This window comes from Sporosarcina pasadenensis (assembly GCF_047228845.1).
Classification (GTDB): domain Bacteria; phylum Bacillota; class Bacilli; order Bacillales_A; family Planococcaceae; genus Sporosarcina.
This window is the reverse complement of sequence record NZ_JBFEGM010000007.1, coordinates 115,344-173,014: the sequence shown is the minus strand read 5'-3', so window position 1 is coordinate 173,014 and position 57,671 is coordinate 115,344. Positions and strand designations below refer to the sequence as shown.

General features: G+C 45.4%; 58 protein-coding genes, 1 other RNA gene, 1 pseudogene and 2 other annotated features (2 of these 62 cut by a window edge). Of the genes and pseudogenes, 55 read left to right on the top strand and 5 right to left on the bottom strand.

Going from position 1 to position 57,671, the window contains the following annotated elements; all coding sequences use genetic code 11:
* From AB1K89_RS11615 to AB1K89_RS11425, 39 genes are all read left to right on the top strand, one after another.
* Positions 1 to 133, top strand: the 3' portion of a protein-coding gene (locus AB1K89_RS11615) for a sensor domain-containing diguanylate cyclase (RefSeq protein ID WP_413054887.1). The gene continues 1,595 nt to the left of window position 1, outside the view; 133 of the gene's 1,728 nt are visible here — the last part of the coding sequence; the start codon falls outside the window, past its left edge; its stop codon occupies positions 131 to 133.
* Between the two features lie 123 nt (positions 134 to 256).
* A complete protein-coding gene (locus tag AB1K89_RS11610; RefSeq protein WP_413054886.1) occupies positions 257 to 661 on the top strand; it encodes a type IV pilus modification PilV family protein in 405 nt (134 codons plus the stop codon).
* Between the two features lie 29 nt (positions 662 to 690).
* The gene (locus AB1K89_RS11605; protein WP_413054885.1) at positions 691 to 1,158 is read left to right on the top strand and encodes a prepilin-type N-terminal cleavage/methylation domain-containing protein; all 468 of its coding nucleotides are present in this window, start codon (positions 691 to 693) and stop codon (positions 1,156 to 1,158) included.
* 18 nt (positions 1,159 to 1,176) lie between these two features.
* On the top strand, positions 1,177 to 2,394 hold the full coding sequence (locus tag AB1K89_RS11600) for a hypothetical protein (protein WP_413054884.1): 1,218 nt from the start codon (positions 1,177 to 1,179) through the stop codon (positions 2,392 to 2,394).
* Positions 2,395 to 2,420: 26 nt separating this feature from the next.
* Positions 2,421 to 3,752: a VanW family protein gene (locus AB1K89_RS11595; protein WP_413054883.1), complete on the top strand. Its 1,332-nt coding sequence runs from the start codon at positions 2,421 to 2,423 to the stop codon at positions 3,750 to 3,752.
* Positions 3,753 to 3,782: 30 nt separating this feature from the next.
* Positions 3,783 to 5,441 carry a GspE/PulE family protein gene (locus AB1K89_RS11590; protein ID WP_413054882.1) on the top strand — a complete coding sequence of 553 codons (1,659 nt, stop codon included), beginning with the start codon at positions 3,783 to 3,785 and terminating at the stop codon, positions 5,439 to 5,441.
* Between the two features lie 10 nt (positions 5,442 to 5,451).
* Positions 5,452 to 6,489 (top strand): type IV pilus twitching motility protein PilT, encoded by a 1,038-nt coding sequence (locus tag AB1K89_RS11585; protein WP_413054881.1) that lies wholly within the window; start codon positions 5,452 to 5,454, stop codon positions 6,487 to 6,489.
* Between the two features lie 2 nt (positions 6,490 to 6,491).
* Positions 6,492 to 7,703: a type II secretion system F family protein gene (locus AB1K89_RS11580; RefSeq protein WP_413054880.1), complete on the top strand. Its 1,212-nt coding sequence runs from the start codon at positions 6,492 to 6,494 to the stop codon at positions 7,701 to 7,703.
* A 119-nt stretch (positions 7,704 to 7,822) separates the two neighbouring features.
* Complete coding sequence (locus AB1K89_RS11575) at positions 7,823 to 8,293, top strand: type II secretion system protein (RefSeq protein WP_413054879.1); 471 nt, start codon at positions 7,823 to 7,825, stop codon at positions 8,291 to 8,293.
* A gap of 34 nt (positions 8,294 to 8,327) precedes the next feature.
* Complete coding sequence (pilM, locus tag AB1K89_RS11570; RefSeq protein ID WP_413054878.1) at positions 8,328 to 9,281, top strand: type IV pilus biogenesis protein PilM; 954 nt, start codon at positions 8,328 to 8,330, stop codon at positions 9,279 to 9,281.
* Positions 9,282 to 9,283: 2 nt separating this feature from the next.
* A complete protein-coding gene (locus AB1K89_RS11565) occupies positions 9,284 to 9,901 on the top strand; it encodes a fimbrial assembly protein (protein WP_413054877.1) in 618 nt (205 codons plus the stop codon).
* Positions 9,894 to 10,577 (top strand): pilus assembly protein PilO, encoded by a 684-nt coding sequence (locus tag AB1K89_RS11560; RefSeq protein WP_413054876.1) that lies wholly within the window; start codon positions 9,894 to 9,896, stop codon positions 10,575 to 10,577. Before AB1K89_RS11565 ends, AB1K89_RS11560 begins: the two co-directional genes overlap by 8 nt.
* On the top strand, positions 10,574 to 11,329 hold the full coding sequence (locus AB1K89_RS11555) for a prepilin peptidase (RefSeq protein WP_413054875.1): 756 nt from the start codon (positions 10,574 to 10,576) through the stop codon (positions 11,327 to 11,329). The genes AB1K89_RS11560 and AB1K89_RS11555 overlap by 4 nt, the downstream gene beginning before the upstream one ends.
* A gap of 89 nt (positions 11,330 to 11,418) precedes the next feature.
* Complete coding sequence (locus AB1K89_RS11550; protein ID WP_413054874.1) at positions 11,419 to 12,087, top strand: hypothetical protein; 669 nt, start codon at positions 11,419 to 11,421, stop codon at positions 12,085 to 12,087.
* Positions 12,088 to 12,183: 96 nt separating this feature from the next.
* The gene (locus tag AB1K89_RS11545; RefSeq protein ID WP_413054873.1) at positions 12,184 to 12,783 is read left to right on the top strand and encodes a Maf family protein; all 600 of its coding nucleotides are present in this window, start codon (positions 12,184 to 12,186) and stop codon (positions 12,781 to 12,783) included.
* Between the two features lie 31 nt (positions 12,784 to 12,814).
* The gene (radC, locus tag AB1K89_RS11540) at positions 12,815 to 13,489 is read left to right on the top strand and encodes a RadC family protein (RefSeq protein ID WP_413054924.1); all 675 of its coding nucleotides are present in this window, start codon (positions 12,815 to 12,817) and stop codon (positions 13,487 to 13,489) included.
* A gap of 239 nt (positions 13,490 to 13,728) precedes the next feature.
* Entirely contained in the window at positions 13,729 to 14,745 is a 1,017-nt protein-coding gene (locus AB1K89_RS11535; protein WP_252502833.1) for a rod shape-determining protein, read from the top strand.
* 18 nt (positions 14,746 to 14,763) lie between these two features.
* Complete coding sequence (gene mreC, locus AB1K89_RS11530; RefSeq protein WP_413054872.1) at positions 14,764 to 15,660, top strand: rod shape-determining protein MreC; 897 nt, start codon at positions 14,764 to 14,766, stop codon at positions 15,658 to 15,660.
* A complete protein-coding gene (mreD, locus tag AB1K89_RS11525) occupies positions 15,657 to 16,175 on the top strand; it encodes a rod shape-determining protein MreD (RefSeq protein WP_413054871.1) in 519 nt (172 codons plus the stop codon). Before mreC ends, mreD begins: the two co-directional genes overlap by 4 nt.
* 26 nt (positions 16,176 to 16,201) lie before the next feature.
* Positions 16,202 to 16,873: a septum site-determining protein MinC gene (gene minC, locus AB1K89_RS11520; RefSeq protein ID WP_413054870.1), complete on the top strand. Its 672-nt coding sequence runs from the start codon at positions 16,202 to 16,204 to the stop codon at positions 16,871 to 16,873.
* A gap of 1 nt (position 16,874) precedes the next feature.
* Positions 16,875 to 17,672, top strand: a complete 798-nt coding sequence (gene minD, locus AB1K89_RS11515; protein ID WP_252502837.1) for a septum site-determining protein MinD — start codon at positions 16,875 to 16,877, stop codon at positions 17,670 to 17,672.
* Positions 17,673 to 18,030: 358 nt separating this feature from the next.
* Positions 18,031 to 18,582 (top strand): peptidoglycan DD-metalloendopeptidase family protein, encoded by a 552-nt coding sequence (locus AB1K89_RS11510; protein WP_413054869.1) that lies wholly within the window; start codon positions 18,031 to 18,033, stop codon positions 18,580 to 18,582.
* Positions 18,579 to 19,193 carry a M50 family metallopeptidase gene (locus AB1K89_RS11505; RefSeq protein ID WP_413054868.1) on the top strand — a complete coding sequence of 205 codons (615 nt, stop codon included), beginning with the start codon at positions 18,579 to 18,581 and terminating at the stop codon, positions 19,191 to 19,193. Before AB1K89_RS11510 ends, AB1K89_RS11505 begins: the two co-directional genes overlap by 4 nt.
* A 41-nt stretch (positions 19,194 to 19,234) precedes the next feature.
* Positions 19,235 to 19,308 (top strand) — a sequence feature (ribosomal protein L21 leader region).
* Positions 19,309 to 19,321: 13 nt separating this feature from the next.
* Positions 19,322 to 19,630, top strand: a complete 309-nt coding sequence (rplU, locus tag AB1K89_RS11500) for a 50S ribosomal protein L21 (RefSeq protein WP_413054867.1) — start codon at positions 19,322 to 19,324, stop codon at positions 19,628 to 19,630.
* Between the two features lie 6 nt (positions 19,631 to 19,636).
* On the top strand, positions 19,637 to 19,963 hold the full coding sequence (locus AB1K89_RS11495; RefSeq protein ID WP_413054866.1) for a ribosomal-processing cysteine protease Prp: 327 nt from the start codon (positions 19,637 to 19,639) through the stop codon (positions 19,961 to 19,963).
* A 12-nt stretch (positions 19,964 to 19,975) separates the two neighbouring features.
* Complete coding sequence (rpmA, locus tag AB1K89_RS11490; RefSeq protein ID WP_251624735.1) at positions 19,976 to 20,266, top strand: 50S ribosomal protein L27; 291 nt, start codon at positions 19,976 to 19,978, stop codon at positions 20,264 to 20,266.
* Between the two features lie 113 nt (positions 20,267 to 20,379).
* The gene (locus AB1K89_RS11485; protein WP_413054865.1) at positions 20,380 to 20,898 is read left to right on the top strand and encodes a Spo0B domain-containing protein; all 519 of its coding nucleotides are present in this window, start codon (positions 20,380 to 20,382) and stop codon (positions 20,896 to 20,898) included.
* A gap of 11 nt (positions 20,899 to 20,909) precedes the next feature.
* Positions 20,910 to 22,202: a GTPase ObgE gene (gene obgE, locus AB1K89_RS11480; protein WP_413054864.1), complete on the top strand. Its 1,293-nt coding sequence runs from the start codon at positions 20,910 to 20,912 to the stop codon at positions 22,200 to 22,202.
* 44 nt (positions 22,203 to 22,246) lie between these two features.
* A complete protein-coding gene (locus AB1K89_RS11475; RefSeq protein WP_413054863.1) occupies positions 22,247 to 22,702 on the top strand; it encodes an ACT domain-containing protein in 456 nt (151 codons plus the stop codon).
* Between the two features lie 40 nt (positions 22,703 to 22,742).
* Positions 22,743 to 23,624 (top strand): prephenate dehydratase, encoded by an 882-nt coding sequence (pheA, locus tag AB1K89_RS11470; RefSeq protein WP_413054862.1) that lies wholly within the window; start codon positions 22,743 to 22,745, stop codon positions 23,622 to 23,624.
* Between the two features lie 187 nt (positions 23,625 to 23,811).
* Entirely contained in the window at positions 23,812 to 25,017 is a 1,206-nt protein-coding gene (locus AB1K89_RS11465; protein ID WP_413054861.1) for a LysM peptidoglycan-binding domain-containing protein, read from the top strand.
* Positions 25,007 to 25,894 carry a phosphotransferase gene (locus AB1K89_RS11460; RefSeq protein ID WP_413054860.1) on the top strand — a complete coding sequence of 296 codons (888 nt, stop codon included), beginning with the start codon at positions 25,007 to 25,009 and terminating at the stop codon, positions 25,892 to 25,894. Before AB1K89_RS11465 ends, AB1K89_RS11460 begins: the two co-directional genes overlap by 11 nt.
* 11 nt (positions 25,895 to 25,905) lie before the next feature.
* The gene (locus tag AB1K89_RS11455) at positions 25,906 to 26,628 is read left to right on the top strand and encodes a YebC/PmpR family DNA-binding transcriptional regulator (protein ID WP_413054859.1); all 723 of its coding nucleotides are present in this window, start codon (positions 25,906 to 25,908) and stop codon (positions 26,626 to 26,628) included.
* A 264-nt stretch (positions 26,629 to 26,892) separates the two neighbouring features.
* The gene (gene ruvA, locus AB1K89_RS11450) at positions 26,893 to 27,495 is read left to right on the top strand and encodes a Holliday junction branch migration protein RuvA (RefSeq protein WP_252502848.1); all 603 of its coding nucleotides are present in this window, start codon (positions 26,893 to 26,895) and stop codon (positions 27,493 to 27,495) included.
* A gap of 31 nt (positions 27,496 to 27,526) precedes the next feature.
* Positions 27,527 to 28,531 (top strand): Holliday junction branch migration DNA helicase RuvB, encoded by a 1,005-nt coding sequence (ruvB, locus tag AB1K89_RS11445; protein ID WP_252502849.1) that lies wholly within the window; start codon positions 27,527 to 27,529, stop codon positions 28,529 to 28,531.
* A 48-nt stretch (positions 28,532 to 28,579) separates the two neighbouring features.
* On the top strand, positions 28,580 to 29,620 hold the full coding sequence (gene queA, locus AB1K89_RS11440) for a tRNA preQ1(34) S-adenosylmethionine ribosyltransferase-isomerase QueA (RefSeq protein WP_413054858.1): 1,041 nt from the start codon (positions 28,580 to 28,582) through the stop codon (positions 29,618 to 29,620).
* Positions 29,621 to 29,657: 37 nt separating this feature from the next.
* A complete protein-coding gene (tgt, locus tag AB1K89_RS11435) occupies positions 29,658 to 30,797 on the top strand; it encodes a tRNA guanosine(34) transglycosylase Tgt (protein WP_252502851.1) in 1,140 nt (379 codons plus the stop codon).
* A 36-nt stretch (positions 30,798 to 30,833) separates the two neighbouring features.
* On the top strand, positions 30,834 to 31,109 hold the full coding sequence (gene yajC / locus AB1K89_RS11430; RefSeq protein ID WP_252502852.1) for a preprotein translocase subunit YajC: 276 nt from the start codon (positions 30,834 to 30,836) through the stop codon (positions 31,107 to 31,109).
* A gap of 115 nt (positions 31,110 to 31,224) precedes the next feature.
* The gene (locus tag AB1K89_RS11425) at positions 31,225 to 31,866 is read left to right on the top strand and encodes a DUF421 domain-containing protein (protein WP_413054857.1); all 642 of its coding nucleotides are present in this window, start codon (positions 31,225 to 31,227) and stop codon (positions 31,864 to 31,866) included.
* On the opposite strand, the gene AB1K89_RS11420 is transcribed toward AB1K89_RS11425, so the two are convergent.
* Positions 31,860 to 33,377, bottom strand: a complete 1,518-nt coding sequence (locus tag AB1K89_RS11420) for a putative polysaccharide biosynthesis protein (protein ID WP_413054856.1) — start codon at positions 33,375 to 33,377, stop codon at positions 31,860 to 31,862. The genes AB1K89_RS11425 and AB1K89_RS11420 overlap by 7 nt on opposite strands.
* Before the next feature lie 96 nt (positions 33,378 to 33,473).
* Between AB1K89_RS11420 and AB1K89_RS11415 the strand changes: the two genes are divergently transcribed.
* The 3 genes from AB1K89_RS11415 to AB1K89_RS11405 all read left to right on the top strand — a co-directional run bounded on the left by AB1K89_RS11415 (position 33,474) and on the right by AB1K89_RS11405 (position 36,627).
* Positions 33,474 to 33,785: a post-transcriptional regulator gene (locus AB1K89_RS11415; protein ID WP_413054855.1), complete on the top strand. Its 312-nt coding sequence runs from the start codon at positions 33,474 to 33,476 to the stop codon at positions 33,783 to 33,785.
* A gap of 131 nt (positions 33,786 to 33,916) precedes the next feature.
* Positions 33,917 to 36,190: a protein translocase subunit SecDF gene (gene secDF, locus AB1K89_RS11410; protein ID WP_413054854.1), complete on the top strand. Its 2,274-nt coding sequence runs from the start codon at positions 33,917 to 33,919 to the stop codon at positions 36,188 to 36,190.
* 98 nt (positions 36,191 to 36,288) lie between these two features.
* A complete protein-coding gene (locus AB1K89_RS11405; RefSeq protein ID WP_413054853.1) occupies positions 36,289 to 36,627 on the top strand; it encodes a LapA family protein in 339 nt (112 codons plus the stop codon).
* 97 nt (positions 36,628 to 36,724) lie between these two features.
* Here the strand turns inward: AB1K89_RS11405 and AB1K89_RS11400 are convergent, their stop codons facing one another.
* Complete coding sequence (locus AB1K89_RS11400) at positions 36,725 to 36,853, bottom strand: hypothetical protein (RefSeq protein WP_256470617.1); 129 nt, start codon at positions 36,851 to 36,853, stop codon at positions 36,725 to 36,727.
* Positions 36,854 to 36,923: 70 nt separating this feature from the next.
* Between AB1K89_RS11400 and AB1K89_RS11395 the strand changes: the two are divergent.
* Positions 36,924 to 38,299: pseudogene (locus AB1K89_RS11395) on the top strand (IS1182 family transposase).
* Between the two features lie 305 nt (positions 38,300 to 38,604).
* On the opposite strand, the gene ltrA reads toward AB1K89_RS11395, so the two are convergent.
* A complete protein-coding gene (gene ltrA / locus AB1K89_RS11390) occupies positions 38,605 to 39,867 on the bottom strand; it encodes a group II intron reverse transcriptase/maturase (RefSeq protein ID WP_413054852.1) in 1,263 nt (420 codons plus the stop codon).
* 730 nt (positions 39,868 to 40,597) lie between these two features.
* Between ltrA and recJ the strand changes: the two genes are divergently transcribed.
* From recJ to dtd, 4 genes are all read left to right on the top strand, one after another.
* On the top strand, positions 40,598 to 42,946 hold the full coding sequence (recJ, locus tag AB1K89_RS11385) for a single-stranded-DNA-specific exonuclease RecJ (RefSeq protein ID WP_413054851.1): 2,349 nt from the start codon (positions 40,598 to 40,600) through the stop codon (positions 42,944 to 42,946).
* Positions 42,937 to 43,449: an adenine phosphoribosyltransferase gene (locus AB1K89_RS11380; protein ID WP_252502859.1), complete on the top strand. Its 513-nt coding sequence runs from the start codon at positions 42,937 to 42,939 to the stop codon at positions 43,447 to 43,449. Before recJ ends, AB1K89_RS11380 begins: the two co-directional genes overlap by 10 nt.
* 128 nt (positions 43,450 to 43,577) lie before the next feature.
* Entirely contained in the window at positions 43,578 to 45,773 is a 2,196-nt protein-coding gene (locus tag AB1K89_RS11375) for a RelA/SpoT family protein (protein WP_413054850.1), read from the top strand.
* Positions 45,774 to 45,789: 16 nt separating this feature from the next.
* Positions 45,790 to 46,233: a D-aminoacyl-tRNA deacylase gene (dtd, locus tag AB1K89_RS11370; RefSeq protein WP_413054849.1), complete on the top strand. Its 444-nt coding sequence runs from the start codon at positions 45,790 to 45,792 to the stop codon at positions 46,231 to 46,233.
* Between the two features lie 35 nt (positions 46,234 to 46,268).
* On the opposite strand, the gene AB1K89_RS11365 is transcribed toward dtd, so the two are convergent.
* Complete coding sequence (locus tag AB1K89_RS11365; protein ID WP_413054848.1) at positions 46,269 to 47,813, bottom strand: N-acetylmuramoyl-L-alanine amidase family protein; 1,545 nt, start codon at positions 47,811 to 47,813, stop codon at positions 46,269 to 46,271.
* A gap of 117 nt (positions 47,814 to 47,930) precedes the next feature.
* Positions 47,931 to 48,163 (top strand) — a binding site (T-box leader).
* Positions 48,164 to 48,230: 67 nt separating this feature from the next.
* On the opposite strand from AB1K89_RS11365, the gene hisS reads away from it, so the two are divergent.
* The 5 genes from hisS (at position 48,231) to AB1K89_RS11340 (ending at position 53,712) form a co-directional block, all read left to right on the top strand.
* Positions 48,231 to 49,502, top strand: a complete 1,272-nt coding sequence (gene hisS, locus AB1K89_RS11360; protein WP_413054847.1) for a histidine--tRNA ligase — start codon at positions 48,231 to 48,233, stop codon at positions 49,500 to 49,502.
* 18 nt (positions 49,503 to 49,520) lie between these two features.
* A complete protein-coding gene (gene aspS, locus AB1K89_RS11355; RefSeq protein ID WP_413054846.1) occupies positions 49,521 to 51,278 on the top strand; it encodes an aspartate--tRNA ligase in 1,758 nt (585 codons plus the stop codon).
* A gap of 94 nt (positions 51,279 to 51,372) precedes the next feature.
* Positions 51,373 to 51,554, top strand: a non-coding RNA gene (gene ssrS, locus AB1K89_RS11350) — 6S RNA.
* 349 nt (positions 51,555 to 51,903) lie between these two features.
* Positions 51,904 to 52,671, top strand: coding sequence for a tRNA threonylcarbamoyladenosine dehydratase (locus tag AB1K89_RS11345; RefSeq protein WP_413054845.1), 768 nt, complete (start codon positions 51,904 to 51,906; stop codon positions 52,669 to 52,671).
* Positions 52,672 to 52,806: 135 nt separating this feature from the next.
* Entirely contained in the window at positions 52,807 to 53,712 is a 906-nt protein-coding gene (locus AB1K89_RS11340) for a chemotaxis protein (protein WP_413054844.1), read from the top strand.
* 60 nt (positions 53,713 to 53,772) lie between these two features.
* On the opposite strand, the gene AB1K89_RS11335 is transcribed toward AB1K89_RS11340, so the two are convergent.
* The gene (locus AB1K89_RS11335) at positions 53,773 to 55,059 is read right to left on the bottom strand and encodes a replication-associated recombination protein A (RefSeq protein ID WP_413054843.1); all 1,287 of its coding nucleotides are present in this window, start codon (positions 55,057 to 55,059) and stop codon (positions 53,773 to 53,775) included.
* 154 nt (positions 55,060 to 55,213) lie between these two features.
* Here AB1K89_RS11335 and cymR point away from each other — a divergent pair, with 154 nt between their 5' ends.
* The 3 genes in view from cymR to mnmA are tightly spaced (at most 25 nt apart) and all read left to right on the top strand, a layout consistent with a single transcriptional unit that may run on beyond the window.
* Positions 55,214 to 55,633 (top strand): cysteine metabolism transcriptional regulator CymR, encoded by a 420-nt coding sequence (gene cymR / locus AB1K89_RS11330; protein ID WP_252502867.1) that lies wholly within the window; start codon positions 55,214 to 55,216, stop codon positions 55,631 to 55,633.
* Between the two features lie 25 nt (positions 55,634 to 55,658).
* Positions 55,659 to 56,801 carry a cysteine desulfurase family protein gene (locus AB1K89_RS11325; RefSeq protein ID WP_413054842.1) on the top strand — a complete coding sequence of 381 codons (1,143 nt, stop codon included), beginning with the start codon at positions 55,659 to 55,661 and terminating at the stop codon, positions 56,799 to 56,801.
* A gap of 20 nt (positions 56,802 to 56,821) precedes the next feature.
* Positions 56,822 to 57,671, top strand: partial view of a tRNA 2-thiouridine(34) synthase MnmA gene (mnmA, locus tag AB1K89_RS11320; RefSeq protein WP_413054841.1) — the 5' portion only. Its footprint extends 275 nt past the window's final position; 850 of the gene's 1,125 nt are visible here — the first part of the coding sequence; the start codon lies at positions 56,822 to 56,824; its stop codon lies off the right edge, out of view.

Genomic DNA, 57,671 nt, shown 5'->3' with positions numbered 1-57,671 from the left:
GATGCCGATGGATGCAAAGGATGGGAAAGTATTGCTCCGGAATGCCGACCGTGCACTTTACATAGGCGGCAAGCAGGCAGGACGGAACCGGGTAGGAATTTATGAAGAAGAGAAAGAAAATGTTGTAAGATGATGACCGGCGGATGCCGGTCTTTTTCTATGATTATTATACTATTGGAATAGACTGGTTGATTAGTTTGGACGGATTTTGTATGCTGTTAGTAATAGTAAGATTATAAGGGAGGCGATGTCTCTGATGAGAAGCGATAAGATCAATGAAAAAGGGATGACCCTAGTCGAAATCCTAGCCGCGCTTGTCATTTTAGGCATCGTCTTTATTGGATTTATGACGATTTTTCCACTTATGACTATTTTTAATGAGAAGACTGAGAGTAAGCTAGAAACGATGAATTTAGCTAGAAATAAATTAAACGAGATTAGGTATTCTGGTATCCCTACAATATGTGATATAAATAGCGAAAAGTGTCTTATAGCAGAAGAAGAAAAAGGGTATGGAGTAATATTAGAATATACAATGGAACCTGATTTAAAAGGTAATGGTGCAGGACAAGTCACTCTGTATCAAGTTTATATCAAATATTTTGAGCCTGGCCAAAAAGATAAGCCTATTAGTGAAACGTTTGGCTATGTGCGCAACTGATAGTGGACCGGATAGGGAGGGCAGTGTACGTGATTAAAAGACAAAAAGGAATGACGTTAGTTGAAGTTTTAGTCACTCTTGTTCTCGTTTCGCTTGTTATTACCCTCATTTGGACAACGGTTTTCTTTAGCATCAAATACAATAATGTTGAGACAAAGAAATTGAGTTGGCAGCGGGAAGCCAATCGCATTATTACAGAAATTCAAAAATACCATCGCCAATGTGACGCTTATGAGTTAATGGTAAGTCGTCAAAAGATTCAAATTAATAACTGCATAGTAAATGGAGTTGACAAAGGCGGCGAGCAAATTGCAAATGATTTTTATTATGCAATGTACGTTGATACAGATTTAGCAATTGAAGAAATTAAGATATACCCAATTATTTCTAAAGGGATTAACGCATCATATTCTATAAAATTAACTGTACGTGATCCTGCTAAGAAAAACCCAAACGTAACAATTGATTCTAAAATTACACGTTACCAGCCTGATTAAGAATCGGAGTGGATTGCTATGAGAAAAACAGTTGAAAGTGAAAAAGGATATGCTTTACTAGTTGTCTTGTTTTTAATTGTTTTTATCTTCACTGTTTCAGCTGTATTTTTTAGAGGAAGTTTGAGTAATGCAAAGCAAGAGCAGAAAGTCGATCAGAATCATTTAGCGGTTGTTGCTGCGGAGATGGGTGTGGATTACTACGTTGGAAAAGTAAATAATGAGGAACGTAAAATTCAGAAAGAAGTACTCAATGGAATTCAGGCTGATTTAACTAAGTTAAATGATTGTGGCGGTCGGCCCAATACAACAAAACCAGGATGCAACATTAAATCGATTGAAACTATCTTGATAGAAGCTGAAGATGATTATCTCAATAAAGTCAGTGCTTTAGTCAATAGTATAAAAATATCTGAACCGACAAATATTAAATTGTCTAAAGTTGGGAGCTCCCCATATTCTTTTCAAATAGATAAAAATGAAGTTAGCGGGCAGGAAAATGGCGGTAAGGTAATTATCAAACTAGGAATAATCGGCAACTCGAAAGCCGAAAAACCAAAACTGTTAAAAACGGTTTTGTCTTACGAAGTGCCAAAATTCGTTATACGTAAAACTGGCAATAATAATCAGCCAAACGCGAAGCCTGTTGACATTTATAAGTTTTTTAAAGATAGAAGTGACTTTATAAAAAATGTTGGCTGTAGTGAAAAAAATGGACATTGCTCATCAGGAAAGTTTTATTCAGATGGCAATATAAGTGCTAATAATCCAAACAACCAAGGTGGCTTAATATGGGTTCATAATGGATATTTGGATGCAAACAATATGAATCAGTTTAATTTTACTTTGATTGTTAACTCGTTAAATGGGAAAAATATGAATCAAATGAAAGGTAAACTTATTCTTTTAGGCGATGAAGATAATAAAGGAAAAATTACGGATAAAATCTCAGTTGGATTTCAAAGTAGTGGAAAAATTTGTGTGAACGTTGACGGTTTTTCAAAAGGCGATATTGAAAAAATATCATTTGATAAACCCGCTCAAATTTACTTTTATTCTTCTTCGAAAAATCCAGTGTGGCCAAGTAATGCGAATAACAGTCCTAAAAGATCTGGATCTTTAGTGGATTTTGTTAACGAATGTATGGGACAACCTTTAATTGAAAGTGGATCATCCGACGTTGTTCGATATGAAGTATTTGAGTCTGCAATCGATTTGTTAGTGGATGTTAACTATTAAAATGAATCCACGGAGGTATTGGTTTCGTGAGAAAAAGTAATATTATTTTAATTATTTTTACCATTGTGCTATCTAGTGCTTTTGCGAAAAACACCTTTGCAGGTGAGGGATTATTCAACAATAAGAGATTCACCGACCATACTTACGTTGGACCTTTCAACATTTCCAACAATAAAGCAAAACAGGCAAAATCAAAATTAGCTTCAGATTTATCCGAGCTTCAGACCAACCTTGAAGTGAACCTAATCTACCAAGACATTCAATTCTCTCTTACACCAGAAACAATTAAATTCGATATTGACATGACACTGGCTAATGCTAATTCCGGAGAAGACAACCCAATTATCGCCAATGTTTCACGAGAAGGATTGGCAACTATACTAAATCAAGAACTGTCATGGATTCAATTCCCAGAGGATGCCGTCGATTCGGTTGCTGCAGGTATTGAAAAAGAACTGCAATCAGGTATCATGCCTAGAAATGTCCATATTACAGACTATCTTGGAACGAATGTGATTCCTGATGAGGTAGTAGGGTCCTCCGAATATAGCATTGACGGGATTTCGCCTGCGTTATCTAAGGCGATTCATGCACTGAACCAAACAGTCATAGGGCCGTTTGAAACATTTTCCCTGATGGAATTGCTGACAGGCCCTGAAGTCGGACCTCTAAGTGATGAAGAAATGACATTACTATCTTCAATATTATACAGCGCAATTTTACAAACAAATTTCCATATTGATGAACGAAATATTAGCTCGGTCGTATCTCCAAATATTCAACCAGGATTCGAAGCAGCTATGAATCAGACGCTTGGCCTGGACTTTAAGTTCACCAATCCGAACAAAACAGTATTCACCATTCGTGCAGCTTGGTCATCGGGGGCAATCAGTCTAGTGATTGAAGGCAAACCTTTCTATTACACTTACGAACCTGCTATAACAAATATAGAAACGTATGAACCGAGAATTATCCGGCAATATAGTGCGTTCGTACATGAAGGGCAAGTTTTCGTTTCTCAGGAAGGCAAGCATGGAGTAGAAGCGATCGTCAAACGGACGTTGTCTGTCGATGGACAAGTCGTGGAAACGGAGAATGTTTCCGAGGACTTTTATGCACCTGTTCATAGGATCGAAATCCATCCATTATCAAAAAGTGATTCAGTTCCAAACAACAGCACTACCGAAGAAAGTGACACAACACAAAACTTTGGGACACATACAGAAACTGAAATTGAAACACCCGGCCCTGAAGGTGTTGAATCTGACAACTCTGGGAGCAACGAAGTATCCGACAAAAATGGAGAATTGGAAGAGGAAGTCATCTACGATAAAAGCGGCCTTCCGATAGGGAAATGATTGACGTCAAGAAGTGAAAGAGGGATGTATATGGCGACAGCACGTAAACGATTGGGCGATTTGCTCGTTGAATCTGGACTCATTACTGATGCGCAGCTACAAACCGCGTTGGAAGAAAAGCCGCGAGATCAAAAACTTGGAGATGCGCTACTTCAGAGAGGATATATTACGGAACAGCAATTGATTGAGGTGCTCGAATTCCAATTAGGGATTCCACACGTCAACCTTTTCAGATATCCGTTCGATCCGAAACTTTTCAATGTCGTTCCGAAAGAATTTGCGAAGCGGAATCTACTTGTTCCTTTGAAAGCGGAAGGGGACAGACTGTTTGTTGCGATGTCGGACCCGATGGATTATTTGGCTGTCGACGACTTGCGTTTGTCGACGGGGTTCCATATTGAAACGGCAATCGCTTCAAAAGATGATATTTTACGGACAATTTCAAAGTATTACGAAGATGAATTGTTGGAAGACTTTTTCATAGAGCAACCGGAGGAAACGAGAGAGCAACAAGATGAACTGACTGACCTTGATTCTCCGATTGTTCGTCTCGTCAATCAGTTATTGTCATCGGCGATTACACAGAAGGCGAGCGATATCCATATAGATCCACAAGAGCATCAAGTCGTCATCCGTTTTAGGGTTGATGGAATGCTCAAGACGGAACGGTATTTGCCGAAGCATATGCAAGCGATGCTCACCGCTCGGATTAAGATCATGTCGTCTCTTGATATTACGGAACATCGTGTACCGCAGGATGGCAGGATAAAAGCGACAATCGATTTTCGACCGATTGATCTGCGGGTGTCGACGCTTCCTACTGTATTCGGAGAGAAAGTCGTCATGCGTATTTTGGATTTGAGCAGCTCGTTGAATGACTTGAAGAAATTAGGTTTCAGTCCTGTGAACTTGGAGCGGTTCATGAAGGAAATCGAACGGCCGAATGGGATTGTGTTAATCTCCGGACCGACCGGCTCGGGTAAGTCGTCCACGCTATATGCAGCTTTGAATAAATTGAATAAAGAAGAAGTGAATATTATTACCGTAGAAGATCCGGTTGAATATCAACTGGAAGGCATCAATCAAATTCAAGTGAATCCGGCAGTCGGCCTCACATTCTCGAACGGTTTGCGATCGATATTGAGGCAGGATCCAGACATTGTCATGGTCGGTGAAATTCGTGACCGTGAAACCGTTGAAATTGCAATCCGTGCGTCATTGACGGGTCATCTCGTCCTGAGCACGATTCATACGAATGACTCCATCGCGTCAATTACGAGATTGATTGACATGGGGGTTGAACCGTTTCTTGTGACGGCTTCCGTGAATGCGATTATCGCCCAGCGGCTGATCCGCCGTGTTTGCCGGGATTGTGGAAGAGAAATGCCGGCGTCAAATCGGGAAAAAGAGATTTTTGCAAAACGGGGCAAAGAGATTGAAACAATCGTCCGCGGACCGGGCTGTGCGGCTTGTAATATGACCGGATATCGTGGAAGGGTCGCCATTCATGAAGTGCTCATTATTAACGATGAAATGCGTGAGGTCATTAATAACCACGGCACACCGGCAATGCTGAGGGAAATTGCATTGCGGAATGAGACTGTATTTTTGATTGATGATGGACTGGAGAAAGTGAAGCAGGGGATCACCACAACGGAAGAAGTTTTACGTGTTTCACTTATTGAATAGGGGTATAACTATGAATGAAAGAATAGATTTAATATTAAAAAAGGCATTTGAATTGAAAGCATCCGATATCCATTTGACGGTCGGCGTGCCGCCTGTATTCAGGATCCATGGGGAATTGAAGCGATATGGGGAAGATGCCGTAGATGAATCTTTCACCGATGAAGCGGCTAAATCTACCATTCCTGAAAAGTTATACGGGGCATTCATGAAGAATGGACAAATCGACTATTCTTATGAATTAAAGGGAGTTGCCCGATTCCGTGTCAATGCATTCCAACAGCGCGGTTCCATTTCGCTAGCCTTTCGGACAATCCCGACAATCATTCCATCAATCGACGAATTGCAAGTGCCCGGGATATTAAAGTCATTGGCGGAAACTCCTCAAGGTCTCATATTGGTTACTGGTCCTACAGGATCAGGGAAGTCGACGACGCTGGCGGCGATGATCCGCTATATGAATGAAACGATGCGCAAACATATCATCACTCTCGAAGATCCGATTGAATATGTTCATTCCCATCAGTCTTCAATTATTGACCAAAGGGAAGTCGGCTTCGATACGAGTTCTTTCGCAGATGGATTACGTGCATCCCTACGTCAGGATCCCGATGTCATCCTCGTTGGGGAGATGCGGGATCTTGAAACGATTTCAACAGCTATTACAGCAGCTGAAACCGGTCACCTAGTTTTAGCGACGCTCCATACGTGGAGTGCAGCTTCGACAATTGACCGAATCATAGACGTCTTCCCGCACGGACAGCAATCCCAAATTCGAGTTCAGTTGGCTGGCGTGTTGACGGCTGTATTGTCGCAACGATTATTTCAGACAGTGGACCGGAAAGGTAGAAGAGTTGCAACCGAATTGATGATCAACAATTCCGCGATTTCGAATTTAATACGCTCGGAAAAGGTCCATCAAATTCCGAACGTCATACAGACAAGTCGGTCATTGGGGATGCATATGATGGATAGTTCGGTAAGGCAGCTTCTTGAACGTGGACTCATATCATACGAAGCGGCAGTGCCGTATATCGAAGGTGATGATTGACGATGGCCCGATTTAAGTATGAAGGTCGAGATGCAAAATCGAAAAGATCCGGCGTTGTCGTTGCTGCGAATAAACGGGAAGCTGCTTTGAAATTGAAGAACCAAGGAATCCGTGTAACCAATTTGACTGAACAAGCCGAAACGATGCTAACGAAAGAGATCCATCTAGGAAAACCGATCAAGCGGACCCAGTTCATCATGTTCCTACGCCAATTCTCGACATTGCTTCGGGCGGGTGTAACCATCGTGGAATCAATACGCATTCTTTCATTGCAAGTCGAATCAAAACCATTCCAAAAGATATTAATTTCTGTCGGGGATGACCTTCGGGGCGGCGGTTCGTTATCTGATACATTGATGAAGCATCCGAAAGCGTTCGAACCATTGGTCATTAACATGATCAAAGCCGGAGAGATGTCAGGAACAGTCGACGATTCATTGGACAGGCTGGCAGAGCATTACGAAAAAGCGCATATGACGAAACAGAAGGTCATATCTGCGATGTCTTACCCGATTGTAGTTGGAATCGTTGCAATCGGCGTTGTTGTTTTCCTATTGACGTTCGTCGTTCCGATGTTCGTAGACCTTTTTGCAAGTGTCGGCGGCGAGCTTCCGTGGCTGACGCAGTTTGTCCTGAAGGCAAGTGAGTTCATGGTGGATTATTGGTATTTATTCATTCTAATTGTAGCTGCAATTATTGTAGGTGTTTGGATGATGCACAGCAATAAGGAAGGGAAATATTTACTTGATTCATTCCTGTTGCGACTTCCGATTTTCGGCGACTTGATGAAAAAGTCAGCGTTAGCTACGTTAACAAGGACGCTTAGTTCTTTATTTGCAAGTTCCGTGCCGATATTGCAAGCACTGTCGATGACAGAAAAGATTGTAGAAAACGAAGTTATCTCTCGGGTCATCGGTGAATCAAGACAGTCATTAGAGCGAGGTGGGTCATTGACGGAGCCGATGGCAGATCATTGGGCATTCCCTCCTTTAATTCCACATATGATTGCAATTGGGGAGCAGACGGGATCACTCGATGCAATGCTCGCTAAAGTGGCGGATTTCTACGAGAAGGAAGTCGACGCATCTACAGACCGACTGAAAGCACTTATCGAACCGCTTATGATAGTCCTATTGGCAGGATTGGTCGGAACGATAGTTCTTTCGATTCTGTTGCCGATGTTCAGCCTTTTCACTGAAATAGATAATATGTAACGAATTTTGTCGGAAAATAAATAGTTATATACAAATATAGGTTGATAGTTTCATTTCTACTGGTAGTTTGGTATTCTTAATTTGGAATTAATAATGAGGTAGAATAGGGAGGAATAATGATGAAAAAGTTTTTACAAAAACGTTTAAAAAACGAAAAAGGGTTAACGCTTGTCGAGCTTTTGGCGGTTATTGTGATTTTGGGGATTATTGCAGCGATTGCGGTGCCTGCTATTGGGAATATTATAGTTAATAGCAAATACAACGCAGTTAAAGCAGATGCGATTAATGTTTTAAATGCAGCTAATTTGTACTTTGTAGAAAATCCAGAAGAAACATCAGTTGTAGTAAATGGAACTGATAAAAGTTTAGTTAAGTCTGGTTATTTGGAAAATCAGGGGTTGATTCCTGATGCTGCTTCAGTTGCTAAGTCGTCTCCAAATACGCTTACAGCAACCGATGTTGAGTATTCCAAAGGCAAAAAAGTCACATTTTCTGCTGCGACTATTCAAAAAATTTCCGATGATAATCAAAAAGGTAGTGGTACTCCAGCTGCAATTACAGGAGCAACAGGTGGAACGACAGGAGGATGACATTAATAATACTGACTTGGAGAGGAAATGAGAAATGTCACTATTCAACCGCCGCAAACAGCCGGCAACACTTACAATTGAAGATGACGCCGTCCGTTTTGTCCGGTTGAAGTCGACAGAGCCCCTCGTCGTTGATGTTGCGGAGGAAGTTGCGCTTCCTCCGAACACTGTCGTCGAGGGGAAGATAGTCGATGCCGAGGCGCTTGTGGTCATTTTGGAGGGAATCCTTAAGGAATGGGGCATCGCGAAGCGCGATGTCCAATTCCTTGCTCCTGATACATATGTTATGATCCGGAAAGTGCCTTATCCGGAAGATATTCAGCCGGATGAATTGAAAGGGCATTTCTTCATTGAAATTGGCTCGACAATCTATTTGCCGTTTGATGATCCGGTTTTTGACGTTGTTCCTTGTACGTTGAACGAAGAGAGCAAAGAGGCGATATTGATTGCGTCAAAGGAAAGCATTTTGGACAAGTATGAAGAAGTGCTGAAAGCGGTGAAGCTCAATCCAGTCGTTGCGGATATCGGCCCGCTCGCCCTTTACCGGCTTGCATATAAAATGTATCAATTCGAGGGCCGCGAGCATGTCCTCATCGCCGATATGCATGATGGCGTGCTGACCGTATCGATTTTCCATAAACATTACCCGCTATTCATGCGACCTGTTGATCTATCGCAATCAGCGGATCTTTCGATTGTTGCGGACGTCCATGCGAATCCTCATGCCATAACGCCGACAACGATCGTGATGGAACTTGAAAAGCTGATGAACTTTTATCGATATAATTTACATAACGGAACTGCTTCCATCACTCACTTGCTTGTCAATGGCGAATACAGTGAAATGGATAGCTTGTTGTCGGCCATTCGGGAACGGTTTTCTATCCAAGCGGAACGATTGCTGAAAAGACCGCTGGAACTTCAAGATGGACGACAATTGCCCGCAACTTTCAACCGGACGATCGGGTTGGCTTTGAAAGAGGTGTAGTCATGCTCGTTGATATTAATCTATTGCCTGAAAAGGAGAGGGAGCGATCGACGCTCCTTATTGCTGCACTCGTTATTTTAGGTGCGGCTATTCTTTTTTGGGCTATTCTTTTTCTTCTATCCCTTTCTTTGTCGAAGCAGACAGTTCGAGTGGAAACGCAGATCGCCTCTTTGCATGCAAGCCAGGAAGCGGTCCGGGAAGATATTAAACCTTCATCTCATGCAGATGACCGGGACAAACTCGCTTCGACCGTCGAGTGGGCAGAAGCGTACAAGTTCGACACATTGCCTTTAATGCGCGAAATGGTCGCTTTATTGCCGGAAAGAGGTTTTTTTGTCTCGTTCGAATTCACCGCACCTCATGAGTCGGTGGTTACTGTCCAATTCGATGATAAATCCGATGCCGCCTATTATTTGACGAGGATCAAATCGTCGACAGTCGTATCGTCCTCAACGATGGAGTCGTTGGTCGCTGTGAGTCTCGATGAGGAAAGTGACTTACATACACTTCCACGATTCGAAGCGACTTATCTTATTGAATACGTTGATGACCGTGGTGTTGTTGTCGAAGTGGAAGAAACGATAGAACCGGATGGGCAGGAGGGTGACTCCGATGAGTAATATGACAAAACGTCAGAAGGAGTTTGGCCTCCTAGTTTTAGCGATTGTATTTCTAATTGTCCTCGCTACGTATTCTTATTTACAAATCTATTCACCTGCGAAAGAGTCAAATGAACGGGCGACACAGACGTTGGCGAATGAAAGGGATATCCTTTTTGCACTGCAGAGGCAAGAGGCGCAGCAACGTCCTTCCGGCTCGTCTAGCTCACGTCCTTTGCAGGAGAAGCTGCCTGTGAAGCCGCTGGAAGACCTCATTCTGTTGCAAGTGCAAAAAGCTGAAGTGAAGTCCGATACCTTCGTGCATGAAGTGAATTTCTCACTCGAAGATACGATGATTGAAAATCCGCCAGAAGAAGTTGAAAACGTTCAAGCTGTAATTGCAGAGGTGCGTTTGCAGGCGGATGCATACAGTCAAATCGATCGGTTCATCGAAGAAATCGAATCGATGGAGCGGATCTTCGTCATGGATCGTATTGAATTCACTGCCCCTGAGGAAGTGACAACATTTGAACAGGAGAACGGACTCATGGAACTTTCTATCGCGTTTCATGCGTTTTTCCGGCCGGATTTGGGGAGTCTTGAGGAGGAAGCGCCGAAAGTGGACGCGCCGGTGCCGGCGGGTAAAGAGGATCCGACGCCGATTAATCAAATTCCTGGATTGGGTGATAGTGAATGAGTGTTGTTTGGATATTACTATTTTTCATTTACGGAAGCATCTTCGGCTCTTTTTTCAACGTTGTCGGCCTTCGCGTACCTAAAAAGGAGTCGATCGTCTCCCCGCCATCCCATTGCACAAATTGCAATCGGAAGCTACGTCCGCTCGATTTGATACCAATATTCTCTTTTATTGCCCTGCGTGGAAAATGTAGAGGATGTGGACAAATAATCAGTCCGATGTATCCGCTGATGGAATTCTTGACGGGAGTTTTATTTGCTTTTACATATTATCAAGTCGGTTTCAAGTATGAATTGATCATTGCTTTGCTGTTCGTTTCACTTCTCGTCATCATAACCGTATCGGATTTGACTTATATGATCATCCCCGATAAAGTGCTTTTGCCGTTCGCCATCGCGTTGTTAATCCTTCGATGGCTCATACCGACGGCACCGTGGTGGGATAGCCTGTTAGGTGCTGCAGTCGGTTTTTTTGTTCTGTTTTTCATCGCGATCGTGTCGAAAGGCGGAATGGGCGGCGGAGACATCAAACTGTTCTTCGTCATCGGCCTCGTACTTGGAACAATGAATACGTTAATGACGCTGTTCTTTGCCTCATTGATCGGTTCTGTCGTCGGCATTTACGTGCTGAAGAAAACCGGGAAAGGCAGGAAGACACCTGTTCCATTCGGACCGTCCATTGCAGTTGCTGCTGTCATTTCATATTTCTTCGGAGCGGACTTTGTCGAATGGTATCAGCAATTATTCATTTAAGTCGATAAATTTTTTAGGACAAGGCGACAAACGTCTTGTTCTTTTTCATGTCCGATTTGGTACGGTTACTAAAAACGGGGTGGTCTGGCATGAAATTCAGAAAAAAATATTCAAAAGTGACAGTTGCGATGGCGATGCTTCACGGGGTACTCATTGGCATTGCTGCAGTGGCAATTGTAGGGTTCATCATCGTCGGGACGAATGGGATTGGAAAGGAGAAAGCGGTGGAACAGGAAGTCGTTACGACAAATCCGCCGACTTCCGGTGAAACGACTCCGGCTTCCGGACCAGCCATTTCCGCCGAGGATGCCCCCCTCAAACTGTACGCAAAACAGCATGGGGTTTTTTCAAGCGTGCAATCGGCAAAGGATTTCATGGCGCAAGATGTAAGTCTCGCGAAAGCCGACATTTTGGAAATCGGGGGACAGTTCTATGTATGGAGCGCAGTCGGCATTCAGGAAGATGAAATTGAAGTGAGCGAATACGAAATGACATTCAGGAAACCCTTTTTCGCTGATGTATCTTCATGCTCCGCTGTTGGCGCGGGAAAATTGAGGAGCGCGTTGTCGGAAAAGGAATTGTCCAAAATTAAAGTTTTGACAAGTGTCGCTGAAGGGGAAGACGATGATGAAAAAATAGCTGATTTCCGTAAGAATTTAGTTGCTGTGACCGCATTCACATCGGATTTACGTATTGTGCGCCTCAAATTGCTCTCGCATTATACTCATAATAACGGCTGTGTGAAAATCAATTTTTAAAGTGTGAAAACGGGACGAAATCAAGTTATTGCCGATTTGTGAAAATTTCCATTGAGCATCTTCTACAGTATGATAAAGAAAAAGGAGGTTGCTTATATGGAATTCATGGCAGATACACCGATTATTTTGGCATCCGGCTCTCCTAGAAGGCAGGAGATGCTCAGAAATCTTGGCATTCCTTTCGAAATAATGCCAAGCGACGTCGAAGAAGTGGTGGAGTTAGTGGATAATGATTTTGCGGATTATGTCCAGAAGCTTGCGGTGAAAAAGGCGGCTGCAGTGTCTCAAAAAAGAACGAATGCTGTCATTATCGCAGCAGACACGATTGTCGTCTTCGCAGGGGAAGTGTACCCGAAGCCGTCATCGAAGGGACAGGCTGAAAGCTTCCTAAGAAGATTTTCAGGCAAAACCCATTCGGTTTTCACAGGTGTCAGCATTCTCGGAAACGGCTTATCAACCGTCTTTTCCGAGGAAACGAAAGTGACTTTCAAGGTGCTTGATGATCAGCTGATCCGGGCATATGTCGACTCAGGGGATCCGATGGACAAAGCAGGTGGTTATGGCATCCAGACCGCAGGCGCCTTGCTCGTCGAAAAGATTGAAGGGGACTATTTGAACGTAGTCGGTTTGCCCTTATCGAAACTGGTAGAAACATTGCGCAAAGAAGGCATTGTCCTGTTGAAGGAGGCTGAATGATTCTTTGACAGTTGAAGCGAAGAAGCAGATGATGATCCGGGATGTACATATCGCGGATAGACCCCGCGAAAGGCTTATCCGCCAAGGAGCTGGAAGTCTATCAAACCAGGAGCTTATCGCCATCTTACTTCGGACAGGCACGAAAGAAGAGTCTGTTCTAATGCTTGCCAACAGGATTTTGAAATCATTCGATAAGATCCAGGACTTTAAAGATGCGACAGTGGAAGAGATGACAGCAGTAAAAGGGGTTGGACAAGCGAAAGCTGTCCAAATTCTTGCCGCTGTGGAGTTAGGTAAGAGAATTTATCGTAAACATTCGGAAGGTCGCTATGTCATTAAATCGCCGGAAGACGCTGCTGCCTATTTGATGACGGATATGTCTTCCCTCGTTCAGGAACATTTTGTCGTAATGTTCCTCAATGTGAAAAACGAAGTGCTGCACAAACAGACGATTTTCATTGGCAGCTTGAATTCATCAATCGTCCATCCGCGTGAAATTTTCCGGGAAGCGGTGAAACGATCCGCCGCTTCCATCATTGCGGCACATAATCACCCTTCCGGTAATCCCTCGCCTTCACCGGAGGATATCGAGGTGACAAAAAGGCTTGTCGAAGCGGGCTCCATTATCGGGATCGAACTGCTGGATCATCTAATTATAGGAGATCATCGATTCATAAGTCTTAAGGAAAAAGGATATATGGGCTAGCAAATTACTCCTAAAATGGAAATAGATTTATGCGGAAACAATAAAGGAAAAAGGCTCCTAACCCTACAGCATGAAGGGAATGCCGGAGCTTCTGCAAGCTGCTTATAGGAGGAAGGCGATAGCATCAAAATCCAGCCTATTGCTATTGACACTGTGAATTTGTTCTCCAATCCGTTATAATGTGGTGTATGATTTCAAGAAGACCATTTTATGCGGTCGAATAGAAAGGAAGAACAGATTTGTTTGGATTTGGATCAAGGGATGTCGGGATCGACCTCGGCACAGCCAATACATTAGTTTTCATCAAAGGAAAAGGGATTGTTCTTAGAGAACCATCCGTTGTAGCGAAAAACACAGTGACGAATGAAATCGTAGCAGTCGGTTCAGCGGCTAAAAATATGATTGGACGGACTCCTGGTTCCATCGTGGCGACTCGCCCGATGAAAGACGGTGTCATTGCGGACTTTGAAATTACGACAGCGATGATCGAGCATTATTTGAAAGAAGCGACAAAAGCTGCAGGCAGCGCTTGGAAGAAACCGAACGTCATGGTTTGCGTTCCATTCGGCATCACATCTGTCGAACAACGTGCGGTCATTGACGCAGCAAGACAAGCTGGGGCGAAAGATGCGTTTACAATTGAAGAGCCGTTTGCTGCTGCTATCGGTGCTAATTTACCAGTTTGGGAACCTACTGGCAGCATGGTCGTCGATATAGGTGGCGGTACAACAGAAGTTGCTGTCATTTCACTCGGCGGCATCGTTACGAGCGAATCCATCCGTGTCGGAGGAGACTCAATGGACGGGGCAATCATCGGTTATATCCGTAAAACGTATAATATGACAATCGGTGAACGTACTGCGGAAGCTATTAAAATTGAAATTGGTTCGGCGAAGGTTTCTGCTAAACCTGAAAAGATGGATATCAGAGGCCGAGATCTATTGACTGGCCTACCAAAAACTTTGGAAATATCTTCTGATGAAATCGTCGAAGCACTACGTGAATCCATCACACAAATTATTGAGGGCGTCAGGAAGACGTTGGAAGCTACTCCTCCTGAGCTGTCTGCGGATGTCATGGAACGCGGAATCGTCTTGACAGGCGGGGGAGCGTTGCTTGAAAACTTGGACAAGGTCATTTCGGATGAAACGAATATGCCTGTCTTCATCGCCGAAGACCCGCTTGATTGTGTAGCGATCGGAACGGGGAAAGCGCTCGATAATTTCGAAGTGATTAAAAAGATGCAAGCTAGGTAATGAGGGAGGATTTGGGCAATGCCGCGATTTTTTTCGAATAAACGGTTGATTTTGCTGCTTGTGGGCGTCATTGTCCTTGTGGCATTGATTTCATTCTCCTTAAAAGACAGGCAGAACGCCACCCTTCCAGAACAAATTGTGAAAGATGTCGTCGGTTTCGGGCAATCTCTATTCTCGAAACCGGCACATTATATTACAGGCACATTGGATAAAATCGATGGTATTTTGAATACATATGAAGAAAACAAGCATTTGAAAGCACGATTAAAAGAATATGCCTCTACTCAGGCGGAGCTGGCGGATGTGAAGGCGGATAATGAGAAGCTCAGAGAAATCGTCGGCAAGAAAGATAGCCTTAGAGATTATGAGCCTATCCAAGCAACCGTTATTTCACGAAATCCCGATCAGTGGGAAGAGAAGATCATTATCGATCAAGGCAGCGTGGAAGGCGTAGAGCTGAATATGGCTGTCATAACTGCAAATGGACTTGTCGGAAAAGTGGTGCTCGTCACTCCTTTCACGTCGACTGTCGAATTACTATCGACTGAAAACCGCAACTTCCGGGTGGCTGCAGTCATTCCGGGTCAAGAGGCGATTTTTGGTTTGATAGAAGGATATGATCCTGCTCGTGGCGAATTAATAATGAAGCGCATCGATTCAAATTTTGACGTCAAAGAAGGGCAGAAAGTCGAATCTTCCGGTCTTGGCGGAATTTTTCCGAAAGGTTTGTTGATCGGCGAAGTGACAGAAGTGTCCACCGATGATTTCGGGTTGACGAAATTGGCATATATTCGTCCAGCAGCTGATTTCTCCATGTTGGACCATGTAATGGTCGCAAAGAGGTCATCTGGCATTACAAGCGGAACAGATGGTAAAGTCGCTGGTGAAGACGAAGAGGGGGAGGATGGATCGTGATCAGGTTCATAATCCCTCTTATTGCCGTCATATTATTTTTCCTCGAGCCGGTATTCAGTCTCTTTTCACCCGTATCGATCGCAGATGTATCTTACACTCTCGTACCTCGCTTCGTTATCGTCTATCTGATTTTCATCACCGTCTACTACGGACGGAGGCGAGCAATCCTCTATGGAATCATACTTGGACTCTTGTATGATATGTATCACATTGATATTATTGGAGTATATACTTTTTTATATCCGGTGATCTGCTATATTGCCGCTTTGATCATCCGGCAGCTCCATCGCCATGTCATCACAGTGATGCTTTTATCTATGGCGATGGTTGCGGTGCTCGAATTGCTGTCGTTCATCTTTGCCAGCCTGATCGCATTGACGGCAATCGGTTTCGAAGAGTTCATCGTGATCCGTCTTATGCCGACAATGATTGCCAATTCCATGTTTGTGGCGATGTTCGGCTATCTGTTCAAATGGCTTATCGATGAGAGAGAACTGCAAAAAGCCGGAATATAATCAAGAAAAAACTGTGAGGGACGCAAATGACGAAACAGCACTATGTAACAATAAAAGGGACAAAAGACGGGCTTGTCCTCCGACTTGACGACAAATGCGCTTATTCGGACATGATTGCAGAACTCCGCAATAAAGTCAGCGAAAACAGTCTTGAAGGTCTCGCTGAAGTGAAGGTGCATACTGGTAATCGTTATTGTAATGAAGAGGAGCTTAAGGAAATTATGAATGTCGTTCACGAATCGCCGCATTTGCGAGTTTCCAAGATTCAAAGCGAAGTCATTACAATCGAAGAGTGCAACCGTAAAGTACTGGAGAATCAATCGGAGACCTATATCGGCATCGTTCGCTCGGGACAGGTCGTAAAGGCCGATGGAGATCTTGTCGTAATCGGCGATGTCAATCCGAACGGCCGTGTCGTGGCCGCGGGAAGCATTTATGTATTAGGAAGATTGAAAGGGATTGCTCATGCGGGAGCAGCTGGCAATGAAGAAGCTGTAATTGCGGCTTCGTGGCTTGAAGCGACGCATTTGATGATAGCGGATAGAATGGAAACAATGACTGACGAGCTGACAATTTTGTCGGAACAACCGGAGATGGAATGCGCATACATACATCCGAACGGTTTCATTGCCATCGACCGTTTACAGGAGCTTCGGATTCTCCGACCTAATCTGTCGACATTCAAAGGAGGGAGCTAGTGTGGGTGAAGCAATCGTAATAACGTCTGGAAAAGGTGGAGTCGGTAAAACGACGACATCTGCAAATCTTGGGACAGCATTGGCTCTACAAGGTAAAAAAGTGTGTCTTGTTGACACGGATATCGGTCTCCGCAATCTGGACGTCATCCTCGGACTTGAAAATCGTATCATATACGATCTCGTCGATGTAATCGAAGGCCGATGCAAAATCCATCAGGCGCTCGTCAAGGACAAGCGTTTTGAAGATGGACTATTTTTGCTGCCGGCAGCTCAGACTACAGATAAAAACGCAATTGAACCAGAACAGATCAAAGAATTGATCACTGAATTGAAACGGGATTATGATTATATTTTAATTGACTGCCCTGCAGGCATTGAGCAAGGATATAAAAATGCCGTTGCAGGTGCGGATCGAGCCATCGTTGTCACGACGCCGGAAATTTCGGCGGTGAGGGACGCGGACCGTATCATCGGACTTTTGGAGCAAGAGGACATCGAGCCGCCGAAGCTGATCATCAATCGGATCAAAAGCCGCCTCGTCAATAGCGGCGACGCTTTGGATGTCAATGAAATCACATCTCATTTATCCATCGATCTGCTCGGAATTGTCCTTGACGATGAAAAAGTCATTTCCTCTTCGAATAAAGGGGAGCCAGTCGTCATGGATCCATCGAACCCGGCAGCAATCGGTTACCGGAACATCGCCCGTCGGATCTTAGGCGAGTCAGTGCCACTCATGTCTCTCGACGAAGGCAAACCAGGATTTTTCGGGAAATTGAAATCATTATTCGCTAAATAAACGGGAACCCTTCTTAGCAAGGGTTCTTTTTTATATTTACATTTATAATGATAGAAGGCAATGAGGGAGCGAAAGCCGTCACGAAGAACGGCTTTTGCGAGTAAAAGCGAAGCGTTACGAGCACATCTTTGCACTACTTTGCAGTAAAAGCATAGCGTTACTAGCAGGATGCCTTAATTTCTGCAAAGAACGTAGTAATTAAGTCTAATTAAACCCTTCGCTGTTCGATTGGCTGAGGCAACGCCCGCGGTAAACGTCCACCTGGAGCGGTATATATAATAAACAGTGACCTTGGACATTTGCCCATAATATTCATAGTACTCCCGTCATATACTGAGAAAAAAGGTGGTGTGGCGGGGTGAAATGGAAAACAAAATGGGTCATTGCAATCATAGTAGCGATTGGCGTATTCAGCTTTGCCAAATTGGAAGAAATCGGAGTCGTGAACAAGTCTGTTACGCAATATATAACGACAGGCAAAGATTTCATCGTCATGAAAAAGTGGGTTGCCTCCATAATCGGGGACCCGGAAGAGGACACGATCACAGTGTCTGCCGAAACAGTCGAAGAGCTTCCATTCGCTGCATACGAATCGATGCAGCCTTATAAGGATGGCGTAATTGCATCTTATGCTCATCCGATGCCGATTACAGCGCAAGGGGACGGGCTCATCGTATTCACTGGCTTTACACGGCAATCAGGGAAGACGATCACAGTGTTGTACGATGACGGTGACGAAGTGACGTACGGATTTGTCGGATCGATTTCGAAGCTTCCTTATTCGACTGTGAAAAAGGGGGACACGCTTGCTATTATGAATGAAGAGGCGATCTACTTAAAAGTGAAGCGGGAAGGGGTCGTATTGGAAGCTGCAGTGTTGGCTACTTATTTCTCGGAAGATACGAAATGAAACTTCGACTTCATCCCATTTTGGCACCTTTTTTCCTCGTGCTTATGGTAACGGGAGGATTGGCGTTTTACGCTATCGTCTTCATATCCCTTCTTTTCCATGAAGCTGGCCATGTTGTTGCTGCAAAAATGGCAGGTATGAAGGTCCGCTCATGCACGATCATGCCTTACGGAGGAGAACTGCGAATACCCGATCGGCACTCTTACGGCAAAAGACAAAGAGTGTTCGTTGCGGTCGGCGGGCCTATCGCTACAGCGATTCTCCTCCTGCTATCGACACTGTTTTCATTTCCTGGAGATGAGCAGTTAATTCGCATTCAAACAGCGATCCTATTGCTGAACTTATTGCCTATTTTGCCTTTGGACGGTGGACAGGCAATCTGCGCCATGCTCGAAACGCATGAAAGAAAATATAAAGTGAGATCTGCATATCTCGTCTTTTCCATATCGGTGTTACTAGCTGTCACTCTTTTGCTTCTTCCGGGCCTTCCCGAGACTGTCCTCTTTCTTGTCCTAGCTTTGTTTTTGCTCTTTCAAAACATATCCGCTTTCAAGTTCAGAAAATATGAACAAGCCTATGAGCAGTTGAAAAGAAAACAGTTGACGCCATAGAGTATGCGTGGTAATATTTTAATGTTATTGTTTGTAGCGCACCCGTGCTACAACCGCACTGACAAGGTACAAGCATCCGAAAGGGTCACCTTTGAAGGCGAGTCTGAGTCTATTGAGGAGGTGCAAGTATGTACGCAATCATTGAAACTGGTGGAAAACAAATCAAAGTCGAACAAGGCCAAGAAGTCTACATTGAAAAATTAGTCGGCGAAGCTGAGGAAACTGTAACATTCGACAAAGTTCTATTCGTTGGTGGAGAAGACGTGAAAGTTGGCGCTCCATTCGTGGAAGGTGCTTCTGTAACGGCTAAAATCGTTAAACAAGGCCGCGCTAAGAAAATCACTGTTTTCAAATACAAGCCGAAAAAGAACTACCACAAAAAGCAAGGTCATCGTCAGCCATATACGAAAGTTGTCATCGAAGGCATCAACGCGTAAGCCGGCATGATCAAAATCAATATTAATGAACAACCATCCGGCCGTATCAACTCATTTGAGATGAAAGGCCACGCCGATTTCGCTGAACATGGAAAAGATCTCGTTTGTGCAGGCGCATCTGCAGTTTCATTTGGAGCTGTCAATGCCGTCATTGCACTCACTGGCATAACCCCGGATATCCAACAAGGGTCTGACGGAGGTTATTTGAAAGTGATTTTTCCGAAAACGGAAAAAGATGATGACATCCAATTGATCGTGAAGGCGATGATTGTTTCATTACAGACGATCGAACAAGATTACGGGCAACATATAAAACTCATTTTCAACCGATAGGAGGTGGCACTTATGTTACGTTTGGATCTCCAGTTTTTCGCATCGAAAAAAGGGGTAGGTTCTACAAAGAACGGTCGTGACTCTCATTCGAAACGTCTTGGCGCGAAACGTGCTGACGGACAATTCGTTTCTGGCGGCTCTATCCTTTATCGCCAACGCGGAACAAAAATTCACCCAGGTGAAAACGTTGGCCGCGGTGGGGACGATACACTTTTTGCGAAAGTTGACGGCGTAGTTCGTTTTGAACGTTTTGGTCGCGACAAGAAAAAAGTGAGCGTGTACCCTGTAGCTCAAGAAGCTTAATGTTATAACTAACATTGAAAGGACTGCATTTTACGTGCAGTCCTTTTTATTTTTGGCGAAATTTGTGAAGAGAATGCTATACTGTAGTATATGAAACAGTTGGCGGTGAGAAAATGGAATCGGAAAACCTGACGATTGGAAAAGCATTAAAGTTTGCACGCCATGATTTTTTAAATGAATTGCAATTAATGCTATTATATATGGATCTCGGAAAAATGCCCGAAGCGAGAAAGGCACTGTTGGAAGCGACGGAACGCATGCGCCATGTATCCATGCTTGAAAAATTGCGTTTGCCGAAGACTGAAATCTGGCTTAGCACTTTTGAATGGAGACATACAGCCTTTTCGAAGAAATTGCAATGCAACATCACCGCAGGTACCTGGACCGCCAATGACGATGCAGTCTCCGATTACTTGGAGAGATTAATCTGCGTAATCGAAGAAGCAGTCAATCCGATGGATGAATATATCGTTCATATAGCGGTTAAAGCTACTGAAGATCATTGGTCGATCCAATTGAAAATCGAAGGGACGCTCACGGGATCGCCAACACTGCCACAAACAGATGGCGGTTTTGAAGTGAGTGGAATTTTGCAAGATAAGCTATGGACGTTCACATTAAGTGGGCAATAGGAGGAATAAACATGTTTGTCGATCACGTTAAAGTATATGTAAAAGGTGGCGACGGCGGCGATGGTATGGTTGCGTTCCGCCGCGAGAAGTACGTAGCGTACGGAGGTCCTGCTGGAGGGGACGGAGGAAAAGGCGGCGATGTCGTTTTCATCGTCGATGAAGGTTTGAGGACGCTTATGGATTTCCGTTACCAACGCCATTTCAAAGCAACTCGTGGAGAGCATGGCGGCAGTAAAAATAGGCATGGTAAAGGCGCCGAAAACATGGTCGTCAAAGTTCCGCCGGGTACGATAGTCAAGGACATCGAAACCGGAACAATCATCGCCGATCTCGTAGAGCATGGGCAGACAGCAGTCATCGCAAAAGGTGGTCGTGGAGGCCGCGGGAACTCGCGCTTTGCGACACCACAAAACCCGGCTCCTGAGCTTTCTGAAAAAGGGGAACCAGGCGTCGAGCGGGAAATCACGCTTGAATTGAAAGTGCTCGCAGATGCAGGTCTTGTCGGTTTCCCGAGTGTCGGAAAGTCGACCTTATTATCTGTCGTATCATCTGCAAAGCCGAAAATCGCCGATTACCATTTCACAACACTCGTGCCGAATCTCGGAATGGTGGAACTGGAAGGTGGAAGAACATTCGTACTCGCTGATTTGCCTGGGCTTATCGAAGGGGCGCATGAAGGCATCGGCCTCGGCCATCAATTTTTGCGTCATATCGAGCGGACAAGAGTCATTGTCCACGTCGTCGACATGTCCGGAATGGAAGGGCGGGATCCTTACGAAGACTTCGTTACAATCAACGAAGAGCTGGAGAAATACAATCTTCGTTTGATGGAACGTCCACAAATCATCGTCGCAAATAAAATGGACATGCCGGAAGCTGAAGAGAATCTGAAATTGTTCAAAGAAAAGCTTAACGATGAAGAAGCGTTGATTTTCCCGATTTCTGCGATCACGCGTGAAGGCTTGGATCAGCTATTGTTTGCTGTTGCAGACCTGCTTGAAACGACGCCGGAGTTTCCGATGCATGAAATTGAAGACGAGGATGAAAACCGTTCTGTTCTTTATAAGCACGAATCTGAAACTGCAGACTTCAAGATTACCCGTGATGATGATGGAGCCTTTGTTCTGTCGGGGTATACTCTCGAGCGCCTGTTCAAGATGACCGACTTCAACTTCGATCAATCCGTCCGTAAATTTGCACGCCAAATGCGCGGAATGGGTATCGACGACGCACTTCGTGAGCGAGGGGCGAAAGACGGAGATACGGTCAGAATCCTCGACTTTGAATTCGAATTCCTCGAATAAGATGCAGTGTATGTTTTCTATGAATTGTTGCAAGGAGGCATGAAATGAAGCCATTGGGGGAAGGGCAGTTTTATCTCGTAAGGGAAGATGTACTTACGGAATCGATGCTAAAAATGCTGGAGGCGAAAAGGCTTCTGGCAAGCGGGGAAGAAAGGACAATCCAAGAAGCGACGAAGCGGGTGGGGTTGTCCCGAAGCGCTTATTACAAATATAAGGATACCGTCTTTCCGTTCGAGTCGATCGCCCGCGAACGAGTTTTAACGATCTTCATTCAGCTCGAGGATCGGAAAGGCTCGCTTGCGACGATTCTTCGGATCATATCGGAAGCAAAATGTAATGTATTAACGATACACCAGACGATACCGGTGCAAGGTCGCGCGAATATTACATTGTCACTCGATGTAACAGAGATGCAGATCAAAATGGAGGAATTCATGCAAAAATTGAAAGCACCGACTTTCATCGATTCCGTCCATTTGATCAGTTCTGGAGCATTGTAAGTAATAAAAAAACAGAGTGCAACATGATGGAGGAACTGGGATGAGCGAACAGGATTACAAGCCGACGGTCGCCTATTTGGGGCCCGAAGCTTCATTTACTCATGTGGCGGCAACTCACCTTTTTGGTATAAAAGGCTTAGTGCCCCAGCCGACAATACCCGATTGTATAGAAGCTGTAACCGAAGGGCATGTCGCATATGCAATTGTACCGCTTGAAAATGCATTGGAAGGCTCCGTGCCGATGACGATCGATTATTTATTCCACGGAAGCGAACTGTTCATTAACGCGGAAATTTCAATACCGATTGAACAGCATATGATGGTGAACAAAAAGTGGAAGGATGACTTGGAGCGGCTTGAATCAGTTCGTTCCCATCCGCATGCCCTTGCGCAATGCCATAAATATTTGCAATATCATTACCGCCGTACCCCGTTGATACAAACGACATCGACAGCAGCCGCCGCTAAGTACATTTCTGAAAATCCGGAACTGTGCATCGCTGCAATCGGTAATCGCTTGGCAGCAGAAAAATACGGCTTACATATCGCAGAAGAAAATATCCACGATTTTCATTTCAACCATACACGGTTTGTCGTTCTGTCTTTGAGGAAAGGGTATTTGGAAGTTCCAGGTCATTCAGAGTTGCCAAAAACGACACTTATGGTCAAGTTGCCTGAGGACGACCGTTCAGGAGTGCTTCATCAAATACTTTCAGTTTTTGCATGGCGAAAGCTGAATTTGAGCAAAATCGAATCCAGGCCGATGAAAACCGGGTTAGGAAATTATTTTTTCATCATCGATATATTGGAAAGCGAAGAGCATCCGATGATGAGAGGTGCACTAGAGGAGCTTGCAGCGCTCAATTGCACGGTTCGCTCATTCGGATCTTATTTTACGTACGAACAAAAACCTTCACGCTAAATCATTTTAGCTTGGAGGTTTTTTCGTTTTGCAAAGGATAGAAGCCTGAGGGACATCAGTTTTTCGAATGAATATTACAGGCATTTTCACAATATACATACAAGAGAGAGGGCGCCTAGCTTAAAAAATGCGTCACATAGACGGGCGTTCGTTCATACGATGGATTGATGGAAGGGGGATTTTGTTAGTGGATGTCCATATTGTTGTAAAAGGGGATACGTTGTGGAAAATTGCACGACAGTACGGTATCCCTTTTGAAGATTTGAAAAGGGTGAATGCCCATTTAGCAAACCCGGATTATATCGTTCCGGGGATGAAGATTTTCTTGCCGAAGAAAAAAACTGCAGCTCAGCCGAGTGAGAAGGGCAAGGAAAAAATGCCGGAAAAAGTGAAGCATCAGCAAGTTGCGCCTTCTATGCCTCCTGCGATGGAAAAGCCGAGCAAGCCGCAGCAACCGATCCCAATGCCACGGGTTGAAAAGGAATTTGAAATGCCGAAGCCGCCATCCGTTCCAATGCAGCCAATGCCGCCTGCGCCTGTTCAGCAGCCGCCTGCCGCGATGACACCGCTGCCTGAACCTATGCCGTCCATACCGCCTGCAGCCCCGATGCCGCCAATGGCCATGCCGCAATTTTTCCAACCAATTATGCCGGTTCCATGCGGTTGGATGCCGATCTACGATGCGGATTGTGCACCGATGACATTCCCAAGTTTCACACAGCAAATGCCTATGCCAACCATGCCGGCACCACCAATGCCGACACAAGTCATGCCAACACAAGAATCGCCGATGGCACCTGCTCAAATGGGAGTAAGGCCACCTGCACTCGATATGACCGAGGATCTAGATGACTATGATGAATCGCCAATCTATCCGGGAAGAGGTCCTGGAGTTGCCCCACCTTATCCGGTTAGAGGGTGGGAATTGATGGAGTCCCCTATGATGATGGAGGAAGAATCACCGGAAGATATGGATTTCACCCCTCCAGAGCAAGCGTATATGCCGCAAATGGTATCGCCGGAGTTTCAAAATCCGTATGGCATGATGATGCAGCCGCAGCAACCATTCGCTTTCGGTAATCCTTGCATGCCAATTCATCATTGCGGTTGTGGTTGCCCTCCTCATGGTTTCTACGGAGTTGCTCCAACCGAAATGAACCCGAATTATATGATGCCAATGCAAGTGAGCCCAATGCAAATGTATCCGATGCCGATGAACCAAATGCCGATGAACCAAATGCCGATGAACCAAATGCCGATGAACCAAATGCCGATGAACCAAATGCCAATGAACCAAATGCCGATGAACCAAATGCCGATGAATCCAATGCAGATGCAGCCAATGCAGATGCAACCATTCTACCCTATGGATAATTGCGGATGTGGTTGCTGACCGGCGTATGGTGCCGGAAAAGAATATCCGTAAAGTGAAACAGAATGTTTGGAAGATGGTGGAAGGAGAGTCCTCCTACTCTCTAAAGCGTTATACGACGCGATCAACTGCAGTAAAAGTGGAATATGTACACAGACAGCTTCATGCAATTCGATTTCCGCATATTGTGCCTATCATTCCAACTGACGATCCGTTATTCATCATGCAACCATGGATCGAAGGGACAAAACCCGTCAACTTCAGAAGAAGAATCGATCGGACGGATTCCCTTATGGCCCTCAAAGCGTTGCACCAAACAAAGGAGCAGATCGACTGGGACGCCTCCCCTTATCTGCATCGATATCAGCTCTTGGATAAATGGCAGGAAAGACTGGATCGGTTTATCGACAATCGCGACGCGTGCGGGAAGTTTATAAGGAAACAAGCGGTTGACGAAATCATTATGTATGGGAAGGAAGCCCTTCCCATACTAAAGAAAAATTACCGCAAACTTTCAGGCTATACGCTGCTTCATGGGGATGTCGTGCATCACAATATTCTCCGAGATGGAAACGGAATCATCCGCTTCATCGATTTTGACCTAGCATGTACTGGGCCTCCTGGAACGGAATTGGCGCTATGGATGCACCGTGTCTTGCCAAATGTGTGTTACAATTTAGAATTTCTTTTGGCGGAGCAATCATCTTTGAACAATTTGGATAATGCCTCGAAATCGATGTTGCTTTATCCTAATGAGTTGTTAAGGGAATGGCTGCACCTTTTGAACATGCCGGAAGCAAAGCAGGAAAGTCTCGCAAGAAAGCTTATCCCTTTTACGGAATATGCTCTCTCTTCATGGCCGAAGCTATGGTATGATATAGAACGGAACATGAAGTAGGAGGATGCATAATGGCTGGCCATTCAAAGTGGAAAAATATCCAAAACCGTAAAGGCGCACAAGACGCGAAACGAGGAAAAATATTTCAAAAGATGTCAAGGGAGCTATATGTAGCCGCGAAATCAGGCGGCGGAGATCCAGACATGAATCCTGCGCTCCGTCTTGCAATAGAGAAATCGAAAAGCTTCAATGTGCCGAATGATGTCATAAAACGAGCGATCGAAAAAGCGACTGGCACAGGTGCGGATGAAAACTATGAGGAAGTCGTCTATGAAGGATATGGACCTGGAGGTGTAGCGGTTCTTGTACAATGTCTGACAGAGAACCGAAACAGGACAGGGCCGAATATCCGTGTAGCTTTCAATAAAAACGGCGGCAGCTTAGGGGAAAGCGGTTCAGTCGGCTATCTATTCAACCGTAAAGGACGCTTGTTTGTCGAGCGTACGGAGGAAACCGACGAAGAAGCGATTATGCTTGCCGCATTGGAAGCGGGAGCTGAGGATATCGAGTCGACAGAAGACGGCTTTGAAATCATTACAGAGCCTTCCAGCTTCATGGAAGTGAAGGAAGCACTAGAAGCTGAAGGAATTGAATTTATTTCAGCGGAAGTGGAAATGATTCCGACGATCTATACAGAATTGCAAGGTGATAATGCCGAGCAATTTGAAAAGATGATTGATGCTTTGGAAGACGATGATGACGTACAAAACATATATCATAACGCAAGCGAATGAGCCGCCTCATCAGCGGCTTTTTCTATTTTTTGTTAGTTGAAAAAAGTATAGCTGATCGGAGCGGAAGGCGGCGACTCCAGCTGGAAAGCGAGGCAGGGGAGACCCCGCAGGGAGCGTAGCGACTGAGGAGGCTTACCGCTCGCCCGCGGAAAGCGTCCGCCTGTAGCGTAAATCCATTTTTATGTGTTAAAGGACTTCCACATCAATAGGTAGAAAACCCGTTCGTATGCTATAATAGTTTCGATACTTTAGGGGGAGAATGACTTGTACGATTACATTAAAGGAACAATCACCCGGGTAACACCCGAATACATAACGCTCGAACAAGGCGGCATCGGCTGGCAGATCATGACGCCTAATCCATATGCTTTTCATCAAACAGAAGAGGTCCAGCAAGTATTCACGTATTTGCATGTCCGTGAAGATATGCAATGGTTACTCGGCTTCAAATCACTTGAACAGCGTGAGTTGTTTAAGAAGCTCATCACCGTTTCGGGAATCGGTCCGAAGGGTGCGCTCGCCATATTAGCAAGCGGCATTCCATCCCAAGTGATTGGAGCAATCGAAAGGGAAGACGAAGCATTCCTCGTACAGTTCCCGGGAGTCGGAAAAAAGACGGCCCGTCAAATGATCCTAGACCTTAAAGGGAAGCTCGGAGACCTATTCACGGAAATCGAAATGCCGGATGATGTGACGTTGCTTTCCATGGCGGAAAACGGTGCTTTGGAAGAAGCCATCCTCGCACTGCAGGCGCTCGGCTATTCGCAACGGGAATTAGCAAAAGTGAAGACGGAGATGCAAAAGGAAGAGCTGGATACAGAAGGCTATATGAAGCTTGCATTGCGCCTGCTTTTGAAACAAAAATAATATTATTTGAATGAGGAAGGAGGAGCGGTGCATGGAACGGGTCATTTCAAGTGAACAATCCAATTATGACGACAGCTTCGAACAATCTTTGCGACCTCAGACGTTGCAGCAATATATTGGACAGGAGACTGTAAAGGACAATCTGAGTATTTTCATTCAAGCCGCGAAAGGCAGAAGTGAAAGCTTAGACCATGTCTTGTTATACGGTCCGCCTGGACTTGGGAAAACGACGCTTGCGACTGTCATCGCAAACGAAATGGGCGTCAATGTGAAGATGACGAGCGGGCCAGCGATTGAAAGGCCAGGAGATCTGGCGGCCGTAGTTTCGTCATTAGAGCCAGGCGATGTTCTTTTCATTGATGAAATCCACCGGTTGAACCGATCGATCGAGGAAGTTCTATATCCGGCTATGGAAGACTTTTGTCTCGACATCGTTGTTGGAAAAGGTCCTTCCGCCAAATCGATTCGCCTTGACCTTCCGCCATTTACGCTAATTGGTGCAACAACGAGGGCTGGTTCGTTATCAGCCCCGCTTCGTGACCGTTTTGGCGTGCCGCTCCGCCTTGAATATTATGGGGAAGGCCCGTTGAAGGAAATCGTAATCAGAAGTGCAAGCCTATTCGATGTCGATATTGACTCCAATGCGGCGGTTGAAATAGCTAGACGCTCGAGGGGGACTCCTAGAATCGCCAACCGCCTCCTACGCAGAGTGCGTGATTACGCCCAAGTGCGCGGAGACGGCAGCATTACGATGGATATCGCAAGGGAAGCGCTTGAAATGCTGCAAGTCGATTCACACGGGCTTGATCATATTGACCATAAATTGCTTGTCAGTATGATTGAACGGTTCCGCGGCGGGCCGGTCGGAATTGATACGATTGCGGCAAGCATTGGCGAGGAGTCGATCACGATCGAGGACGTTTATGAACCTTACTTGCTGCAAATCGGGTTCATTCAAAGGACACCGCGTGGCCGAATTGCAACTAAACTCGCATATGATCATTTCGGTTACGTGGTCCCCGACGCGCTTACGTAATACTAATACAAGTAGTTCAATACTGGATAAAAGGAGTTCACCCGCATTATGGATGTAAATGATTTTGATTTTGAGTTGCCGGAAAGTCTCATTGCACAAACGCCTCTCGAAGATCGGACCGCTAGCAGATTGATGGTTTTGGATAAAGTTACGGGCGACGTCAAGCATCGTCAGTTCCGTCAAATAGTGGACGAGTTGCAGGAAGGGGATATTATCGTACTTAACGATACACGTGTCCTGCCTGCCCGTTTGATTGGGACGAAGGAAGATACAGGTGCGTCGATTGAAGTGCTCCTTCTGAAAGAGACCAGTTCGAACGAATGGGAGACGCTCGTGAAGCCTGCGAAGAGGGTGAAAGTCGGAACTGTTGTAACGTTCGGGGATGGCAGATTGGAAGCTGAATGCACTGAGATCCTTGAGCAAGGCGGAAGAATTTTTAAATTCCGCTATGAAGGGATCTTCTATGAAATCCTTGATTCATTAGGACAAATGCCGCTCCCCCCTTATATTACAGAGACGCTTGATGATCAATCGCGTTATCAGACCGTCTTTGCAAAAGAAAGAGGTTCGGCCGCGGCACCTACCGCGGGCCTTCATTTCACTGAAGAGATTCTTCAGGAGATCAAGGACAAAGGTGTAGGTGTCGAATTCATCACTTTACATGTCGGTTTAGGGACATTCCGCCCGGTAAGTGTTGACGTAATCGAAGAGCATACGATGCATTCTGAGTATTATCATGTAACCGAAAAGGCTGCTAATGCAATTAACGAAGCGAAGGCGAGAGGTGGAAACGTCATTGCGGTCGGAACGACTTCTGCGCGGACGCTTGAGACGATCGCTTCGCAAAATGACGGAAAAATAGTTCCTGCAAGCGGTTGGACATCGATATTCATCTACCCCGGCTACCAGTTCAGCATTCTAGACGGCATGCTGACAAACTTCCACTTGCCGAAATCGACATTAATCATGCTCATTTCCGCTATGGTGTCACGTGAGTATGTATTAGCCGCCTATAAGGAAGCGGTGAACGAGAAATATCGCTTCTTCAGTTTCGGAGATGCGATGTTCATAAAACCTCCACAAAAGTAAAGGGATGTAGTTCCCAAAATGGAAAGGATCAAATTAAATGGCAGCAATTACTTACGAACATATAAAAACATGCAAGCAGACAGGGGCTCGTCTCGGCATCGTCCATACGCCACATGGGTCATTCGAAACACCGGCCTTCATGCCTGTCGGGACGCAAGCGACTGTGAAGACGATGTCACCAGAGGAACTGAAAGAGATGGGTGCCGGCATTATCCTCGGCAACACGTATCATCTTTGGCTCCGCCCAGGACATGACGTTATTAAGGAAGCGGGCGGTCTCCATAAATTTATGAACTGGGATCGACCGATCTTGACGGATTCAGGCGGATTTCAAGTGTTTTCATTAAGTGAATTCCGTAAAATTGAAGAAGAAGGCGTCCATTTCCGTCATCACCTAAACGGAAGCAAGCTTTTCCTAAGCCCTGAAAAAGCGATGGAAATCCAAAATGACCTCGGTTCGGATATTATGATGGCTTTTGACGAATGTCCACCGTATCCCGCGACATTCGAATATATGAAGGCGAGTGTGGAGAGGACTTCAAGATGGGCGGAGCGTTGTCTGAAAGCCCATGCTCGTCCAGAGGATCAGGCGCTATTCGGAATTGTCCAAGGGGGCGAATTTGAAGAACTTCGCAAACAAAGCGCGAAAGACCTTGTCTCGCTAGACTTCCCTGGATATGCAATCGGCGGATTGTCCGTCGGTGAGCCGAAAGACGTCATGAATCGCGCTCTAGAATTTACGACTCCGCTATTACCGGAAAACAAACCGCGCTATTTAATGGGTGTTGGTTCTCCAGATTCCTTAATTGACGGGGCGATCCGCGGTGTGGACATGTTTGACTGCGTATTGCCGACACGTATCGCGAGGAATGGGACGCTCATGACTAGCGAAGGGCGCCTCGTCGTTAAAAATGCAAAATACGAGAGGGATTTCGGGCCATTGGATCCGAATTGCGATTGCTATACTTGTAAAAACTACAGCAGAGCTTATATACGCCACTTGATCCGAGCGAACGAAACATTCGGCATCCGATTGACATCCTACCACAATCTCTACTTCTTACTACGGTTGATGGATCAGATCAGGGACGCAATCCGCAATGATCGTCTCGGGGACTTCAGGGAAGAATTTTTTGAACAATACGGATTTAATAAACCAAATGCAAAAAACTTTTGAATCTTGTATAATGAACCGAGAAGAGGGGGGAAGAAAATGAATGGTGATATGTTCGGTACGTTGCTACCAATAATTGCGATGTTCGCAATCATGTGGTTCCTATTGATTCGACCTGCACAAAAAAGGCAAAAACAGACAAAGCAAATGCAAGAGAGTTTGAAACGCGGCGATAAAGTTATTACAATCGGCGGTCTTCACGGCGTAATTGACGCTGTTGATGACACATCCGTCTTTTTGAAAGTCGCAGACGGCACAACATTGCAATTCGATAGACAAGCTGTCGGGCGCGTTGTGGATGCAAGCGCATCATAATAATATTCATGTTCAAAGAGGTGGTTTCACAGTTGTAACTGTGAACCACCTCTTTTTCGTTCTTGTATATTCCTGTTCAGGATAAGGCATCCTTTCTTGGAAAGGAGGGAATGTAGTGAATGAATTTTTGATTGTCGGATTCAGGACGATTTTTTTATATGCATTCCTTGTGTTCATCCTAAGGGTGATGGGGAAGCGTGAAGTAGGTGAATTAGGCGTCATCGATGTTGTCGTATTTATCATTATGGCAGAAGTCGTTGCTTTTTCATTGGAATCACCCGAGAAAAAAATTATCCACTCTATATTTCCAGTTCTCCTTCTTCTTGGCATCCAGTTGCTGACTTCCTATATATCCTTGAAAAGTAAAAAGTTCAGGGATGTCGTCGATGGAGACCCCACCTTGATCATACAGGATGGTGTTATTCAGGAAGACCAGATGAGAAAACATAGATATAATCTGGATGACCTATTCCAACAGCTCCGAGAGCAGCAAATCGGTTCAGTGCGGGAAGTATCCTATGCATACTTGGAGCCTTCCGGTAATTTGTCCGTATTCACGAACGAGAACTCTCAGCCGGTCCTTGCCCTCATTTCTGACGGCATAATCCAAAGCCGCCATGTCAAGATAATCGGGAAATCTGATGAATGGCTCGTTCAGGAGTTGAAAGAACAAGGTGTGAATGACGTAAAACAAATTTTTTATTGTTCATTTGAAGAGGGGAAACTGCACTTCCAATTAAAGAAAGATTATCAGTAAATTTTAGTAAGTCTTTTGAGCATAAGTACATCGTTTTTCTTCACTTGCCCGAACAGCAGCAAGATGACTAATAGAAATACGGTCGTAATGACGCATTCAGTCAACAATCCAAATTGGCCAATAGGGACGAAAATCGGTCGAATGACTGCTGTCATGATGAAGGCTGCATATGGCAGGGCGAACATCGTGAAGCCGGCTGCCGCGGCCTTGTTTTTCCGCAAGGTTGCAATATGGAGGAAAGAAGTGACTAGGACCCCGAATCCGATTGCAAGTACTGCCCCGGTCTCCTGCAATCCAGGCTGGGATGCTAATACGAACATGACACCCAATTTGGCAATTCCTCCGTAAACCGAGTTCATCATTCCCGCTTTTGCATCTCCGGTTGCTTGCAAAATGGAATACAAAGGACTTTGGATGTAATAAAAGAAAAAGATTGGAGCCAACAACGACATATAGGAGCCGCCATCGCTAATATGGAAAAGCTTTTCCGCTAATTCCTGACCGTGAATATAAAATACAGCTGCCGCAAAAGCACCAGTCAAGGCGGAAAGGCGCAACGCCAAATGGATTCGCTCTTTAAGTTTTTGCTTATTGCTTGAAGCGGCAGCTCCGCTCACGGCTGGCACGAGCACGACAGACAACGCGTATGGGATGAACGAGGGGAAGAGCAGCAATGGGATGAGAACACCTGAGATGACCCCATAGAGCGATGTGGCGGCAACTGCCCCGACTCCTGCCATTGAAAGGGCGCGCAAAAAAATGATCGGTTCGAGGAACCACGTGAATGTGCCGAATAACCTGCTTCCTGATGATGGAAGCGCAATGGAAAGAAGCGGCTCCATCGGATATCGTACATTTTTTTGCGCAGGCTTTCTGTCCCGGCGTTTATGCTGTTGATATTTGAACAAAAGATAACCGGCTGACAGCCCTTCCGCCAATAATGTGATGCCCATCGCATAGGCGGCATTCATCGGATTATTTTCCGGAACGAGTAGAATAGGCAATAGCCAAGTAATTAATACAATCCGGAATAATTGTTCAATGATTTGAGACCAGGCCGTTTCTTCGATCCTGACAATTCCTTGAAAATATCCACGAATCAACCCGCAAACAGCGGCAATCGGAATGATGGCAATCCCTACATATAAGGTAGTGGAAGTTGCTGCGCTCCCTAATAAGGTTTCCGATAAAAATGGGATGAATAATATGGATAGCGGGATGAATATCGCACCTGTAAAAATTGTAATGAAAGTCGCCGTCCTCATGACAGCAGGAAGCTTCACTGTCTCGCCTTTCACTTTCAATTCTGCTATCACCTTCGCGACTGCAATCGGCACACCCAATTGGACGAGCGAGAGAAAAAATATGAAAGCGGGGTAGGCGGTCATATAAATGCCGACCGCTTCTTCTCCCGCAACTCGCATGAATTGGATGCGATAGACGAATCCCAATAGCTTGGACATGAAAACGGCAATCATCAATATGGCAGTTCCACGGATGAAAGTGGACAATGAAAACAACTCCTTCTCAATTCCGGTCATTTCGTATACACTAAATCTATGCATGGGTTTGTCTATTTACGACTGAACGGGAAAGGGATGGAGAACGTGACGATTCAATTCGAACAAATATTTAAACATGCCATACCTGCTATTCAAAGCAAGAGGGATGAATTCCGTCTATACGGCTATCCAACGGTGACAAATGAAGAAATATGGAAATATTGCATCCGTAAAAAATGGCGGAAGAAAAATGTGTCGACAATGCGGATCCATGAAATTGTAAATGGCGTGTTGTCATTGACTCCTGCTGAATTTATGACATATACACAAATCGAGGAACAAAGGGGTTCCAACTGGTTCTCGGATCTGAACAGTGATGAGTTGCAGCTGCTCCTTTCACCGAAAAGTAAATCATGAGCAACTGTTCTACGAACGTCCAACTATTTGACAGATGCTATTCTCTGTTTCATAATTGGAGTGTTATATTTTTTTAAAAACTGTACATAGCAATCGTCTTAGCGCTCCACGTACAGAGGGGGAACTAATTTATGAAGAAAAGAAGCCGGATCGTATCGTTTCTGTTATTGCTCGTCTTGTTGGGATCATTGATAGGCGGTACGGTAAAACCGATTATTAAAGATGTACGGCTCGGCCTGGATCTGCAAGGGGGCTTCGAAGTCCTTTATGAGGTTCAGCCACTTAAAGGTAAAGAAGGCCAAAAAATTACGGAAGATATTGTAGCCGATACAGCGGGCGCATTACGTAACCGTGTCGACGTGTTAGGAGTAAGTGAGCCGATCATTCAAGTCGAATCAAATAATAGGATTCGTGTGCAATTAGCCGGTGTGGAAGATCAGGAATCGGCTCGTGAGCTATTATCCACTCAAGCAAACCTGACATTCAGGGATGCTGACGACAATCTTATGTTAGATGGAAACGATTTGAAAGAAGGAAAGGCGAAAGCCAACTTCGGTCAAAATGGCAATCCTGTCGTTACACTTGAGATGAAAGACCCTGATAAATTCGGGCAAGTGACAGCTGATATTAAAGCAAAAGCTCCCGAAAACGTTATGGTCATCTGGATGGACTTTGAAGAAGGCGTCGATTCATACAAAGAGGAAAGAATGAAGGAAAAACCAAAATTCATTTCTGCACCTTATGTAAGTCAAATTATCAATTCATCTAATGTTGAAATTTCAGGAAGCTTCACAGTGGAAGAAACTAAGAGCTTGGCAGGTATTTTGAATGCCGGGGCACTCCCAGTCCATCTCGAAGAAATATATTCTACTTCTGTTGGTGCTCAATTCGGAGCACAGGCGTTGGATAAAACGATTCTTGCTGGAATTGTTGGTGTATCTCTTATTTTCATTTTCATGCTAATTTATTACCGTATTCCTGGATTTGTGGCAGTTATTACACTATCCGTCTATATCTACCTGATCCTTACTGTCTTCACAAGCATTAACGGAGTTCTTACACTTCCGGGAATTGCAGCTCTGATGCTCGGGGTCGGTATGGCAGTCGATGCGAATATCCTGACATACGAGAGGATTAGAGAAGAACTCCGTGTAGGGAAATCAGTAAAGACAGCTTTCTCGGTAGGTGCGAAATCTGCGTTCACTGCCATTTTGGATGCCAATATCACAACTTTGCTCGCAGCTGTTGTCCTCTTCATTTTCGGGACGAGCTCCGTCAAAGGCTTTGCAACAATGCTAATCATCAGTATCCTAGTCAGCTTCTTGACAGCTGTTTGGGGTTCACGTCTATTGCTGGGTCTTCTCGTCAATAGCGGGATGCTTGATGGCAAGACAGGTCTATTCGGAATTTCGAAAAGACGGGTCCACGCACCTGAAGATAATGTGGACACGCTTGACCTTACAACGAAATTTGACCGGTTTGACTTTGTTCACTCCCGTAAGAAGTTCTATGTCATTTCGATGGCATTGATTATTGCTGGCATCATTGTTCTCGGGATCTTCAAATTAAACCTCGGGATTGACTTTGCAGGCGGTACGCGTGTTGAAATCTTATCTGACACCCCTGTAACGACTGAGGAAATCTCAAGTACCCTTGAAAAAATTGGCCACCCAGCAACGGACATAGTCATTTCTGGAGATAAGAGCAATATTGGCGTTGTACGTTACAAAGAAGAATTTAAGCAAGAAACTGTAAATAAGTTCAAAAAAGATCTAGAGGCTCACTTCGGTGCGGACCCGAATATTTCAACTGTTTCCGATACAGTTGGTAAAGAGCTTGCGAAAAATGCGTTGAAAGCATTGCTAGTCGCCGCACTTGGAATCGTCATTTATGTCGCATTCCGTTTCGAATGGCGCATGGGCGTATCATCCATTATCGGCCTGATTCATGATGCGTTTTTCATGGTCGCGGTATTCAGTATATCGAGACTGGAAGTGGACATTACATTCATCGCTGCCGTATTGACGATTGTCGGATATTCAATTAACGATACGATCGTAACGTTCGACCGGATCAGGGAGAATCTGCATAAGATTGGCAAAATCGATAACGTGAATGTTTTGGCAGATATCGTCAATAAATCACTCCGTCAAACATTGGGACGTTCAGTGAACACGGTCCTGACAGTTGTTTTTGTCGTCGTCGCATTGATTGCCCTCGGAGCGGAAGCAATCCGTCCATTCTCGATCGCTTTGCTCATCGGATTGCTCGCAGGAACGTATTCTTCCATCTTCATCTCAGCTCAAATCTGGTTTGACTTGAAGAAGAAAGAACTTGAAAAAGCGGGCACATTGAAAGTTGATAAAGAGAAAAAACAATGGGGTTCTGACGAGCCGGTAGTCTAACGACTGCAGCTCCACAGACGTTTCAAACCTCTACGGAACAGGGTATACTTTATGTATATCCTGTTTCTTATTTTGGACGAAAAGGAAGGTGGAGAAGGATGAAGATGCAATGGTCGTTAATACTCAGTATTCTATTCGCCATCATCATAGCTGTATTCGCCATACTTAATGTTGAACCTGTCCAAGTGAACTACTTGTTCGGGAAGGCACATTTGCCACTCATCCTCGTCGTTCTTTTCACAGCACTGCTCGGCGCTGCCATCAGCGGGTTTATGGCCATGTTCAGATCCATCCACGCGAATCGCCAGATCAATGAATTGAAAAAGGAAATGACCGCAAAGGAAATCACGATTGCAACACAGCAAAATGAAATAGCTGCTCTTCAACATCTAGTCGAACCAATCTCTAAAGACGAGAAGCTTGAAGGTGAAATGTAAGCAAAGCATCCTCACATAGGATGCTTCAGACTGTAGACAAACACCATGAATTTGGGTGTTTGCCTACAGTCTCTTTTCTTTTAAAATAGAGATAAAGCTACAATGTTGATTTGCGCTGCGAGCGGACGCTTTCCGCGGGCACGGCTTCAGCCGCTTCCCTCGCTGCGCTCAGTCCAGGGTCTTCAGCTCGCGCTGTTCCCGCAGGAGTCGCCGCTCTCCGCTCCAATCAACGGTGTTTTCTATTAACTGAATGAGGTGATGGAAGGAATCAAATTAATGAACGCGAACAGTTGGAAATGCTGACCATAGAGCAGTTGGTTCCTCATGACCATCTGGTGCGCAAACTGGATGCCGCCCTTGATTTTTCCTTCATCTATCCATTAGTTGAAGATCTGTATTCAACCATTGGGAGACCCAGCATAGATCCTGTGGTACTGATCAAGATGATTATACCTTCGGCATCCGATCCATGCGCCAGACAATCAAGGAAATTGAAACTAACGTGGCATATCGCTGGTTCCTAGGCTTCGGCTTTCATATAGAGGTTCCTCACTTCTCCACGTTCGGGAAGAACTATGTCCGTCGATTTGCAGATACTGATCTGTTCGAGCGGATCTTCTATAAAGTTCTAAACGAGGTGGCATACCGTGGGCTTCTCAGCCCGGATCATATCTTCATTGATTCGACCCATGTGAAAGCGAGTGCGAATAAGAGAAAGTTTTAGAAGAAGGTTGTTCGTAAAGAGACGCGGGCTTATGAGAAGAGGCTCCAGGAGGAGCTCAACCTGGATCGTGAAAGGAATGGGAAGAAACCATTCCCGCCGGAAAAGTTTGAAAAGGAAGAGTATAAGGAGATAAAGGAGTCGACAACAGACCCGGAAAGTGGTTATTACGTTAAAGATGAACGGACAAAGCAGTTCGCTTATTCTTTTCACGCTGCCACGGATGAAAAAGGATTTGTACTCGCAAACATTGTCACGCTGGGGAATGTCCACGACAGCAATATGCTTGAACCATTAGTCCAGAAAATCATCGGCGAAGTAGGACGTCCAGTCGTCGTTGCCGCTGATGCAGCTTACAAAACGCCAGCCATTGCCAACTACCTTTTAGAGAAATCAGATCCTTCCTGCACTTCCGTACAAACGACCAATGACAAAGGAAGGCTTCTTCAGAAAACATGAGTATGTCTATGACGAGCATTTCGACTGCTATCTCTGTCCGGAAGGACAGGTCCTTAACTATCGAACAACCACGAAGGAAGGATACCGCCAGTATGCTTCAACTCCTTCTATTTGTGCCGCGTGTCCAGTGATCAGCCAATGCACAGAGAGTAGGAATCACCAAAAGATGATTCAACGTCATATCTGGCAAGATTACTTGGATGTAGCTGAGGACTTGCGTCACAATCATGAAATCAAACAATATACGGGAAGCGTAAAGAGACGATTGAACGTGTCTTTGCCGATGCCAAAGAAAAGCATGGCATGCGATGGACAACCCTCGGGGGACTTAAAAAAATGTCTATGCAGGCGATGCTGACTTTTGCTGCCTTAAATCTTAAGAAGCTGGCCAGTTGGACGTGGAGAGCGCCGGCTATGGAGGCTAAAATGAAACCCTGTCTTAAAGGATTACCAGTTGATTGGAGTGCAGGGCGGCGACTCCTGGGGGATTAGCGCAGCGTGAAGACCCCGCAGGAAGAGCCGTTACGACGAACGGCTCTTGCAACTAAAAGCGTAGCGTTAGGAGCAGCCTGGTGCCTTAATTTCTGCATAGTTCGCAGAAATACGGCAAAGCGAACCCTTCGCTGTTCGCTTGGCTGAGGGCAAGCCCCCCGGAAAGCGTCCGCCCGGAACGGAAATCAACGTTATTTCAGTCTACTGACAGTTAATATGTACATGTTTAAGATCGAGTAGGAGGGAGCGATTAACTCCCGACCTCTCACACCACCGTACGTACCGTTCGGTATACGGCGGTTCAATTAAGATTGTTGACGCAAAGCTTCGTAACGAGATATTAGACTTTTGAGCCCTCGGGAACTCCAATAGGAGTTCCCGAGGGTTCTGTGTAGTATAGGACTTTTAGAAATTCTCCAGTAGCTCTTGCGTGAATTTCCCCATTCATATGCCTTCCCTATCGGGATGCCTAATCCGATGAGTTTCCTCGTCTTTGTACAAGGTTTCTTCCAATCCTTCCATATACACATCCGGAGTCTTCTTTTAATCCAAGAATCGAACTTAACGAACACGCTTGGCGTGTCTGCCAAAGCGAAATATCCGCACCAACCCATAAGGTATTGGTTGAGTTTGTTTATCCGATATTCCATGGAGTAGGGTTTCTTCCTTGAGGTGATTTCCCTGATTTTAATCTTCATCCGTTTCACACTTTCCTTGGCAATACGAACCTTCGGTTCCTTACCACTGGTGAAACTGAAGCCAAGGAATTTCCTCTTCCACGGACGGTCAACTGCGGATTTATATAGATTCACCTTCAACTTAAGCTTTCCTTCGATAAAAGAGGTGATGGAGTTTATGACCCGATTCCCTGCTTTCTTTGTTTTCACATAGATATTGCAGTCATCAGCGTATCGGACAAATTTGTGACCTCTCTTCTCTAACTCTTTATCCAGTTCGTCAAGGACTATGTTGGAGAGAAGGGGACTCAATGGTCCTCCTTGCGGAGTACCTTCGTCACTGTTTGTCACGAGACCATTTATCATGATGCCCGATTTCAAGTATTTACGGATCAACTTAAGGAGACGCTTGTCTTTGATTCTTTTCGCAAGTGTCCCCATGAGCCTGTCATGGTTTACCTTGTCAAAGAATTTCTCCAGGTCCATATCGACAACCCAACGATTTCCTTCCTGTATATATCCTTTCGCTTTCCTCACTCCGTCATGGGCACTTCGATTTGGTCGAAATCCGTAACTATGGTCTGAAAACGTAGGGTCGTATAGGGAAGTTAACACTTGGGCTATCGCCTGTTGAATGAAGCGGTCTATCACGGTAGGGATGCCTAATAGACGCACGCCTCCGTCAGGTTTCGGGATTTCGACCCTGCGGACAGGTTGCGGTTCATAGGTTCCCTGAAGGAGCTCCATCTTCATGGAATCCCAGTGTTTCAGGAAATGCTTCCGTAGGTTTTGTACAGGCATTTCATCCACACCGTGGCTTCCTTTATTGCGCTCCACCCGTTTTAGGGCAAAAAGCAAGTTTTCACGTGATAGTATTCGCTCCATCAACATGTGTTACGCCTCTTTCCGTGAACAACGGTTCTTCTTATGCCAGTCCTGCTCCACCATCCCGAAGTCCCCAGTGGGATTCACCACTTCCTCCTTCGGGCATGCCTTATCGGTTATCTATGTTCTTCACAGGTTACTGATTGCCAAGATGTTGTTCTCTCTTAATTGTTCAGCCCTTCCCATTCTTCTCGAGTTCGAATGGTACTATGGCTTCTGCTGACTTCTGATTGTTCAGCTATCCATCACTGGATAGGTTACCAAGTGTACTTGGCGTGTCAATCAGACCTCCCCAGGTAAGAACGTAGTCTTTCCCTCCACCTATCTGCTTCATCTACTACATACGACCTTCAGCAGAAAGGGCTTTGTTTTGTTTGGCAAACTCACCCAATCGTACATAGCCTTATATGAAGTTCGTGTTCCTCAGACCGGAGGTTTGCCGCCCGCTTCCTTCAGATTCCACGTCACCATGGACACCCTTGCGTTAGGCTAACCGCTACTTCTGCCTTCGCGGTTCGGGACTTGCACCCTATAGACTACGCCCATGCTGGGCACACCAAAAGGGTTGGAAATCTATGATTTCCAACCCATTTGTCTACAGTCTGAAGCATCCTCACATAGGATGCTTTTTTAATGCGTAGAAATCTCTCAAATATTAAATTTGCTCCAAAGAGCATATCCCCTTTAAGAGTCCGTCGTCTTTCGATATAATGGGCATAAGAGGATGTGAGCCATTTTGATAGAATCGATGAAAACATGGACGATCAATCGTCCCGATGAAACAATCGTAAATACATTCATGAAAGAGCTTAGTATCCCTTCAATCCATGCTAAAATCCTCGTTTCAAGAGGCTTTTCGGATGTGGAGGAAGCTAAGTCCTTTTTAAATATGGAAGAAAGCTGTTTGCACGACCCATTTTTGCTTTACGATATGGATAAAGCAGTCGAGCGTATTTTTAAAGCGGTCGAAACGGGTGAACAGATTACTGTCTATGGAGATTACGATGCGGATGGAGTTACGAGCGTCACCGTATTGACGACTGCTCTCGAACAGCTTGGTGCGAACGTTGACTTTGCCATTCCGAACCGGTTCGAACACGGCTATGGGCCGAATATCGAGTTGTTTGATGAATTGCACAAAAAGGGCACTTCATTGATCATCACTGTCGATAATGGGATCTCTGGTTTGGACGCAGTTGCTTACGCCAAATCCGTCGGGATGGATATCATTGTGACCGATCACCATGAAATCGGGGATGAACTTCCGATAGCAGATGCAATCATTCATCCGCGGCATCCGGAAGGGAATTATCCTTTCGGCGAGCTTGCGGGTGTAGGCGTTGCCTTTAAGTTGGCTTGTGCCTTGTTAGGAGAAGTGCCGGAAGAGCTGTATGAAATTGCTGCTATCGGCACTGTCGCCGACCTCGTTCCGTTGAAGGATGAAAACAGATTCATCGTCAAGGAAGGGATCAGGCGGATGAGGAGGTCGGAACGGCCAGCCATTCAGGCGCTCGTAAAAGTGAGTGGAACCGATCAGCATACTCTATCCGAGGAATCACTCGGTTTCATGATCGGCCCGCGATTGAATGCACCAGGGCGTTTAGGTAGTGCGGATCCAGCCGTCCATTTGTTGAAAACGGAAGATCGGTTGGAAGCCATGACGATTGCCCAGCAGTTGGATACGTTGAATAAGGAAAGACAGGCGCTCGTCACTAAAATAGCGGATGAGGCGGATCAGGCGATGATTGACATGTATGGAGATATGCTGCCGTATGTCATCGTCATTGCAGGGGAAGGCTGGAATCCAGGCGTCGTTGGTATTGTTGCATCCCGGTTGACCGAAAAGTATTATAGACCGTCAATTGTCCTTTCCCTAGACCGCGAAACGGGAATTGCGAAAGGTTCCGGCCGGAGCATTGCGGGTTTTGATTTATTCAAAGAGCTTTCGAAGACTGCGGATGTCCTTTCCCATTTTGGAGGCCATGAGATGGCGGCGGGTATGTCGCTTCCGCTGGAAGATGTCGATACGCTCCGCGGTCGATTGAATGATCAAGGGAAATTGAGTTTGACAGACGATATGCTCACTCCGCAATTGAAGATCGATGTTCCGCTTGAAGTCGGAGAAATCGATGTCGAAGTTTTGGAAGCGATGGAATTGCTTCGACCATTCGGAGTGTCGTTTGAAAAGCCAGTTTTTTTAATTGAAAACCTTTCTGCATCTTCCGTGAGAAAAATCGGTGCAGCAAAAAATCATCTGAAGCTTGAATTGTCCGATGGGGTGGATTCACTCGACGTCATCGGCTTTGGAAATGGGTCAATTGCTGACGAAATGAGTCCAGGCGTAACACTATCCGTCACCGGGGATTTACAGGTGAATGAATGGAACGGCCGTAAAAAACCGCAAATGTTGCTTAATGATATCCAGTCAAAAGATCGGCAGTTATTCGACTTGCGAGGGATACGAGAGCCGAATCGCTGGATTTCCATCATCCCGAAAAAAGATAATTTATTTATTGCATTCCAAGAAACATCAATCCCTTATTTCAAACCGATTTTGAATAATATGGAAATCCATCAGTTCGGCCAAGTGGAGCTGTCTGAAACTGACCATGTGATCATATTGGATATGCCGGCAGGGACGGAGCAGATGAAAGAATTGATTGAAAAGACGAATCCGAAACGGGTGTACGCCCATTTCTTCGTCAATGAATCGCTGTATTTTGAAGGGATTCCGAGTCGTGAGCATTTCGGCTGGTATTACAGCTTCTTGAAGAAGCGGGGCACGTTTGATTTGCGTAAGCAAGTAGAGGAATTATCTAAGCATAGAGGTTGGAAGGTCGAAACAATTTATTTTATGACAAAGGTGTTTTCTGAGCTTGGATTTGTTAAGATAGAGAGTGGTCTTGTTCATGTCATGGAGGATGCAGGGAAGAAAAGCCTTTCCGAGGCACCTTCTTACCAACAGAGAGAGCGTCAGATCGAATTGGAAAAGATGCTTGTATATGCACCATATATGGAACTGAAAAATTGGTTCGATGAAATTTGCAAAGAAACCGTCAATAGGGAGGAACAATTATGGATTTGAAAAGTTTCGTGACAATCGTCCCGGACTATCCGAAAGAAGGCATCAGCTTTAAAGATATTACAACAATCATGGATAACGGGGAAGCGTATAAATATGCGACCGATCAGATTGTCGAATTTGCAAGGAAAGTAGGGACGGATATTATCGTCGGTCCCGAAGCGAGGGGCTTCATCATCGGATGTCCTGTCGCGTATGCATTGGAAGTAGGTTTTGCACCAGTCCGTAAACCAGGTAAATTGCCGCGGGAGACAATCGCGGTCGAATACGATCTTGAATACGGCAAGGATTCTTTGACAATCCATAAGGATGCCATCAAGCCTGGTCAACGTGTGTTGATCGTGGACGATCTGCTTGCTACAGGCGGAACGGTCGGCGCAACTGTTGAACTTGTTGAAAAGTTAGGTGGAGTAGTTGCAGGATGCGCTTTCTTGATTGAGCTGTCCTATTTGAATGGCCGTGAAAAACTGGAAGGCTATGATATTCAAGCACTTATCACTTATTGATGAAAGACCCTCCGCGGAAAAGCGGAGGCTCTTTTTTTAGTTCTAAGGGCTTTACATTCTTGCCGGTTTATACATACAATAGAATTATCTTTAATTTTTTTGCGGAATTAGTTGAAAGGAGTAGAAAAATGGCGAAAAATCGTGACATGACGGCAGAAGATATATTTGAAATCGTTGCATCGTATATGAATGAACAGCATGTCGCGTTCGTCAAAAAGGCGTATGAGGCAGCGAAGGCTGCTCATGAAGGACAATTCAGAAGTTCTGGTGAACCATATATACTTCACCCTATCCAAGTGGCAGGCATTTTAGCAGAGTTGCAGATGGATCCTTCCACAGTCGCCGCAGGTTTCCTCCATGATGTCGTGGAGGATACTGATGTTAGCCGCGAAGATATCATTCATGAATTCGGTGAAGAAGTGGCGAAGCTCGTTGACGGCGTGACGAAATTGGAAAAGCTTAAATTCAAATCGAACGAGGAAAAACAGGCAGAGAACCACCGCAAAATGTTCATTGCGATGGCGAGAGATATCAGAGTCATTCTTATTAAGCTTGCGGACCGTCTCCATAATATGCGGACATTGAAACACGTCTCGGATGAAAAGCAACGGAGGGTAGCATCTGAAACTCTTGATATTTTCGCACCGCTTGCACATCGGCTCGGAATTTCCACAATCAAATGGGAACTGGAAGACACTGCACTTCGTTATTTGAATCCTCAGCAATATTACCGGATTGTGAACATGATGAAGAAAAAACGGGATGAGCGGGAAAAGTATTTATTGAACGTCATGGATACGATACGGGCGGAAATAGCAGAAATGGGTATCGAAGCTGATATTAATGGCAGACCTAAGCATCTGTATTCCATTTACCGTAAAATGATCCTGCAGAATAAGGAATTCAATGAAATTTATGATCTTCTTGCCATCCGTATCATCGTCAATAGCATTAAGGATTGTTATGCGGTGCTTGGAATCATCCATACGTTATGGAAACCGATGCCGGGAAGGTTCAAAGACTATATTGCAATGCCGAAACAGAACCTTTATCAATCTATCCATACAACAGTAGTCGGTCCGGCGGGTGATCCTCTAGAAGTCCAAATCCGGACGGAGGAAATGCATAGGATCGCTGAATATGGGGTGGCGGCGCACTGGGCGTATAAAGAGGGGAAAACCGTCTCGGAGAAACCTGATAATATTGATTCCAAACTGAAATGGTTCCGGGAAATACTTGAATTCCAAAACGAGTCCTCAAATGCCGAGGAGTTCATGGAATCTTTGAAGTTCGATCTGTTTTCGGACATGGTGTACGTATTCACTCCGGATGGCGACGTCATTGAAATCCCGAAAGGCTCGGTGCCTATCGACTTTGCATACCGGGTCCATTCAGAAGTCGGAAACCGGACAATTGGTGCAAAAGTGAACGGTAAGATGGTACCGCTGGATACAGAGTTGTTCACAGGCGACATTGTCGAAATACTCACATCAAAGCAATCATTTGGACCGAGCCGCGACTGGCTGAAAATCGCCAATACTTCTCAGGCGCGGAATAAAATCCGTCAATATTTCAAGAAGCAGCTGAGGGAAGAGAATATTATCAAAGGCTCGGAACTCGTTGAAAAAGAAGTGAAACTGCAGGAATTCGATCCGAAAGCCGTCCTCACTACTGAAAATATTCAGCGGGCGATCGACAAATTCAGCTTCACTTCTGAAGAGGACATGTATGCTGCAGTCGGATCTAATGGCATAACCGCACAACAAGTCGTCAACAGGCTCGCGGAAAAGATACGCCGGGAGCGCGATCAACAGGATGCGATTGATAAAATCGTTTCAGATATGAAAGCTCCACAACCTATACGGACGACAGAATCGGGAGTGATTGTCAGAGGTCTTGAGAACTTGCTTATCCGTCTTTCAAAATGCTGCAATCCGATTCCAGGTGATGAAATTGTCGGATTCATTACGAAAGGCCGTGGTGTTTCAGTACACCGGGCAGATTGTCCGAATATCGCTACCGATGAGGACAGTGATCGGCTTATTGACGTCGAATGGTCGGTCGATATGAATAATGAACGCAAAGAGTTCCAAGTCGATATCGAAATTTCTGCATTTGACCGCCAAGGACTTCTGAATGAAGTGATGATGATGGTGGCCGATTCGAAGACACCGATTGTGGCAGTGAGCGGCAAAGCGGATCGTGATAAGCTTGCGAAAATCAGCATGACAATTAAAATTACGGATATTGCCCATTTGCATAGAATTGTGGACCGCATTAAACAAATACGTGATATCTATTCCGTGCAACGGGTGATTCATTAAGCAGGAAGGTGTTTGAATGAAAGTCGTTTTACAAAGGTCAGGCAATGCCTCCGTAACGGTCGATGGTGAAGTGACCGGCTCTATTCGGAAAGGGTATGTCCTTCTCGTTGGTATAACTCACGATGATACGGAGCAGGATGCCGACTATATTGCTAAAAAGGTCGCGGGTCTTCGTCTATGGGAGGATGAAGAAGGGAAGATGAACCGTTCCATCGATGAAGTGGATGGCGAAATCCTTTCCGTCTCCCAATTCACGTTGTACGGAGACGTAAGAAAAGGCCGCCGTCCAAGCTTCATTGAAGCGGCAAGACCGGAAAAGGCGGAGCCCATTTGGAACTACTTCAACAAAGCGCTTCGTGAGCAGGGTCTGAAGGTGGAAACCGGAGTTTTCGGTGCCATGATGGACGTAAGCCTTGTCAACGACGGTCCAGTGACGATCATTATAGAGTCGAAAAAATAAAAAACGCAGCCCCTCATAATAGGGCTGCGTTTTTGTTAATTTGCATCAAAATGATCGAGCAAGCCTTGATAAATTCCGTGCGTTGCTTGTTCACGGAACATTTCAGTCGTCAAAATTCGCTCTTCTGAGGGATTCGATAAAAATCCTAATTCGATGAGGACGGCATTTTGACGATTTTCCCGCAATACTAAAAAGTTGGCAGGCTGTGCGCCGCGATTCCGCAACGAGATTGTCGATGCTAGTCCATCATTAATGGAGGATGCGAGCGATTTTTGGCTAGTATGCGTGTAATACGTTGTGAAACCGGTAATTGACGTATCGGGATTCGCGTCGTAATGGAGGCTGATGAAAGCGTCTGCGCCTGACTGATGGCTGACAGAGACGCGTTTCCGCAATGAAACATACGTGTCGGATTCGCGCGTCATGACGACATTCGCACCAGCAGCCTTCAGCTTGGCGGACAACAACTCGGCCGTCATCAATGTGAGCAGCTTCTCGTCTGTGCCTTGCATGCCGGTCGTGCCGCGGTCATTGCCGCCGTGCCCCGCATCGACAACGATTGTAAGTCCATTTAAAGTACCGGATGCTCTAGCCGTTTTTTTCTTCGGTTTATCTATTCGTTCCGCTGATGCGACATCCCCTGTTGAAACGACCCATTTGGCTATGAAAGCCGTCTCTCCTGATGGAAGTGAGACATTATACCAATCTCCTTCCTCCCCGATTACCGTCAATTTTTCGCCGGCATTGGCCCTCACGACGATTGATGACGAAGTCGTTGCGGAAGATCGGATATTCGTGCCGTTCGTCAGCACAGTCACTTTTTTATTGCTAGATGCTGTATTGCTTTCTCTTCCTTTCACGCTTTTCGCACCAAGAGTACCGTGGAATGAATAGACCCAACCCGAAGTTTTCTTGCCTAAAGATAGACGGACCCAGTTTCCGTCGATTTCTTTAACAGAGTAGGATTCCCCTTTATGGATCAGACCGACTTTCTTTGACGATAGACCCGGCGCTTTCCTCACGTTCAGGGCATCGACCGATACGGTGAATTGATCAGAACCGATGTCAGGCTTGTCTACCGTACTTGTCTGTCTTTTTTCACTCTGCGGTATTTCAGTAATGTAATCAGTATGTACCCAACCGTCGATGCCGTTTTTGACGATGGAAGCCCATTCCCCTTGTCGTCCTGTCATTACAGCTGATTCACCGGCATCCATTTGTCCAATAACCGCTGCGTTTAATGACGGCTCGGTGCGGATGTTCAATGCGTTCACTTTCGAAACGGCACTCATTGCGGCAAACTCCTTCGCTTCCTCGTTTACGACGAGCCATGAAGCGATCCATCCTTTGCCCGATCCGAATCTGATTTCGTGCCAATCGCCCGATGTGGAAAGCACTTCTGCGCGCTCACCCTTTTTCATAGAGCCGGTGACCGGGTAGGTAAGACCTGGTCCTGAACGAATATTCAGGGATTTCGTGTTAATGATGATTGTTTCGCCTTTCGCGGAAATTGTCGGCATCTCGCAAACAATCGATGCGAAAAGGATGATAGCTAGAATCCATTTGCTTAATTTCGACAAACTATCACTCTCCCTTTTTACCATTGTAGAATTTTTGTGAAGAAAAAACCACAATGAATTGAAAAAGGTTGACACTTTGTGAATGAATGGCTAAGATTAGTTTTAATCTTAAACATCTATTCGCTGAAGACATGGAAAGTAACTGTATTGCAGGCTGACAAGAGAGAGGTGGACGTGGCTGAAATCCACCTTACAGACGGATATAGTGAAAAACACCATCGAGGCTCCGTGCTGAACAATACTATTCAGTAGGTACGGACGGAACCGGCCGTTATCCGGGTACGAGTGGGCATGTAATTTATGCCAATTTGGGTGGAACCGCGGAAGCTATATAAGCTCTCGTCCCTTGTGTAAACAAGGGATGGGGGCTTTTTTATATTTCGCGGCAAAGAACAGCGTGAAAGAAGGGGAAGTCAAATGAATTTCAAAGTGCCAAGAGGGACACAGGACATCCTGCCTTCCGAGTCGTGGAAATGGCAGCAGGTCGAAGCGATTATTCGTAATCTTTGCGACAATTACCGTTACAAGGAAATCCGCACTCCGATATTCGAACAGACGGAATTGTTTCAACGGACAGTTGGGGATACTACTGACATCGTGACGAAAGAAATGTACACGTTCATGGATCGGGGGAACCGATCTATGACCCTTCGTCCAGAAGGTACTGCTCCAGTCGTCCGTTCATTCGTCGAGAACAAAATGTTCGGATATCCCGATCAGCCGGTCAAGCTTTACTATCAAGGTCCGATGTTCCGTTATGAACGTCAGCAAGCTGGCCGTTACCGTCAATTTGTTCAGTTCGGGGTAGAGGCGATCGGCAGCGCGGACCCGGCGATCGATGCCGAAGTAATCGCTTTGGCGATGGATGTCTACAAGCGTGCCGGATTGACGGATGTGAAGCTCGTCCTCAACTCATTGGGCGACCTCGAATCGAGGAATGCTCACAGAGATGCACTCGTTGCACACTTCACGCCGCATATAGGCGAGTTTTGCAATGATTGCCAATCGCGTCTCGAGAAAAATCCGCTTCGCATCTTGGACTGCAAAGTGGACCGCGAACATCCTTTGATGAAGACTGCGCCATCATTGGCCGATTATTTGAATGAACAATCGGCAGCTTATTTTGAACAAGTGAAAGGCTTTTTGGACGATGTTGGAATTTCCTATGAACTCGATCCGAACTTGGTCCGTGGGCTCGATTATTACAATCACACAGCTTTTGAAATTATGAGCACTGCATCAGGCTTCGGAGCGATCACGACACTTTGCGGAGGAGGCAGATACAATGGCCTCGCAGAGGAAATCGGCGGTCCTTCCGCTCCAGGTATCGGTTTTGGGATGAGCATCGAGCGTCTTCTGTTAGCTCTCGAAGCAGAAGGAAAGTCGTTTACACAAGATGCTGAGTTAGATGTCTATATTGTCACTCTTGAGGAGTCGGCTCACCGAAAAGGCTTCAAATTATTGAATGAACTGAGGAATGCCGGCATCCGCGCGGATATGGACTATATGGGCCGTAAAATGAAGGCACAAATGAAATCGGCGGACCGGTTCAACGCGAGAGCGGTCATCGTCATCGGTGAAGATGAAGTGGAAGGGAAAGTGGTGCAGCTGAAAAATATGGCTGACGGCTCCCAAGAGAAGGTCGAAGACGAAAACATTATTGAAAAAATTACAGAACAGTTGAATTAAGGAAGGTTGATGAACGATATGCAACGGACACATTATTGCGGACAATTGACTGAGGAAGTCATTGGCCAGACGGTTACACTACAAGGCTGGGTGCAGAGAAGGCGGGATTTAGGCGGTCTCATCTTTATTGATTTACGGGATCGCGAAGGAATCGTCCAAGTTGTTTTCAATCCAGATTTCTCTAGCGAAGCGCTTGAAATCGCCGAAACGGTGCGCAATGAATATGTTCTTGAAGTGACAGGAAATGTCGTTGAGCGTGAAGAGCAGCAGAAAAACCCGAAATTGAAAACAGGCTCCATTGAAGTGCATGTGGAAAAGGTGCACATCATCAATGAGGCAAAAACTCCTCCTTTCATGCTTGAAGATGAAACGGATGTCAATGAAGAAATCAGATTAAAATACCGTTACTTGGACCTTCGCCGTCCGGCACTGGCACGCGTATTCAAAATGCGTTCAGACATTACAAAGACGGTTAGGAATTTCTTGGATGGAGAAGGGTTCTTCGAAGTGGAAACTCCAATTTTGACGAAGTCGACACCGGAAGGGGCGAGGGACTATCTTGTGCCGAGCCGTGTGCATGCGGGTGAGTTTTACGCTTTGCCGCAATCCCCGCAATTATTCAAACAAATGCTTATGGTGTCCGGGTTCGACAGGTATTATCAAATTGCGCGCTGTTTCCGTGATGAAGATCTCCGTGCAGACCGTCAACCTGAATTCACCCAAATCGATATGGAAATGAGCTTCATGTCCATCGAAGACATTATCGAATTGAACGAACGTCTTATGAAAAAAGTGATGAAAGATGTTAAAGGCATCGATATTGAAATTCCGTTCAAGCGTCTGCCTTATGATGAGGCGATGGGGCGATTCGGATCAGATAAGCCGGACACTCGCTTTGGCATGGAGTTGCAGGACGTATCCGAAATCGTCAAGGATTCTTCCTTTAAAGTATTTGCAGGAGCCGTTGAATCTGGCGGGCAAGTAAAATCGATCAATGTAAAAGGTGCCGCAGATAACTACTCTCGTAAAGATATCGATGCATTGGGCGAGTTTGCATCCGTTTATGGTGCAAAGGGGCTTGCTTGGTTGAAAGTGGACGCAGACGGCTTGAAAGGTCCGATTGCGAAATTCTTTGAAGGTGAAGCAGGAGAGGCTTTAGCGAATTCCCTCGGAGCAGAAGCGGGAGACCTTCTATTGTTCGTAGCAGATAAAAAATCGGTCGTTGCGGATGCATTAGGAGCGCTAAGATTAAAGCTCGGCAAAGAGTTGAATCTAATCGATGAATCGCAATTCAACTTCCTCTGGGTAACAGATTGGCCATTATTCGAATATGACGAAGAGGAAGGGCGCTACTATGCCGCCCATCACCCATTCACAATGCCTGCTGATGTCAACGGACTTGAAACGGATCCTAGCAACGTCAAGGCGCAAGCATATGACCTCGTCCTGAACGGATATGAGCTTGGTGGGGGGTCATTGCGGATCTACCAACGCGAAGTGCAGGAGAAAATGTTCAAAGCTCTTGGTTTCACTGAGGAACAAGCACGCGAGCAATTCGGCTTCTTGCTTGACGCTTTTGAATACGGTACACCTCCTCACGGTGGCATCGCATTCGGATTGGACCGAATCGTCATGTTATTATCCGGTTCGACAAATCTCCGCGATACAATCGCATTTCCGAAGACTGCGAGCGCGAGCGATCTGCTAACTGAAGCACCAAGCGCAGTGGATAACTCTCAACTTTCCGAATTAGGAATTTCCATCCAGTCGAAATGAGTGGAACGGACAAGCTCTTGAAAGAAAAATGTAATAATTCGTTGAAGTGAATTCGTTGAACACAATTCTAATGTATGGTAGTATACAAGTAATACGAATCCTGAAGTGTACGTTTTTTGCTAATCAGTTTTGACCGAACATATTTATCGTAGGGAGCTTTCATTCTGTCTTGGATGGAATGCCCTAGTAAGGGACTTCAGAAAAGACCGATGAAGCACCCACCTGCTGAGTGCGGGTTCAAAACGATACTACAAAGACGGCACATTCGGGATTCGTTCCTACGCTATAACAAACAATTAGTAGACTATATTCCCCTCTGGCGCAATTGCGGAGGGGTTTTTGATTGATTCATCTTCGTTCAGCAGTAGATGCCCACCTATATAGGTGGCGGGATGAATAAGTTTTGTTTCCTGTTCAGTGGGTGTTCAAACGCCTGCTGAATGAAGATGAAGCCTCCGGCGGATGTCACAGATTTTGTAGGGAGTTAATTGCGCTGCATGTGCCTTAATTTCTGCAAAATACGCAGAAATACGGCAAATCGAACCCTTCGTTGTTCGATTCGCAATTCAAAATCAGGACGCAATTACGCCGAGGCGTAATTGATTTAGAGAAGGGCGGAATACCAATGTTACACCAATTTTCTCGGAATGAACTGGCCATCGGCAAAGAAGGAATCGATTTAATGCGCAAAACGACTGTCGCCATACTAGGCGTTGGCGGAGTCGGTTCATTTGCAGCCGAAGCTTGCGCCCGTAGCGGTGTAGGCCGGATCATCCTTATCGATAAGGACACCGTCGACATTACAAATGTCAATCGTCAGCTTGTGGCAACCTTGTCGACGGTCGGCAGGTCTAAAGTGGAAGTGATGAAAGAGCGGATTCATGATGTAAACAAAGATTGTGAAGTGATTGGACTTCATATGTTCTACACCGAAGAAACGTACGAAGAGTTTTTCAGTTATACACCTGACTACGTAATTGATGCATCTGATACAATCAGCTATAAAATCCATCTCATTAAGGAATGTGTAGCAAGAGGCATTAAAATCATCTCAAGCATGGGTGCCGCAAACAAGCTTGATCCGACCCGTTTCCAAATTGCGGACATTTCCAAAACCCATACGGATCCAATTGCTAAAGTGATCAGACTCCGATTGAGAAAAGAAGGAATCAAAAAAGGTGTCCCTGTCGTATTTTCCGATGAAAGTCCAATCGTTGTCAGGGAAGACATCGTAGATACAGTCGGTAATCCCGATGCGCAAATTCGCAAAGCGAAAATGCCGCCGGCTTCCAACTCCTACGTCCCTTCCGTCGCAGGCCTAGTCTGCGCTAGCTGGGTATTAAACGACATCGTAAAAGACATCCACATCGAAAGAGTAAAGGACAAGAAGTAAGAAATAGCTGTTTTCCTGTTAATTAGGAAAACAGCTTTTTCTATTGTTCCATCATTCTCCAACTGATACAATCAACTATAGGAAAAATAATGAAACTTATGCATTATATTATATAAAATGGAAGGACTGGAACCATTGCGAAAACAGGATGGAATCTTACTCGAAAGCGGAACGAATGAACTTGAAATTGTCGAATTCCAAATGGGGGAGAACCGCTACGGCATCAACGTCATCAAAGTAAAAGAAATCATTCTCCCTACACCAATTACAATCATCCCGCATTCACATCCATCCATTGAAGGGATCATCCAACTCCGCGGATCAGTTCTTCCAGTGATCAATATGGAAAAAGTGATGGGACTGCCGGAAACAATCGGCAAAAACGAAGGGAAATACATCGTCGCCGCCTTCAATAAACAAGAAGTCGTTTTCCATGTCCATGAAGTTTTACAAATCCATCGCGTTTCATGGAATCAGATTGAAAAGCCAGCGGATCTCTATTCGGGAGACAGCTCGCAAGTCATCGGAGTCATAAAGCGGGAGAATGACATGCTTTTACTCCTGGACTTTGAAAAGATTGTCGTTGATATTAATCCGGAAAGTGGAATTCAAGTCGGGCAGGTGAGAAAGCTTGGCGTGAGGGAAAGGTCCAATAAAAAGATCCTCGTTGCAGAGGATTCCCCGTTGCTCCGTAAGTTGTTGAGTGATACGTTGACGGAGGCGGGCTATTGGAACATCGAGTTTTTCGAGAACGGAAAAGATGCGTTGGGTTATTTAGAAAGTCTGACTGCTGACGGAAAAAAGGTATCGGATGAAATTCAACTTGTCATAACGGATATCGAAATGCCGCAAATGGACGGTCACCATTTCACGACAAGGATCCGTGCGAACAACGAGCTGGCTATGCTGCCCGTTATCATCTTCTCTTCATTGATTACAGATGAATTAAAGCATAAAGGAATTAGCGTCGGTGCGAACGACCAAGTTAGCAAGCCGGAAATCGCAGAACTTGTGCTCAAAATGGACAAGCATATTTTATAAAAAGAAGCACCTCCTCATGTTTCCATGAGGATGGTGCTTTCTGTTATGAAATACGTATTTTTATTTTTCTTTCTTAAATTCCTTCAATCGTTCATATATACCCGCCAGCCTTTTCTCTTCTCCTGCAAGGACAGGTTCGTAATACTCCGCTTGCTTAATCTTATCCGGCAAATATTGCTGGTTCACCCAGCCGCCAAATGAACCGATAGGCGTATCATGGGGGTAACGGTAACCTTCATGCCCAAGCTCAGCCGCTCCAGTATAATGAGTGTCCCGTAAGTGGAGAGGGATGTCTCCTGTTTTCCCCTCGTTGATCGCTCTGACGGCAGCGTCGACCGCCTTGTATGCTGAATTCGATTTAGAGGCAAGGCACATTTCAATGACGGCATTCGCCAATGGAATACGTGCTTCCGGCATACCTAGACGTACAGCAGCCTCGGTTGCAGCGAGCACATGTGGACCGACTTCCGGCGATGCGAGCCCTATATCTTCGTAAGCCATGACGAGCAAGCGGCGGGACACGGCAATTAGATCGCCAGTTTCAAGCAAATTCGCCAAATAGAAGATAGCCGCATTCACATCACTGCCGCGCACCGACTTCTGCAATGCGGAAAGCAAATTATAATGATGTGACCCTTTCTTATCCCCGACAAGACCGATCCTGCCAATCAAATTATCGATTAACCAATCTTCAACAATAACCTTGCCTTGTTCCTCGTCACTTGCAGAAATGATCGATTCCAATAGCGTGAGCGCTTTTCGCGCATCCCCATTCACACCTTCTGCAATTTTTCGGATTTGGACATCTGACATTTCGATTGTCATATTACCGAGGCCGCGTTCTTCATCTTGTAATGCCCTTTCAAGCAATACGTCCAAGTCGTCAGGTTCCAGTCGATTCAACTGGAGGATTTCACCGCACCGAGATCTGATTGCTGGATTCACATCGTGGAAAGGATTTTCTGTTGTTGCGCCGATCAGGACGATCGATCCTTTTTCGACATGGGGCAATAGCGTATCTTGCTGCAGTTTATTGAAACGATGGATTTCATCCAGGAACAGTATGACTTTACCTGTGATCCGGGCTTCCGCAACGACTTCCTCTACATCCTTTTTCCCTGACACTGTCGCGTTCAATGCGATGAAAGGCAAGTGGCTCGTGCCTGCGATTGCATATGCCAATGATGTCTTCCCGATTCCAGGTTCTCCGTATAACAGCATGGAAGGGACATGACCTTTGGTTATCATCCTATAGAGCGCCGTATCTTTTCCGATAATATGTTGCTGTCCTGCAACTTCATCTATGTTTTTTGGCCGCATCCGAAATGCTAGTGGTTCATTTCGCAATCAAATCACTCCCCCGTACATCCGTTCCACTATTATACACGACGCGGACTTGGAAGTCATTTGAAGGAAAGCATTACAGCAGTTATGCTATAATATTTTGAAGTGTATAGATGAAATACGTAGTGAAATGGACGAGAAAAGGACGTTGGTTTAAATGAGGATTTCTACGAAAGGCCGCTATGGGCTGACTGTAGTTGTAGAACTAGGTAAAAAGTATGGGGAAGGCCCTTTGCCATTACGAAAAATCGCGGAAGAGCACAACTTGTCCGAAGCATATTTGGAGCAGCTCATCCCGGCGTTGCGGAATAGCGGAATCGTAAAAAGCGTCCGAGGTGCATACGGCGGTTATAAACTTGCAAAGCCGCCAGGCGAAATTACCGCAGGAGACGTCATCAGATTACTCGAAGGACCTATTCAGGTTGTAGAGGGAATTGGAGATGACAAAGTTCCGCAACAATCATTATGGAACCGTATCGGAGACGCCATTCGAGGAGTATTGGATACAACAACAATTAAAGATTTGGTGGAAGCAGACGAATCCACTGATCTTGATGGATATATGTTCTATATTTGAAGCTATTCAATAAAGGAGTCTAATTATGCAAACGATATATTTGGATCATGCCGCCACTACACCGATCCACCCGGACGTGAGTGCGGTATATGTGAAAGCGATGGACACGGTTTTTGGCAATCCTTCAAGCATCCATAGCTTTGGGAGGACTTCCCGTAAATTGCTCGACGATGCACGCAAGACGATAGCGGAAGCGATCCAAGCTGAACCGAATGAAATCATTTTCACATCAGGAGGCACGGAAGCCGATAATGTCGCCATCTTCGGAACTGCCGCAGCAATGAAGGATAAAGGCAACCATATTATTACGACGGCAATTGAACATCACGCCGTTTTGAATTCATGCAAGGAATTGGAGAAGAACGGATTTGAAGTCACATATTTACCTGTTGATGAAAATGGGAAAATACGTGCCGAACAAGTGGCTGATGCGCTAACGGACAAAACAGTGCTTGTCACCATCATGTATGGCAACAATGAAGTTGGCACGATTCAACCGATCAAGGAAATCGGCGAAATCGTCAAAGACCACCAAGCCATATTCCATACCGATGCAGTCCAAGCTTTCGGTATTATAGAATTGGATGTAAACGAATTGCAAGTCGATCTACTTAGCGCCTCCGCCCATAAATTGAATGGACCAAAAGGGGTCGGTTTCCTCTACCAAAGGAAGGGACTTCAAACGATGCCGCTTCAATTTGGTGGCGAACAGGAACGTAAAAGACGCGCGGGAACAGAAAATGTACCGGCGATTGCAGGATTTGCAGAAGCTATAAAAATAGCTAGGAATGAAATGGAAGACAATCATCGTAAGTATGATCGATATAAATCAATCTTGACTGAAGTTTTTCAACAAGAGGGGATCGGCTTCGTAGTGAATGCGGATATCGTCGATCGGCTGCCGCATGTCGTGAACATTAGCTTCCCTGGTACCGAAATTGAGTCGCTGCTCGTCAATATGGATATGGCAGGCATCGCAGTATCGAGCGGTTCCGCTTGCACCGCGGGATCCCTTGAACCGTCACATGTATTGTCGGCAATGTGGGGAAGCGATTCCCCGAAGCTACGGAACTCTGTACGTTTCAGTTTCGGTTTGGGACTCGACGAACAGGCAGTCAGAGAAGCGGCGACGAAAACAGCAAAAATTATACAACGGCTTGTGAAATGAAATGATAAAGGATGAAAACTATGAGAACTGCAAATAAACCAATATCCGAAACTCGGGTAGTCATCGGCATGTCCGGTGGAGTCGACTCATCTGTCGCTGCCCTTCTGTTGAAGGAGCAAGGGTACGACGTCATCGGAATTTTCATGAAGAATTGGGACGACACGGATGAATTCGGTGTTTGTACAGCAACCGAAGATTATGAAGATGTCATCAGTGTATGCAATGAAATCGGTATTCCTTATTATGCCGTCAATTTTGAACAACAATATTGGGACAAGGTCTTCACCTATTTCCTCGAGGAATATAAAGCCGGCAGAACTCCGAATCCGGATGTGATGTGCAATAAGGAAATTAAATTCAATGCATTCCTTGACCACGCAATGAGTCTAGGGGCAGATTTCCTCGCGACAGGCCATTACGCGCAAGTCGTCGAAACGAATGAAGGCGTTGCGATGCTCAGAGGGAAAGATGAGAACAAGGACCAAACTTATTTCTTGAATCAGCTCACACAGGAGCAATTGCAAAAGGTCATGTTCCCGCTCGGCGGGCTCGACAAATCTGAAGTGCGTCAAATTGCTGAACGGGCAGGGCTTGCGACAGCTAAGAAGAAGGATTCTACCGGTATTTGTTTCATCGGTGAAAGGAATTTCAAGGAATTCCTAGGACAGTATTTGCCCGCTCAGCCAGGTGACATGAAAACGATGGACGGCAAAACTGTTGGAAAGCATGATGGCTTAATGTACTACACGATCGGCCAGCGCCATGGGTTAGGAATCGGGGGCGCAGGAGATCCGTGGTTCGTTATCGGGAAAGACTTGAAAGAGAACACATTGCTCGTCGGTCAAGGGTTCCATCATGATGCGCTTTATT

What these genes read in the sequence shown, in the direction of transcription:
- AB1K89_RS11610 (WP_413054886.1), top strand. Translation starts at nt 257, where the DNA reads ATGAGAAGCGATAAGATCAATGAAAAAGGGATGACCCTAGTCGAAATC.
- AB1K89_RS11600 (WP_413054884.1), top strand. Translation starts at nt 1,177, where the DNA reads ATGAGAAAAACAGTTGAAAGTGAAAAAGGATATGCTTTACTAGTTGTC.
- AB1K89_RS11590 (WP_413054882.1), top strand. Translation starts at nt 3,783, where the DNA reads ATGGCGACAGCACGTAAACGATTGGGCGATTTGCTCGTTGAATCTGGA.
- AB1K89_RS11585 (WP_413054881.1), top strand. Translation starts at nt 5,452, where the DNA reads ATGAATGAAAGAATAGATTTAATATTAAAAAAGGCATTTGAATTGAAA.
- AB1K89_RS11580 (WP_413054880.1), top strand. Translation starts at nt 6,492, where the DNA reads ATGGCCCGATTTAAGTATGAAGGTCGAGATGCAAAATCGAAAAGATCC.
- AB1K89_RS11575 (WP_413054879.1), top strand. Translation starts at nt 7,823, where the DNA reads ATGAAAAAGTTTTTACAAAAACGTTTAAAAAACGAAAAAGGGTTAACG.
- pilM (WP_413054878.1), top strand. Translation starts at nt 8,328, where the DNA reads ATGTCACTATTCAACCGCCGCAAACAGCCGGCAACACTTACAATTGAA.
- AB1K89_RS11565 (WP_413054877.1), top strand. Translation starts at nt 9,284, where the DNA reads ATGCTCGTTGATATTAATCTATTGCCTGAAAAGGAGAGGGAGCGATCG.
- AB1K89_RS11560 (WP_413054876.1), top strand. Translation starts at nt 9,894, where the DNA reads ATGAGTAATATGACAAAACGTCAGAAGGAGTTTGGCCTCCTAGTTTTA.
- AB1K89_RS11555 (WP_413054875.1), top strand. Translation starts at nt 10,574, where the DNA reads ATGAGTGTTGTTTGGATATTACTATTTTTCATTTACGGAAGCATCTTC.
- AB1K89_RS11550 (WP_413054874.1), top strand. Translation starts at nt 11,419, where the DNA reads ATGAAATTCAGAAAAAAATATTCAAAAGTGACAGTTGCGATGGCGATG.
- AB1K89_RS11545 (WP_413054873.1), top strand. Translation starts at nt 12,184, where the DNA reads ATGGAATTCATGGCAGATACACCGATTATTTTGGCATCCGGCTCTCCT.
- radC (WP_413054924.1), top strand. Translation starts at nt 12,815, where the DNA reads ATGATCCGGGATGTACATATCGCGGATAGACCCCGCGAAAGGCTTATC.
- mreC (WP_413054872.1), top strand. Translation starts at nt 14,764, where the DNA reads ATGCCGCGATTTTTTTCGAATAAACGGTTGATTTTGCTGCTTGTGGGC.
- minC (WP_413054870.1), top strand. Translation starts at nt 16,202, where the DNA reads ATGACGAAACAGCACTATGTAACAATAAAAGGGACAAAAGACGGGCTT.
- AB1K89_RS11505 (WP_413054868.1), top strand. Translation starts at nt 18,579, where the DNA reads ATGAAACTTCGACTTCATCCCATTTTGGCACCTTTTTTCCTCGTGCTT.
- rplU (WP_413054867.1), top strand. Translation starts at nt 19,322, where the DNA reads ATGTACGCAATCATTGAAACTGGTGGAAAACAAATCAAAGTCGAACAA.
- AB1K89_RS11495 (WP_413054866.1), top strand. Translation starts at nt 19,637, where the DNA reads ATGATCAAAATCAATATTAATGAACAACCATCCGGCCGTATCAACTCA.
- rpmA (WP_251624735.1), top strand. Translation starts at nt 19,976, where the DNA reads ATGTTACGTTTGGATCTCCAGTTTTTCGCATCGAAAAAAGGGGTAGGT.
- AB1K89_RS11485 (WP_413054865.1), top strand. Translation starts at nt 20,380, where the DNA reads ATGGAATCGGAAAACCTGACGATTGGAAAAGCATTAAAGTTTGCACGC.
- obgE (WP_413054864.1), top strand. Translation starts at nt 20,910, where the DNA reads ATGTTTGTCGATCACGTTAAAGTATATGTAAAAGGTGGCGACGGCGGC.
- AB1K89_RS11475 (WP_413054863.1), top strand. Translation starts at nt 22,247, where the DNA reads ATGAAGCCATTGGGGGAAGGGCAGTTTTATCTCGTAAGGGAAGATGTA.
- pheA (WP_413054862.1), top strand. Translation starts at nt 22,743, where the DNA reads ATGAGCGAACAGGATTACAAGCCGACGGTCGCCTATTTGGGGCCCGAA.
- AB1K89_RS11455 (WP_413054859.1), top strand. Translation starts at nt 25,906, where the DNA reads ATGGCTGGCCATTCAAAGTGGAAAAATATCCAAAACCGTAAAGGCGCA.
- ruvB (WP_252502849.1), top strand. Translation starts at nt 27,527, where the DNA reads ATGGAACGGGTCATTTCAAGTGAACAATCCAATTATGACGACAGCTTC.
- queA (WP_413054858.1), top strand. Translation starts at nt 28,580, where the DNA reads ATGGATGTAAATGATTTTGATTTTGAGTTGCCGGAAAGTCTCATTGCA.
- tgt (WP_252502851.1), top strand. Translation starts at nt 29,658, where the DNA reads ATGGCAGCAATTACTTACGAACATATAAAAACATGCAAGCAGACAGGG.
- yajC (WP_252502852.1), top strand. Translation starts at nt 30,834, where the DNA reads ATGAATGGTGATATGTTCGGTACGTTGCTACCAATAATTGCGATGTTC.
- secDF (WP_413054854.1), top strand. Translation starts at nt 33,917, where the DNA reads ATGAAGAAAAGAAGCCGGATCGTATCGTTTCTGTTATTGCTCGTCTTG.
- AB1K89_RS11405 (WP_413054853.1), top strand. Translation starts at nt 36,289, where the DNA reads ATGAAGATGCAATGGTCGTTAATACTCAGTATTCTATTCGCCATCATC.
- ltrA (WP_413054852.1), bottom strand. Translation starts at nt 39,867, where the DNA reads ATGTTGATGGAGCGAATACTATCACGTGAAAACTTGCTTTTTGCCCTA.
- AB1K89_RS11380 (WP_252502859.1), top strand. Translation starts at nt 42,937, where the DNA reads ATGGATTTGAAAAGTTTCGTGACAATCGTCCCGGACTATCCGAAAGAA.
- AB1K89_RS11375 (WP_413054850.1), top strand. Translation starts at nt 43,578, where the DNA reads ATGGCGAAAAATCGTGACATGACGGCAGAAGATATATTTGAAATCGTT.
- dtd (WP_413054849.1), top strand. Translation starts at nt 45,790, where the DNA reads ATGAAAGTCGTTTTACAAAGGTCAGGCAATGCCTCCGTAACGGTCGAT.
- hisS (WP_413054847.1), top strand. Translation starts at nt 48,231, where the DNA reads ATGAATTTCAAAGTGCCAAGAGGGACACAGGACATCCTGCCTTCCGAG.
- aspS (WP_413054846.1), top strand. Translation starts at nt 49,521, where the DNA reads ATGCAACGGACACATTATTGCGGACAATTGACTGAGGAAGTCATTGGC.
- AB1K89_RS11345 (WP_413054845.1), top strand. Translation starts at nt 51,904, where the DNA reads ATGTTACACCAATTTTCTCGGAATGAACTGGCCATCGGCAAAGAAGGA.
- cymR (WP_252502867.1), top strand. Translation starts at nt 55,214, where the DNA reads ATGAGGATTTCTACGAAAGGCCGCTATGGGCTGACTGTAGTTGTAGAA.
- AB1K89_RS11325 (WP_413054842.1), top strand. Translation starts at nt 55,659, where the DNA reads ATGCAAACGATATATTTGGATCATGCCGCCACTACACCGATCCACCCG.